This window comes from Thalassotalea fonticola, from assembly GCF_032911225.1.
Taxonomy (GTDB): Bacteria; Pseudomonadota; Gammaproteobacteria; order Enterobacterales; family Alteromonadaceae; genus Thalassotalea_A; species Thalassotalea_A fonticola.
In genome coordinates, this window is record NZ_CP136600.1 from 288,356 (window position 1) to 346,026 (window position 57,671).

Sequence of the window (57,671 nt, forward strand, 5' to 3'; positions counted from 1 at the left end):
ATAAGGGGTGTGAAAAGTTATCCACTGATTCTGTGCAAAACTTTTTTTCTCTGCTATGAGCGACTGTAATTAAACTGTAACCGCAATGTAATGTTACGAAATTTCGTAATTGTAAATCATAGCTTACCTTATAGTGCCCATATTATAAGGGATTAAGTTTTATGCACAGTGTTATCCACAGGTGTTTTTGCTGGAGTTTAAACATTAAAGTTCTTATTGATTTTGATTGTTTGCATAATATTCAGCATATATGAATAAATGAAACTTTATAGAATGTGAATTTCTGAAGGTATTAGCATTGGACAATTGGCACAGTTTTAATATTTGCAGCTTATTTAGTCATTCTACTGTATATTGCTACAGGCCTTATGAAAAAGGCTTTGTAGAGTAATTAAGTTTTCTTCAACTACGAAATATTCGTTATTAAAGCAGGGCGTTGTAAACAGCAACGACTAAAGCACTAATTAAGACCTTTGCCAGCAGTAAAAATTTAATTAGTACAAAAGAACAATTTAATCACCATCTACAAAATGCGCTTTATTTTAATTGGTTTACTATTTTTAAATTTTCAATTTAGTTATCAACAGTGTATAAATGCATCATTTTAGTGCGAGTTTAGAACCAAAATGCGGTCAGTTTATTTTTTTTGCTGTGCTCATTCCGACAAACATTACCAGAATAAATACCAATATTTTTTCATTGCCAGTACTAAGGTTCGCTAGGGCTGGTCCCGGACAAATCCCCACAACTCCCCAACCAATGCCAAAAATTCCAGCCCCAATAACCAACTTTTTATCGACTTCATTTTTAACAGGTAAAGCGAAAGAGTTATTTAATATTGGTTTTATCATTCGCTTTATTAATAATTGGTATCCGAGTGTATAAATAATCAAACCTCCACCCATAACGAAAGCTAAACTAGCATCCCATTGGCCAAATATATCAAGAAAATTTAGTACCTTTTTTGGTTCAACCATTTGGGCCACGGTTAAGCCCGCGCCAAAGGCCAAACCACAAATTAAAGCGATCAAATTATTTATCATACTTTTACTCGTTGATTTCATCAGAATGCTCCGAAAATATGACGAATGAAGAAAACAGTGACAATTGCTGAACTCATAAAAATGAGCGTTGCATAAATCGATCGTATTGAAAAGCGACCAATGCCGCAAATACCATGGCCGCTTGTGCAACCTGAGCCATACCTAGAGCCAAAACCAACCAAAAAAGCACCAACTATAATCGCTGGCCAGCTAAGGTCAATTTGTTGAGGCAAAGAAAACCCTATAGGCATAACCAATAAAGGCCCTATAATTACCCCAAGGATGAAAAACACTTGCCAGCTTGATCTGATCGGGTATTTATCAAATACTTGGGCAAAGATCCCTGATATACCGGCAATTTTACCGTTTAGTATTAACAGTGCTAAAGCTGAAAAACCAATAATCAAGCCACCAATTAAGGCGCTAAAAGGCGTAAAATCTGTCATCTTATATCCATAGAGTTATTAATTATTAACTTTTTTTAAATTGTTATAGTATAGTTTGATTCATCTATACTATAAAAAATTAACTTAATCTATTTATGTCTAGAAAACTACCCGCATTACATTTATTCAGCATTTTTGAATCGGCGGCAAGACTGGAAAGTTTTAAACTTGCCAGTGAAGAGTTGTTTATTACTCCTTCAGCTGTTAGCCATCAAATAAAGTCATTAGAAGAATTCATTGGTTTTGAGCTATTTGTTCGTAAATCTCGAGGCGTAAAAGTTAATGCTGCTGGCAAAATGTATCTGGATTACGTGCAGCAATCGTTAGCGTTATTGGAGCAGGGCACTAAATCAATTAAAAATAAATACCTATCACCCAGCCTTAAAATATCAACGTTTCCAACCATGGCTGCCAATGTGATAATTCCACAACTGAACTCTTTTCAACAAGCACATGCGGATATTGATATTCGTATCGAAACAGGCATGAATGTCGCTGATTTACGTTATGAAGATTTTGATTTGGCGATACGAATAGGGCGCGGTGATTGGGAAGGCGTTGAAGTTAGAAAGTTGATGGATATTCATGTTGCTGCAGTGTGCTCGGCAGAATTTGCCAATAAATATAACTTAACAGACTTATCACAATTAGGTGATGTACCTCTTATTGACTTATCTAATATGGATAGTGTTTGGCAAACTTGGGCGCAGGGCTTTGGTATTAATAATTTAACATTAAAGCACCAACTTACTTTTAGTAATTACGATACGGCTCTACAAGCTGCAGAGCAGGGGTTAGGTTTGGCTTTTGCTATGCTACCGATTGAAAATTTATTATTAGAGCGAAAATTACTTATAAACCCATTTGAACTTACGTTGAAATATCCCTTATCGCTTTATGCTGTGTATCGGAAAGAAGATAAACAGCGACATGAAATTCACTGCTTTTTAGATTGGTTAGAAAAATTTCCTGCCTTAAAAAGTTAAGGGTGAATGTCATTCACCTATAGAGTGAATATTATCCTTTTGTCAATTTTGTCTGCAATTCCTATTATTAGCCTTATCAACAAACACTATTCATTGTTAAGGAAATAGAAATGATCACTCGCAACCAAGTTACTATGTACCGTATTATTGCTTCTGTTATTGTTGCAACACCGCTAATTATTGAAGTGAGTTTTCAATGGAGTGTTTTATACGCGCTATTATACTTACCATTGGCAAGCTTAACATTAGCTATAGTGGCTAAGTATATTGATTATAAGTTGATGGCTGTGTTGTTATTACAAGAGAAACAACGAACGTTTGCTAATCAATTCCAGTTACTTACAAATCCGGTGGAGCATATACATAAACGTGCGGCATAAACCGCTACAGGTATTTACGATGGATGGTATTAGAATTAGTGTGGGGTTAAAAATAACAGTGCATTTTTTTGATCAATTTCAAATTTGAAATGCTGTAAGAAATTCATTCCTAGTAGACCATCAGCTTTGTCTAAACCTTCTAAGTCCATTACGACAACTTCAAAGTCATATAGTGCTCTACCTGCTAGCCAAAACTCCTCAATAACAACTGAAAATGCTGTTTCATTGCCTCCGGCAGTGCTTATGTTTAAACGACGATTGGTTTTTATCAAATCGGTGCTTAATAATTGTTTATAAAAGGCTGTGGAAATCACTGTTAAAGATGCTCCTGTATCAATCATTAGGTGTGACAGATGCTGTTTATTTAATGTTGCTTCAACAATAAAGTGTTGGCCTTTTCGGACTAATTTTATCCCTTCTTCGGCTAATACAATTGAATCTATTAATGTATTTAAGGCGTTAATTTGGCTAATATAATCTTCTTGGTATTTAATATTATCCAAATAATTCATTGCCGCTTGAATCTCATTTAGGTGTATATAGGCTTCGGCTAATACGAGTTGATAAGGGGGATAATTAGTTTCGTTGGCAAGCACTGGCTTAGAAAAGTTAACGATACTTTGCCATGCTTTTTGACGTTTTAAAGCGTTAGTGTGTTGCCGAAAAAGTTGATGGGCTCGTTGATGCCACATTTCTTCTTTTTCTAAGTTAAACGCATTTGCGATCAAATCATAATAAATATCTATAGCAGCACTAGGTTTATTAACCGCAACCAGCCATTCTATTTTAATTTCTAACCATTGTTCGTCAAAAGGGAAACGCGCCAAATAAGCTCGTAAAAAGCTACTTAATAAACTAAATTTACGGCTTGCTAGCCATTGATTACCTGCACTAAGCCATTGTTCAGTAATTAAGTGGCTGCTTGCTGGATTAATTGCTGCAATTTGTTCGAGGTGATCAATAGCTGCGATAAACTGGTTGGCATAAAATAATTGTTCTGCCTTTGCAATTAACAAGTTGATTTCAGCTGTTTTGTCATTTGCAACCATGGCAGGACTTAAGGCTTGCTTTAATGCATCGTTATTCGAGATGCTATTGTTAAATGGCGGATCTGACAAACCTTTGTTTGCCTGAGTTAAGTTGTTGCGAGTGAATTCAACATTATTATGATTATTTTCCTTGTGCTCATTTATGCTCTGTAATAAATAAATATTAGTACCAATAGATACGGTCAGTAATATGCTAAGTAAAACAACTAGTTTGACGTTCAAAATTTACCCTTTTTACATAAACCCATAAATTTGCAGTACCTAATTCAACATTATGAATTTGGCAGTGTTTTTTTTCTATATTCCCTATAGTAAAGTGTAACGAATGCTTAGCAAGTTTTTCATCTTTATTTTTCTAATGACAAATGAATTATTGATAAAAAGGACATTAAAACCAATCTGCATAAGAAATGGTATAAGTTAAAATATGGTTCAAATGAAGAATAAAAGAAAGGTTACTCTTTACTCAACTGAGTTTGGCTATAAAGCTGTATTTAATGCAATGGCCAGCCCATGCGAAGTACTTATAAACTCAACCGACAAATATATCGCCAAGAAAGTTGCTCATGCTGTCGCTACTGAAGCTTGGCGAATTGAAGATAAATATTCTCGTTATCTAGACACAAGCGTTTGCTCTAAAATAAATGCAAGTAATGGTGATGTGGTTGCAATCGACGGAGAAACTTTAAAACTGCTCGAATTTGCGAAACAATGTTACAACATCAGTAATGGCTTATTTGATATTACCTCCGGCGTGTTGCGCAATGCTTGGAAGTTTGATGGTAGTGTGAATGTTCCTGAAAAAAATCAAATAGCACCGCTTTTGTCCAAAGTCGGTTTTGACAAGATATTGTTGTTAGCAAACTCCATCACACTGCAACCCGGGATGGAAATTGATTTAGGGGGGATCGGCAAGGAGTATGCAGTTGATACCAGTTTATTGATCGCTAAGAAGCTTACCGATATACCCGTATTAATTAACTTTGGCGGCGATATTTCAGTATCCGGAAAACAATATACAGATCAACCATGGCATATTGGTATAGACCCCCCAGATTTTGAAAATAAACAGCCTCTTATGGTTTCAATCAATGGTGGTTCAATAGCAACAAGTGGAGACGCTCGGCGCTATTTGTTAAAAAATGGGCAACGCTACTCCCATATATTAAATCCCAAAACCGGTTTTCCGCTACTAAATGCCCCCAAGTCTATAACTGTTGCTGCACCTAATTGTATCCAAGCTGGTTTTATTGCGACTTTGGCTTTGTTGCAAGGTGAATATGCTGAAAATTTTTTAAAAAAACAAGACATAGGCCATTGGTGTATTTGGTAGAAAAGTACGTAGCTTTTTACTTTATTTGCTAAATAATGCTGTAGATCTGAATTTTTATTAGATAAAACTTTGTTTTTTAGATAAAAAACTTTTTTATTTAACAAAAATCATGTATTTTCAACCTAAGCCGTTTTTAACAGCTATAATGAAAGTTCTGAACAACGTGTAAATTAATACATTTAAATTAAAGAGATGAATATGAGTAAAGGTACAGTAAAATGGTTCAACGCCGATAAAGGCTTCGGATTTATCACTCCTGAAAATGGCGGCAAAGATTTATTTGTTCACCATTCAGAAATCCAAAGTGGCGGCGGTTACGCAACACTTAACGACGGTCAATCTGTTGAGTACACTGAAGGCGAAGGCCAGAAAGGACCATGTGCTACTAATGTGATTCCACTTTAATTTATATTAAAGTTTACATTTAGTAATATATACAATAAAAACGCTCCAAGTACATTGTGCTCGGGGCGTTTTTTTACTTCAGGGAAGAAGGAATATCAATTTACCAGGAACCGTTCCTTCACATCCCTGTGAACACGGCATTCATGACATCGTGTAAATCATGGTTTGAAATTGATTCATTTCAGGGATTAAGTAAAGCAAATCGCTAGGGACCACTCCATCACATCCTGTGAACGTGGCATACGCAACTTCCATGTTGAAAACGGTATTAGATTTGTAATTTCAAATTTTGCTCTATGCTCTTAGTTTCTCGTCTCTAGTGCCTCGTTTTTTAGCTTTTACTGTTCAGCTATCCAGTCATTTACTTTTTGTTCTAAAATACTTAGTGGTAAAGCACCATTGAGCAGCACAACATCATGAAATTCACTGATGTCGAATCGACTGCCTAATAACTTTTTAGCTTGAGCTCTCAATTCAAGTATCTTCAACATACCTAATTTATAACCTAGGGCTTGCCCTGGCCATACCATATAACGCTCTATTTCAGCTTTAGCTTCTGAATGAGGGGCACCAGTATTTTCCATCATATAGGTTATTGCTTGTTCGCGAGTCCATTTTTTATAATGAATACCTGTATCTACCACTAAGCGGACCGCTCTGAATATTTCAGCTTTCAAGCGGCCTAGATTACTATATGGATCATGCGCATACATGCCCATTTCATAGGCAACCTGTTCTGCATACAAAGCCCAACCTTCAACAAAGGCATTATATGCGGCCAACTTTCTTAACAGCGGCATATTTTCTTGCACCATATTTAATGAGGCTTGCCAATGATGACCTGGATTAGTTTCATGAAATGTTAATGTTGGCAGATCAAATTTCGCTAAATTTTCAATATCCCTTAAATTGATCCAGAAAATACCAGGTTTTGAACCATCTAAACTTGGCGGGTTATATTGACCACCCGATGTGCCGTCTTCAATTTCTTTAGGAAATGCCTTCACTTCTACATTATAACTGATGGGAGTCTTAAACTGCTCTGGCATAATCTTATTAATCGCGATAATTTGGGCGTTTAAGTCATCAATTACTTGTTGCCGACCTTGTTCTGTATCGGTATAGGCAAACCTTGGCTCTTTTGCCAGGGCAACTAATCGCTCGGCAACACTTCCTTGTAAATAATTTAATTGCTGTAAAATCGAATCCATATCGGCATTAATTCGGGCCACTTCCTTAAGGCCTAAATCATGAATTTCATCAGCAGTTAAATTTGAATTCGCTTGGGTTTTAATCGTGTACTGATAAAATTTTTCACCATTAGGTTGAGCCCAAATACCATCGAACTTGGGGGCTTTGTCTTGTACGCTGTTGATTGTTTGAATGACTTGAGTCAAAGCTGGATATATTTTAGTAGCAAGTATCGTTTTTACTTTATTAACCAATAACTTTTTATCTGCTGTATTTATTTGCGCTATTTTATTTATAGAATCACTAAAATGAGTAAATAAAGTATTATTTTGTACAGGAACGTCAGTATAGCCAGTTAAATAATCGATGCTTGAACGGATGATTGCCGCCGGTGGGAGCCATCCTTGTTGGCTGTCTTTAATAAATACTTGTTCAACTTGTTTGATCTGCTGTGCAAAGGCCTCTAAGCGAGAAATATAATCATTAGCATCATTAGTTGAGGCTATCTCTTTACCATCGGTAAAAGTATAAAGAGTATCGATTAAAGGACCGTTAATTTGAGTAATAATAAATGGTTGATGACCAAAATATGAATCAATAAAACCGATATCATGGTCGGGTGAACCGGCAAAGTAACGATATAAATTTGCCATCACTCGACGGTTATCTTCATCATTTTCTTCGTGGTTACTTTCTAAGTTTGCTAGTAAGCTTGCTGTTTTTGCCAAGCTTTGTCTAAATTGTGCCGTGGCTTCAATATCGTAATTATCAAGTAGGTTTTGATAATAAAAACCTGCATCACTATTTTTAACGCCAACCATTGAGGCAAATTGAGGTTTATATTCTAGAAACGTTTTAGTCGATTTATCGATCGTTTCATAAAGTGATATTTGCTCTGGCTCGGCTAAAGCGGTGATCACTTCTATTTGTGGTTTTTGTTTAGATTCTACTATGGTAACTATTTGCTCTTGGTCAGAACAACTTGTACAAAGTAAGGTCGTTGGTATAAAAAGCATGAATGCTAATTTCATTTTGTTTAGCCTAAAGAGATCCAATATAAAGAGTTTACCGTATTATTTTTAATAAGTTATATAATTTTGCTTTGTTTTAGGCGATGAAGCTTTTACAATTTAACTATCAACGAATATGAAGCTTAGATATGAAAAAAATATTATTAATTGCCTTTACTGTATTTACATTGATTGCTTGCAGCACATCGCCAACGGGGAGAAGGCAGGTACTTCTTCACTCATCTAGCGAACTCGATAAAATGGGCGCGCAATCATTTGAACAAATGAAAGAACAAGAACTTATCAGCAAGGATATGAAAGTAAATCAGTTTGTACAATGTGTTGCCAATGCGATTACCCCTAATGTTAACTCTGATGTTCATCAAGGGGAATGGGAAATTGTTGTGTTTGATTCTGAGCAAATCAATGCTTTTGCTTTACCTGGCGGGAAGATTGGTGTTTATACCGGGATATTGAATGTGACAGAAAATGCGGATCAACTTGCTGCAATTGTAGGCCATGAGATTGCTCATGTAATTGCTCAACATTCCAATGAACGATTATCGTCAAACCAATTGTCTCAGGGGGCTTTGGTTGTTGCTGGAGTTGCAGCTGCATCGAGTGATATTGATAATAAAGCGTTAGTTGTGGCAGGGGCAGCCGTTGGGATGAAATACCTTTTGTTAATGCCGTACAGTAGGGCACATGAATCTGAAGCTGATATTATTGGCCAAGATCTAATGGCAGAGTCAGGTTTTGACCCAAGGGCAAGCGTAAAACTTTGGCAGAACATGGCAAAACAGAGTAAAGAAGCGCCGCCAGAGTTTTTCTCAACTCACCCGTCAAATCAAACTCGAATTACAGATTTAACCAATCATTTACAGTTCTCAGAGCCTTTATATGCTCAGCGTAGTTCTAACCCTGAATGTATCAAACCGGTTATACCTAAACCTAAAGCGAAGCCTAAACCTAAGCCCGCTAATGAAAAGAGCAATGATACGAAAAAAACTTAACATTTAATTAATTTTGGATAAATAGAAAAAACCCTAAAAAATAGACTTTTTTTTAGGGTTAACCTCTACAGTAATTGCCTTTACTATGCTAAACTTGCCGCCGAATTTATTCCGAACAAGAAAGAAATATGTCTGATTTTACAAGTATTGAACAACGCGTAAGTTACGGCGTTGGCCGCCAATTAGGTGAGCAGTTACGTAACAACCCTTTTAAAGATTTTGAAGTTGCCGCTGTACAAGCTGGTATTGCTGACGCTTTAGCTGATGCTGCTAGCCAAGTAAGTCAAGAAGACTTACAAGCTGCTTTCACTGTAGTGTCTGAAAAACTTCAAGCACAAGAAGCTGAATTAGCAAAAGAAGCATCTGCTGCTGGTGAAGTATACTTATCTGAAAACGCTAAACGTGACGAAGTTACTGTTACTGAATCAGGTCTTCAGTATGAAATACTTGAAACTGGCGATGGCGAGAAGCCAACTGCTGCTAGTACTGTTAGCTGTCACTACCACGGTACATTTACTGACGGTAACGTATTTGATTCATCTGTTGAACGTGGCCAACCGGCTGAGTTCCCAGTTGGTGGCGTTATCGCTGGTTGGACTGAAGCATTACAAATGATGCCTGTTGGTTCAAAGTGGCGTTTACACGTACCATACAACTTAGCGTACGGTGAGCGTGGCTCACAGGGTGCAATCCCTCCTTACGCTACTTTAGTATTTGACGTTGAGCTTTTAGCTATCGTTTAATATTTTAAGAAAACCGGGGCTTCCCCGGTTTTTTTTGGAAAAATATTAAAGAAACGAGAAACGAGAAACTAAAAGCGTGATCTGGTTTTGTTTATATATAGTATGTGAAGCAACAAGAGGGGAAGTTTAAAAGGAAGAAGTAAGAAGTAGCGACAGAAATAGAATAGGGTAACATTACAGAACAGCACATTGCTTTTCGTTTCTCGTTTCTAGCCTCTCGTTTCTAATAAACATATTTGCAATAACGGCTGCTAAGTCGGTATTGCAAAAATGTTTAATAACAAAAAGAGAATTAACAATGACAAAAGTTGCCATTTTAGGTTGTGGCGGCCGTATGGGTCGAAACTTGTTACAAGCTGCACTAGAACATGAAAAAGTTGAATTAGTTGGCGGTTACGTGCGTGAATCATCTAGCTTGAATGGCGTTGATGCAGGTGAACTTTGTGGTTTGGGACTAAAAGGCTGCCCAGTAACCTCGGAGCTTAACCAATTAGATGCTGCCGATGTTTTCATTGACTTTACTTCTATTGAATCTACAAAAGCGCACGTTAAATGGTGTAACGATAATAACAAAGCGATTGTTATTGGCACAACCGGATTTAACGAAGATGAAGTTAATGAATTACAACAGCTAGGTAAAGACATACCTGTAGTGCTAGCCCCTAATACCAGTGTTGGCGTTAACTTATTATTTAAGTTATTAGAAATCACTTCAAAAGCAATTGGTAACGAAACCGATATTGAAATTTTTGAAGCACATCATCGCTTTAAAAAAGATGCGCCTTCAGGTACCGCAATGAAAATGGGGCAAGTCATTGCCGATACATTAAATCGTGATTTAAATAAAGTTGCTGTATATGGACGTGAAGGAATTACTGAAGAACGTGCAAAAGATACCATTGGCTTTGCCACGGTACGTGCTGGCGACATTATTGGTGAACATACCGCGTTTTTTGCTGATCTTGGTGAGCGTTTAGAGATAACGCATAAAGCGACCTCAAGAATGACATTTGCACTTGGCGCAATGCGAGCAGCAGTATGGCTCAAAAATGCACCAAAAGGATTTTTCGACATGCAAGATGTGCTTGGATTGAAATAGATAACTATCTATTTTAGCAGTTTGAACATGCTTTTATAGTAAGTTGTGTTAAAACTGCAAAAATCTTTAAAATTGTTATGGACGAATTGCGCTGTAACGCGTAAAATACGCCGATTTTGCCGAAAAATAATTTTTGGCATGAAATATACATAATAATTACTATTTGTTCGGTTGCTAACCATAAACACTTAGTAGTTATTGATACTTTGATTCATTATGGAGGTTAAATTGACTAAATCTGCCATCTTGGTACTGGAAGACGGTACTATTTTTAAAGGCACTGCTATTGGCGCAGAAGGCACATCAGTTGGTGAGGTTGTATTCAATACAGCAATGACTGGCTACCAAGAGATCTTAACAGACCCATCTTACGCTGAACAAATCGTCACTTTGACTTATCCCCATATCGGAAATACCGGTACCAACGCTGAAGACGCAGAATCTGCGAACGTTTGGGCTAAAGGTTTAATCATTCGTGATTTGCCATTGTTAGCAAGTAACTTCAGAAATGAACAAAGCTTAAGTGAATACCTTATCGCTAATAACATTCTCGGTATCGCCGATATTGATACTCGCAAACTTACTCGTATATTACGTGAAAAGGGTGCTCAAAATGGTTGTATCATAGCTGGTGACAACTTAAATGTAGATGAAGCATTGGCTCAAGCAGAAGCATTCCCTGGTCTTAAAGGTATGGACTTAGCAAAAGTAGTTTCTACAAAAGAATCTTATACATGGACCGAAGGCAGTTGGCAGCTAGGTAAAGGCCATGTAACTCCAGATGAGCTTCCTCATCATGTAGTGGCTTTTGATTTTGGCGCAAAACGTAATATTTTACGTATGTTAGCAGACCGTGGTTGTAAACTTACCGTGGTGCCTGCACAAACTTCTGCAGAAGAAGTGTTAGCAATGAATCCAGATGGTATCTTCTTATCAAACGGTCCAGGTGACCCTGAGCCATGTGATTATGCCATTGCTGCAATTAAATCCTTCCTTGAAACAGATATCCCAGTATTCGGAATTTGTTTAGGTCACCAATTACTAGGTTTAGCTAGTGGCGCACAAACAATTAAAATGAAGTTTGGTCATCATGGTGCTAACCATCCAGTTAAAGATATTGAGCGTGACGTTGTAATGATCACTTCGCAAAACCACGGTTTTGCGGTAGATGAAAGCAACTTACCGAGTAACTTAACTGCCACACATAAATCATTATTTGATGGTTCATTGCAAGGTATTCATCGTACTGATAAGCCTGCTTTTAGCTTTCAGGGTCATCCTGAAGCAAGCCCCGGCCCACACGATGCCGCACCTTTGTTTAATCACTTCATTGATTTGATTAACACCAAGAAAAATAATGCTAGCAAAGCCCAATAGACTGATTAACTAGAGTAAATAAAATGCCAAAACGTACTGACATAAAAAGTATTCTGATATTAGGTGCAGGTCCAATAGTAATTGGTCAAGCCTGTGAATTTGACTATTCAGGTGCACAAGCCTGTAAAGCTTTACGCGAAGAAGGTTACCGAGTAATACTAGTTAACTCGAACCCTGCAACCATCATGACCGATCCTGAAATGGCCGATGCAACTTACATCGAACCAATTCACTGGGAAGTTGTGCGTAACATTATTGAAAAAGAACGCCCTGATGCCGTGTTACCTACTATGGGTGGCCAAACTGCTCTTAACTGTGCTTTAGAGCTTGAAGCGAAAGGTGTACTTGCTGAGTTTAACGTTGAAATGATCGGTGCAACTGCTGATGCAATCGATAAAGCAGAAGATCGAAGCCGTTTTGACGTTGCGATGAAAAAAATCGGTTTAGATACACCACGTGCGAAAATAGTACATACCATGGACGAAGCAATCGCAGCTTCCGAATTCTTAGGTTTCCCATGTATCATTCGCCCATCATTTACTATGGGCGGAACTGGTGGTGGTATCGCATATAACCGTGAAGAGTTTGAAACTATTTGTACTCGTGGTTTAGATTTATCACCAACTTCAGAGTTATTGATTGATGAATCATTAATTGGTTGGAAAGAATATGAAATGGAAGTGGTTCGCGACAAAAATGATAACTGTATCATTATTTGTTCGATTGAAAACTTCGACCCTATGGGGATCCATACTGGTGACTCAATTACTGTAGCACCGGCACAAACCCTTACCGATAAAGAATACCAAATCATGCGTAACGCCTCAGTTGCAGTATTACGTGAAATTGGTGTTGAAACAGGTGGTTCAAACGTACAGTTTGGTATTTGTCCTGATACTGGCCGTATGGTTATCATCGAGATGAACCCGCGTGTATCTCGCTCATCGGCATTAGCGTCAAAAGCAACTGGTTTCCCTATTGCGAAAATTGCAGCTAAATTAGCCGTAGGTTACACGCTTGATGAATTAAGCAACGATATTACTGGCGGTGCAACTCCAGCATCGTTCGAGCCGACAATCGATTACGTAGTAACGAAAATTCCTCGTTTTAACTTCGAAAAATTTGCTGGCGCAGAAGATAGACTTACTACGCAAATGAAATCTGTTGGTGAAGTTATGGCAATTGGCCGTAACCAACAAGAATCAATGCAAAAAGCATTACGTGGTTTAGAAGTTGGCGTTAACGGCTTCGATCCTATTGTTGATGTGACTAAGCCTGGTGCTAAAACTAAAATCATGCATGAATTGCAAGAAGCTGGTGCAGACCGTATCTGGTATGTTGCCGATGCATTTCGTTTAGGTTTAACCTTAGAAGACGTATTCCGTACGACTAAAATTGACCGTTGGTTCTTAGTACAAATTGAAGACATTATTAAAGAAGAGCAAAACATTGCTGCTGGCGGTATGTCTAGTTTAACAACTGACTATTTGCGTAAGCTGAAGCGTAAAGGTTTTTCTGATAGCCGCTTAGCTGATGTTATTGGTGTTGCTGAATCTGAAATCCGCAAAAAACGCCATAATGCTGAAATTTTCCCTGTATACAAACGTGTTGATACCTGTGCCGCAGAGTTTAGTTCTGACACCGCTTATATGTACTCAACGTATGATGAAGAGTGTGAAGCTAACCCTACTGATAACGACAAGATCATGATCCTTGGCGGTGGCCCTAACCGAATTGGTCAAGGTATTGAATTTGATTACTGTTGTGTACACGCAGCTTTAGCATTACGTGAAGATGGCTTTGAAACAATCATGGTTAACTGTAACCCTGAAACTGTTTCTACCGATTACGACACATCAGACCGATTATATTTTGAATCAGTAACATTTGAAGACGTACTAGAAATCGTACGTGTTGAAAAGCCAAAAGGCGTTATCGTGCAATACGGTGGTCAAACACCACTTAAATTAGCACGTGCATTAGAAGCTGCTGGCGTACCAATTATTGGTACTTCGCCAGATGCCATCGACAGAGCTGAAGATAGAGAACGTTTTCAACAAGCGGTTGACCGTTTAGGTTTATTACAACCTGAAAACGCTACCGTGACTTCACTTGATGAAGCCATGGCAAAAGCTGAAACTATTGGTTTCCCATTAGTTGTACGTCCATCTTATGTATTAGGTGGTCGCGCAATGGAAATCGTTTATGACCTAGACGATTTACGTCGTTATATGACTGAAGCGGTAAGTGTATCTAACGATTCACCGGTACTACTTGATCACTTCTTAGATGATGCTATTGAAGTTGATATCGACGTTATATGTGACGGCACTGATGTAGTTATTGGCGGTATTATGCAACATATCGAACAAGCTGGCGTTCACTCTGGTGACTCTGCATGTTCATTACCTGCGTACAGCTTAAGCCAAGAAATTCAAGATGTTATGCGTAAGCAAGTTACAGCATTAGCCTTTGAATTAGGCGTAAATGGTTTAATGAATACGCAAATGGCCGTTAAAGACAATGAAGTTTACTTGATTGAAGTTAACCCGCGTGCTGCTCGAACTGTACCGTTTGTATCTAAAGCAACAAGTGTTCCTTTAGCGAAAGTGGCAGCGCGAGTAATGGCTGGTACGTCATTAAAAGAGCAGGGCATTACCACTGAAGTTATTCCTGAGTACTTCTCAGTTAAAGAAGTTGTAATTCCATTTAACAAGTTCCACGGAAGTGATCCTCTAGTTGGCCCTGAAATGCGTTCAACCGGTGAAGTGATGGGCACAGGTGATACGTTTGAAGAAGCGTATGCTAAAGCTAACTTAGGCGCAGGTGTTACCTTACCTAAAACAGGCCGTGCATTAATATCAGTTCGTAATAGTGATAAAGAACGTGTTGTCGATTTAGCTCGTCAATTGGTTGAGTTAGGCTTTAGCTTAGATGCAACGCATGGTACTGCCGTTATTTTAGGCGAAGCAGATATTCCGGTTCGTTTAGTGAATAAGGTTCATGAAGGTCGTCCACACATTGTCGATAGAATTAAAAACAGTGAGTACAGTTATATTATTAACACCACTGAAGGTCGTAAAGCGATTGAAGATTCTAAACAAATACGTGGCGCTGCGTTACGTTATAAAGCAACTTATACGACAACGTTAAATGCTGGGTTTGCTGTTTGTATGGCACATTCTGCAGATGACAGAAATAAAGTTAACTCTATTCAAGAATTACACGAAAGGTGTCAATAATGGCTACGTACCCTATGACAGTTCAAGGTGCTGACGCCCTTAGAGAAGAACTGGTTTATTTAAAACAAACAAAACGCCCTGAAATTGTTGCATCAATTGCTGAAGCACGTGAACACGGTGATTTAAAAGAAAATGCTGAGTATCATGCTGCTCGTGAAGAGCAAGGTTTTTGTGAAGGTCGCATTCAAGATATTGAAGGCAAACTGGGTAACGCGCAAATTATTGACGTAACTAAAATACCAAACACGCACAAAGTGATTTTCGGTGTTACTGTTACCTTACTTAATATCGAAACGGATGCTGAAGTAACTTACCAAATAGTTGGTGATGATGAAGCCGATATTAAGAACAACCGCATTAGTGTTAATTCACCAATTGCGCGCGCTCTTATCGGTAAAGTAGTTGATTCAGAAGTTGAAGTGAAAACGCCTGGTGGCGTTGTTGAATACGAAATTATCTCGGTTGAGCATAAATAAAGTTTCATTCGCTACATACTCTTAAAATTTGAACGCCCGTTAATGAAAGTTAACGGGCGTTTTTTTGTTCATAACAATCTTGCCTTAAACTACTTTGCCTACTTTCAAGTTAATACTAGTCACATTTTGCTACGATCTAGTTACATCTTGTTTTCAATTTAACCTGCTGAATAATATGTATATTTTATAAAAATGAAAAGAAATTGAAAGATAAATGAGCCCGAAATGAAGGGCCTTTTATTGTTTACGAGCCAAATTGTCTTTACTAATGGATGCAAGGCCAAAGTCATGTACTAACTATTAAAACTTTAAAAGTGCATGGCGTTGGATTTGTTTACCATTAATTGAAAACAAGAGGCAGAAATGATTTTTAAATCATCAACCGTTGCTTTAATAGTTTCATCTGTATTGGCATTTTCCGCCAATGCCAGTGATGCAGAAATAGCAGGCCAGCAACCTAGTGTTGGCAACACAGCTCAGGGTGAGGAAAACATAACATCCGATGTTAAGTCGGCATATGTTAAGAAAAATGAAGAAATGGGCGTGTATTTAATTCGCTTATCCGAAAAGAGTGCAATGGATGCAAGTTACTCTTATTTAGGTGATGACCGTAGCTCGATAGTTGCAAAAGTAGAACAACAACAAGATGCAATAATCAAAACTATACGGAGCTTGGACAACTCCGCGGTATTAACACGAAAAGCTCGTTTAACAGAGAATGTACTTTATGTACAAATGAACCATAGTGTAGCTCAACAGTTAACCGACCATTTTGATGTTGTTGCTGTTGAACTGCTTAGTGAAGAACCTAACTATAGTAGTGACGATGAGTTTAAACGTTTTCCATTTTTAAATGTGAAAGATGTCGGTGACAGCATCACTGTCGCTATTGTCGGTAATGGCATTGATTATACCCACAAATCACTCGGTGGTCATGGTAATTATGACATGGCCTGGGCAAATAGAAGTAATGCTTGGGATGGTTTTCCAACCGACACTGTTATTGGTGGTTTAGATTTCTCTGCAGGCGGTGAAGGTTATCATTTCATTGATTACAATCCCATCGAAGATGCTGAAGATGAAAATGTTAAATCTGGTGCCATCCCATCAGGAACTGCCGTTGCTGCACAAATTCTAGCACAAGCCCCTGATGCAAAAATTTTATCGTATAAAACCTGGGATTGGAGTAGTGCTTATTTTTTCCCTGTTTTAGATGTAATCATTGATCCTAACCAAGATGGTGATATTAGCGACCGTCCTGAGGTAATTGTACTCAATGCTTATGGCAATGGCGCATTTTACGTTGAAGATGATACCAATGGCTCATCACCTACTCGTGAAATAAACCTGGTTCGTCGTTTAAGTGCATCTGGCGCGTTAGTGGTGGTTGGTGCTGGTCAAACATACTTTAATTCTTACTTTAACTTAGCCTGGCGTGGTGCAGTACCAGAAGCATTAACCGTTGGCTCAGTGAATATTAATGAAGACTCAATTGTCCTGTCAGAGTTTACTCCTGCGGGTCCAACCCGTGGTACCCATCAGTTAAAACCCGAAGTTGTCGCTCCTGCAGAAAATGTTACCGCGCCTCTTGCTGGAAGTAGCGACGCAACAGCTGACTTTGCTGCTCATTCAACTTATGCTGCCGCCTACGCTGCAGGAGCTGTTGCTAAAATATTAGCAAGCTACCCAGAATTAAGTCCACTTGAAGCAAAAGCGCTAGTGGCAAACACTGCCGTTGCTGAAGGTATTCAAGGTTCATCTACTTATAACGAGGAACTTGAACGTAACATTACCAACGTTGCAGAAGTACCATTTATGGGCAGTGGTTTAGTCGATGGGGACACTGCTGTAACAGCAAGTGCAGTGGTCTGGGAAACGGCGAGTTATCAACCAGGTCTTGCTTTTGGCTTTGTGGAAGCATCGAGCTCGGCCACATTAAGTCGTGACATTACCATTAGAAATTTAACCGATAAAGTACAAACCTATTCAGTTACTACATTAACGAATGGTGATAAAGCAAATAATGGCGCAGTTAGCTTCATTTATCCTGAAACCATTAATGTGCCAGCAAATCATTCGGTGGTATTTAATGTCAGCATGACACTTGATGCCTCTAAATTAACAGAAAAAGGCATGTCATCTACCGAAGACTTCACTATCGCTAATTTCACCGAAGAAAACATTAACGGCTATTTAGTGTTTACCAATAGTGATGCAGCATCTGCACAGTTGAAGATGCCTTGGCAGGTATTTCCGAAAAATGCAGAGACCTTAGTGAAAAGCAATCAAACTAATAGTTGGCAAATGCCTTATGAAGCGTTTGATTGGCAAGATCAGCTTTGGGCGGCAAATGCTAACTCTTATACCGATACACTCGATCTGACTAATGAAGGGAATGCCAGCAAAACCATTTACACTATCCCACGTATGCGTTCAGTTGATACGATCACCGAAAGCAAGGCTGGTGGGCAAGGTCACATGATCAAAAACCTCGGTGCGAGTGTTAATACCGATATGTCATGTGAAGCGGGCAGCAAATTATCAGTTGCGGTACAAATGTTTGATAAATTCGACATTCCTATGGCGGAGCATTTTGATAAAGCTGGCCATTTGTTGACTTACTTCAGTATTTTTACTCAAGAGTATGTTGATCGCATGAATGGTGATGCACAACAAATAGACATGGACCAAAACAGAACTGACAACGATATTCTCGCTTATGTTGAAGTACTCATCGACAACGATGGTAAACCACAAGTTGAATATATTGATTATAGTCAAGAATATGAATGGTGGAATCCACGTAAAAGATTTGTTAAGTCTTCTTTAGGGGCGGATGTTAGCCTTGGAGACGATACTGTTGTTGCTAATATTTGTATCGATGAGTTATACCACGGTGACATTCAGTCGGTTGATAACTGGAACGAAAATCTAGGCTGGCAGTTTGCTACTGACCGTGATGCTCGAGCTGACATTCATGAAGATATGATCCGTTACAATCCTGTGATTATGGGACGCTCTTTTACCGAAATAATTGACCATACCGGCGAATATAACTACCCTGAATGGACATACACAAACTGTGATCCAAACGGCGTTGACTGGATGGGTAACCCGTTTCCGGAAGATTACTGTATTGAAGAAGCAAAAACGTTCGTTGCCTTTCATACTGGTATCACTAAGTTAAGCGATGATGAAAATGCTGAGCTAACCTGGTCAAATAAAGTTGACTTGGCAAGTGGTGAAAGTGCGCGAGTTTCAGTGACTACTGTTGATGATTGTAACCCCAACCTGATTTGGTTCGGCACTCGTCCTCCACTTCATGAAGCCTGTCCGCCAAGTGTAATGATATTTGAACTAGGTACAGATAATACTGGATTTTCTGGTACTGAATATGGCGCTGATATTGGCGTTAAAGCAGGACAAGGTTTTAGTACTTATGAAAATGCAGAAAACGGTTCAGTAATTGGTAAGCTAGCAAGGCATGCTGTTAGATTTTTCAATGAAGATGAGCACCAGGGCCCAATCTATTTAGTCAATGCTTTACCTGGAACTCCATTTAGTGTTGCAACCGATGGCACTATTTCTGTCGCTAACAGCAGTGCTTTAGATTACGAAAAAATCAAATCTTACACTCTTAAAGTACAAGCGGATTATGGAAACCGTGATACTCAAATTGTTGATGTAGTGATTAAAATTAACAATCGCAATGATGTTGCTCCTAATGTAGTTAAAGCTCTGAGGACAATCTCAAGTTCTGTCGGTAATCAAATTAATACTTCAGTAGCAGATGCATTTAGTGATGCAGAAGGTGACGGTATTACTTTTAGCGCAAACAATTTGCCACAAGGGATCGTTATTGATAGAGCAGGGTTGATTTCAGGCGTATTAACTCAAACAGGTAACTATGAAGCTACCGTTGTTGCAACCGATGGTATCAATTCAACAAATGTCCAAATGAGCTTTAACGTAACAGGATCTACAGATACTGCACCTGTAGATAACACTCCAATAGAAAACACACCAGTGGAAACTCTTCCTGTAGAAAATACACCGACTGATGATGTTAAAAAATCATCAAACAGTGGTGGTAGCACCAGCGCGTTCTTCATCTTGCTTGCTGGTATGTCGTTCATTAATCGTCGTGTATTTAAGTAATACTGAGTCATTAAAATTGAGAGGTAAGCGCCTCTCAAAGAGGAATTTATTGTGAATTTTAAATTAAATAAACTAGCGTTAGCTCTACCAATGAGCTTAGTGACTTTAGGGGCAGTAGCTGCGATATCAGCTGATGACATTCCTAGAGTTGAAGTAAATAAAGCGCAAAAAAATGCAATGTTAAAGGCAAGCAAAAAAACATTTGATAATCACTACTTCGTATTATTAGAAGATGAGCCCGTTGCACTATATCAAGGCGGAATAAAAGGTTTTAAAGCAACCAACGTTGCCGCATCAAATGGTGTAAACGCTAATCAGAAAGGTAAGTTAAACTTAAAAAGCTCAGCTTCAGTGGTTTATGGAGATTATCTTGCTATTAAGCAAAATGAAGCGTTTAGCAAAATCAAAACAGTACTAAAACGTGATGTGGTTTTGCAGGATAGATTTAAAGTTGCCCTAAATGGTTTAGTCATGCAACTGCAACCGAATGAAGCTTTGGCTCTTCGTAAAATCCCTGGTGTACTGGCGGTTGAAAAAGAAGAAGCGCATCAACTATTAACAGACGTTGGTCCACAGCATGTTGGTGCTCCTAGTATTTGGGAAAACCCCGATGTTGAAGGTTCAAAAGGCGAAGGTTTGATCATTGGTGTAATGGATACCGGTATTTCTTCTTATACATCAAAAGGCTGGTCTGCTGCAGATTTTGATAACAAAGAATTTCATCCATCTTTTGCCGATGTTGGTGTCGACGGCTACGACCATACTAACCCTAACGGCGAAGGTGTGTATTTTGGTGACTGTGTTGATTCACCGCACTGGTGTAACGATAAAGTTATTGGTGTGATCTCTTACGATGGCATGAAAACATCTGCGTTATGGGATCTGAGATCTGAAACCGGGCAAGATGATCACGGCCATGGCACCCATGTTGCTTCAACGATTGCCGGTAACCGTGTTGATAATGTGAACTATCCAACCGTTTATCCAGATATGGAGTCGCAATGGGATCATAAGTATTACACGTCTGAAACTGCTGTTTCTATCAGTGGTGTTGCACCGCATGCCAATATCATTTCGTATAAAACTTGTTCGGTAGAAGGCTGTGCACCAAGTGCTGCCGTAGCTTCTATAGAACATGCGATTGCGAATGGTGTTGATGTATTAAACTACTCGGTTGGTGGTGGTGCTTCTTCTCCCTGGTTTACTTCTGATGCCTTAGCATTTTTATCGGCCCGAGAAGCTGGTATTCATACTGCGGTGGCTGCAGGTAATTCAGGACAAGAAGGTGAAAAAACTGTTGGCTCTCCAGGCAATTCACCTTGGGTTACTACGGTTGCTGCATTAAGTCATTCTCGTGATTTTACTGAAGAGAAAACGGCAAGTTTTGCTGGCGGTGTGGCAGCTCTTGAAAATTTAGTTGGTAAAGGCGGAACTTCTGGCATCACGACATTAACAGATATTGTTTACGCTGGTGATATAGAAGATCCAATGGAGGCAGAGCTTGCCGGTGGTGTTGGCTATTGTGGTGAGTATTCATTGCCAGATTATTGGGATATGGAATCGATTGAAGGCAAAGTTGTTATTTGTCGACGTGGTGGTGTTGATGCCGATGGTCAACCACAAACTCGCCTTGCAAAAGGTGGCTCGGCTAAAAATGCAAAAGCAGCAGGGATGATTTTCATAAACTCAGATGAAGATCTCGATAATGTTGAAAATGATTTGCATGTACTACCAACAGTTCATTTAAATAAGGCTGATGGTGAGAAGTTATTGGCCTGGCTAGCTGAAGGTGAAGGGCATCAAGTTTCTTTTAGCGATTCTGAGTTAGTGCTTAATAATGATAAAGCTGATATTACTGCAGATTTCACTTCTCGTGGGCCTGATTATTTCACCGGAGATTATCTAATTCCTGATGTTGGCGCTCCGGGAGTTGATATTTTAGCTGGGGGCCTTGGCGATGGTATGCAAAGCAATGATTCCAAGGTTTGGGAAAAAGTAAATGGTGAATTCCGTTTCATGAGTGGCACATCAATGGCAACGCCTCATATTGCTGGCATGTACTTGTTAATGAAAGCCGCGCAACCAAACTGGACACCAGCAGAAGCACAATCAGCGTTAATGATGACTGCGTTTACTGATGTGAAAGAAGACGATGACCTTGATGGAATAGCTAATCGCGCCGATATGCACAGAACCGGTTCAGGTAGTGCGCGTGTTAACTTAGCGGTAAATGCTGGTTTAGTGATGAACGAAACACGTGCAGGCTATGAAGCTGCAAACCCTTCTGCTGAAAAGCTTGGTATAAGTGATTCTATTGCTGGTTGGCATGGTCAACCTCATCAAATGAACATGCCAAGTTTATCAAAAGGTGAATGCTTACTCGATTGTAGCTGGACTCGTACTTTTAAAGCGACAAAAGCTGCTACTTGGACGGTAACTTTTGAGTATTACAATGAAGGGTTTAGTTTAACAAGTGATACAACACAGTTTACCGTTACTGCTGGGGAAGAAGTTGAAGTTAACTTTAGCGCAAAAGCATTACAGGGATTAGATGGTGAATGGGCTAATGCTCGAGTAGTCTTAACGCCAGATGATGTTTCAATACCAGTGCAAACTCTACCGGTAACGGTTAATTTTATTGCTGGTATGGCGCCTGATGAAGTCGATGTTACAGCAAATCGTAATAATGACTCTGTTGGAGTTGATGGTATTGTGACAATTGGCTCTGATGATCTTCAAATGAGCAAATCAGGCATTGCTAAAGCCGATATTTATGAATTTGAATTAATGCGCGATGCGACTAATCAAACTATCTACCATTGGGATGATGCCGATAGTCAAACGATTCATGCTATTCCATTAAATATTCAAGCGGATTCTAAGCGTTTAGTCGTTGAGGTGCTTAATACGTCTTCGCCAGATCTTGATATTTATGTTGGTATCGATTCAGACTTAGATGGAGAGCCTTCTGTTGTTGAAATGGGATTAATGCCATGGATGAGTGCGACAGAAACCTCATATGAATTGATTGATGAAATAAGTCCTCGACCAGATACTTATTGGGTACTGGTTCATAACTGGGCTGAAGGTCCTGCACCATTAGCAGATAACGAAATGGTATGCGCTGAAGGCCAACAGGCTGACGAAGGTATGGTCTGTGCAGAAGCACCAATCATGGACAATGTTAAACTCTCTATTACGAACGTAAAGTACGATGAAGATAATATGTCTGTCGATATACCAGTCGCTGTTGAACCTCGAGCGCAAGTTTCTACTCGCCTAGGTTGGGATCAAGTAATGACTGAAGGTGATATTTACCATGGCGTTTTCTGGTTGGGCACATCCGCAGAGCTGGATAAAAACATTGGTGCAGTGCGCGTAAATATGACCCGCGGTGAGGATGATATAAAAGTTAGTGAACCAGTAATTAATGACGATAAACTTACCTTTTCAGTAAGGGTTGCAGCTAATAATAGTGTTGAAGATGTAGATTATGACTTTAATATGACGCTGGCTGATAATGTAACTGTAGATCTGATGCTAAAGGATGATGTTGTTGCTGGTGTAGCGATGAAATTAAATACAGATGAACTGGCATATAAAACCTCTGCTAATGAGCTTTCATGGTCTCACACACAAGCTGCAGGCTCTAATGCATTAGCGTTTAATATTGTATTAGATACATCTAATGTTGAAGGTATTATTGATACAACCCCTGTGATTGAGTCGTCAAAAAGCTCAAGCGAAATTACAGAGATAAAATCAACAGAACCTGTATTTGTTTCTGGGCGTCCTATAGTTACAGCTAACTCTTCAGCAGAAACGGTAGCTTCTGGTGAAATGGTTTCAATAACTGCTATTACCGTTGATGCAGTGATAGAAAGTCCTGAAATGTCATATAAATGGCATCAAACCCTTGGTCCTGTTGCTAGCCTATCCAGCGAAAGTAATGTTGTAAGCTTTATCGCGCCAGAGGTCATCAACAGCGAAGTGGTTAAGTTTGAATTAATTGCTTTTAACGGCCATAAATATAGTTTACCGACTGAAGTTGTTATGACTGTAGAGCCTAAGGTTGAAGAAGAACCTATTATTAAAGATGATGTTCTTGGCTGTACTTATGCTGAAGCAAAAAACTTTAACCCTGACGCAACTCAAGATAATGGTAGCTGTGAGTACCCAGTAACACCTACACCAACCCCTGATGTTATTGAGCCTGATGAAAAAAGCTCAGGCGGTTCAACTAGTTTAGGGTTCTTAATGTTATCTGCTTTTGGCTTGATGTTAGGTCGTCGTAAGTAATTTATTAAGTTCTCTTTTAAAATGTAATTAGGCTCCTTAACTGGAGCCTTTTTATTGGGCAACGATGTGCTTGTATCCGTTAGCCAAATTGATTTATATAATACCGGTTTATGCCAATTATCCAGTTACACTTCGCTACAACATGAACTTTAGCTTTAGCAACATTGAATTCATCCTTTGGCAATGGCTTGATAAGGTGTTACATGTACAATATTGTTGCCATGTTTATATCTTTGAGCGCCTTGCAAATATAAATTTTGGAGATAATATGTCTGCCTTAATATGAATACTTTTTTACTGAAAATGACAGGTTAAAGCACTTAATTTTATGATTTCACTTCCGTTTCAAAAATATAGTATCGGCCAATGCATAATTAACTGCGATGATATGTCTCTTAGCTATGCAGGTAATAGCATTAACTTGCCTGTTAAAGTGTTTGAGTTTTTAAAATTACTCATTATTCATGCAGAACAAACTGTTACCAAGGAAATGGCGATAGAACAAGTATGGCTAGGCAATATTGAAGTTGGCAAACGTGGTGCCGGAAACGCTATTTGGGCGTTACGCAAAGCATTTACTGAACTAGGGCTTGATCATGAAGTGACATTTAAAACCATCACCAAAGTTGGTTATCAATTACTAATTAAGCCACAAGGCATTGAAGCGGCAATTGTAACGACTTCTGAATTGCCTTTAGCGACAAGCTCAACAACCCGTCGTAAGAAGGTTGTAATTGTGACTCTGGTAATCTTGTTTATATCAGTACTCCTTTCGCTGCTTGAAGTTGAGAATCAAGCAGTCGTGAATGAAACTAAAAAAGTACAAAGAATTACCAGTTTGGAAGGGATAGAAGAGCATCCGAGTGTTTCTCCCGATGGCCATTACATGGCCTTTTTATGGAGAGCACACCTCAAGAAAAACCAAATATATATTAAAGATTTAACGGATGATGATGCACCTCTTCGTTTGATCAGCAAGGTTGCAAACGATCAGTCCTCGCCGAGTTGGTCTCCAGATGGTCAAAATATTGCCTATTTAAATGTTGATGAACAAGGCCAGTGTAGTGTCCATGTTCTTGAGCTGATTACTTTTATTGATAAAGAAATAACCAAAAACTGTGTAAAGTCTGGTTATTTAAATAATTTAGATTGGTCAAAAGATGGCAGTAAAATTGCTTTTTCTCGTTCGCTTGGCGATAGAATTGCGATATTTAGCTACCATGTGCAAAGCAAACAGGAAATACAACTCACTAAACCTAATGCCAGTGAGGAAGATACGTTAATGCGTTGGCATGCTGATAACCATACTCTGGCATTTGTTCGCTCAACCGAATTGCATGCAGAAATTCACTCTATCATAGATGATAGAGAGCAAACTTTAGTAAAAGATAAAGAAGTTATACTGGCGTTGGCTTGGGATAGAGGAGGAGAAAACCTGTATTTCAACTCCATGGAAGAAGGCTCATTTGTAATTCAAAAGTATAATTTGAATTACAAAACTCTTGAATCATTTCACCAAGATAATGAAATTCATAGTTTATCTGTTAATGACACAACAGATGAAGTGTTTTATACACGTCATGTTGCACAAGAGTCTATTGCGGTGCATTCATTAGAAGGTGGTAGATTACTTGAAAATATACAATCATCTTCGCGAGATATGTTTGGCCAGGTAGTACCAACAACATCCAATATTCTATTTCTTTCTAACCGGAGTGGTAATTGGGAAGTTTGGTTAAAGCAAGCAGATAAAAACATTCAGTTAACCCAGTCGAAAATACATGGTCTGGTATCGATTCCTGCAGTGTCGCCCATATTCGATCAATTTGTCATTGCCATGCGCCGACCAAATGCGCAACATCACAGCTTACATATTGTTGAACTACCATCGGGTAATCAACAGAAACTGCTAGACATTGACGGCGATGTTCGCAATCCATCCTATTCTGCTGATGGTAAACGGTTATATTTTTCAGCAAAAATTTCCGGTAAATGGGCAATATATCGATACACCTTTATTTCTGAAAAATTAGAGCAGGTGAGCGAAGGCAATGGTAAATATGCTGTTGAAGATGATGATGGAGGGATCTTTTTTACTAAAGATAATACCAGAGGGATTTTTCACCTTTCAGCAGATAGACACGAAACGTTAATTACCACAAAACTTTCTGATTTAGACTGGGGCAGCCTATTTTATAAAAATAAGACTTTGTATTATATCAAGCGAACTGAAAAGGCTGACTTTATTATCGCTCGCGACGGCTCTGGTAGCGAAGTAGAATTGATGACGTTGCCGCCAATTACTATTCGTAATGGCATGGGTATTTCACCGGGCGTGAATGACTCTATAATTTTTACTCTGCAAGGCATTAATGACTCAGATATTTATAAGATATCAATAAAATAAAATGCATATAGATAAATAAAAACTAGAAAACCTGCAGGTTTTGCAGGTTTTCTAGTTTAAAAACTTATAAAGCTTTCTAGCTTGGAACTAGATTTTCGGTATTACAATTTTTCTATCATCAGATTGACGATAGATGGCCAATACTTTGCCTATCGCTTGAACTTGAATTGAGTTAGTTTCTCTAAGAATAGCGTCAATGATTAATTGCTTTACTTCACGGTCAGTCGTATTTATTTTTACTTTAATTAATTCATGGTGGCCTAGGGCGTAGTCTATTTCAGCAACTACAGCTTCGGTAAGACCATTATTTCCTAATAACACCACTGGTTTTAAAGAGTGAGCAATGCTTTTAAGGTGCTGAATTTGTTTTTTTGATAGATTCATTTAAAAAATTTCTGTTAAGTTACTTGAATTCTATATATTTTAACGCCATCTTGTCATTAATACTAATTTATATCTGAACTTTTATGAGTAAAGCAAATAAATCAAGAACAGTAAGCTCTCAACGCTGGATGAAAGAACACTTTGACGACGAGTATGTAAAGAAAGCGCAAAAACTGGGTTTACGTTCACGGGCGGTGTTTAAAATTGAAGAAATTAACAACAAAGACAAGCTGATTAAAAAAGGCATGAATGTTGTCGATTTAGGCGCTGCCCCAGGTGGTTGGTCAGAGTACGCAGTGAAGGCCGTAGGAGACAATGGACAAGTGATAGCTTGTGATATATTACCTATGGAATCTTTACCAGGAGTGGCATTTTTACAAGGCGATTTTCGTGAAGATGCAGTTTTAGACACACTACTAGCTAAAATTGATGGTCGTAATGTTGATGTTGTTATGTCTGATATGGCGCAAAATTTCAGTGGTAATGAGTCAACCGACCAACCTAAAAATATGTATTTGGTGGAACTGGCGCTAGACATGTGTCATCAAGTATTAAAGAAAAACGGCAGTTTTGTTGTCAAAGTTTTTCAAGGGGCAGGGTTCGAGCAATACATGAAAGATGTTCGAGCTTGCTTTAATGTAGTTAAAACCCGTAAACCAGAATCTTCTCGAGCACGTTCAAGAGAAGTGTATATTGTAGCTACTGGTTACAAACTGTAGTAGAGTTACGTAAGAAAAGGCCTATAATAGAGGTCTAATACTTATATAAGTCATCGCAGCATTTTTTTAACAAGAGGTCCTCAAGTTGAGCGATATGGTAAAGAATCTTATTTTATGGTTAGTAATAGCCATTGTTTTAATGTCAGTATTTCAAAGTTTTACTCCAGGCACTGCCGCGGGGAGCAAACTCGATTACACTAAATTTATTAACGAAATTCATCAAGGACAGGTTGCTGAAGTTCGAATTGAAACTGACGGCGTTATTAATGGTACCAAACGTAATGGTCAAACCTTTACTACCTTGATACCTACTGCTTATGACAAAGACTTATTAAGCGATTTAATTGCGAACAATGTAAAAGTTGAAGGTGTACCAGAAGAAGAGCCTAGCTTATTAGCTAGCATTTTCGTCAACTGGTTCCCAATGTTGTTGCTTATTGGTATTTGGATTTTCTTCATGCGTCAAATGCAAGGTGGTGGCGGCAAAGGCGCAATGAGCTTTGGTAAATCAAAAGCCCGTCTGTTATCAGATGATCAAATTAAAACCACTTTTGCCGATGTTGCGGGTTGTGATGAAGCGAAAGAAGAAGTAGCTGAATTAGTTGATTACTTACGTGACCCGTCAAAATTTCAAAAATTGGGTGGCCGTATTCCTTCCGGTGTTTTAATGGTTGGTCAACCGGGTACAGGTAAAACCTTATTGGCAAAAGCCATTGCCGGTGAAGCAAAAGTACCATTCTTCGCAATTTCAGGTTCTGACTTTGTTGAAATGTTTGTTGGTGTTGGTGCATCACGTGTTCGTGATATGTTTGAACAAGCGAAAAAATCTTCGCCTTGTATCATTTTTATTGATGAAATCGATGCCGTAGGTCGCCAGCGTGGTGCCGGTTTAGGTGGTGGTCATGATGAACGTGAACAAACACTTAACCAAATGCTGGTTGAAATGGATGGTTTTGAAGGCAATGAAGGCGTAATCGTTATTGCTGCTACTAACCGTCCAGACGTATTAGATCCTGCCTTACTTCGCCCTGGTCGTTTTGACCGTCAAGTAACGGTTGGTTTACCTGATATACGTGGTCGTGAACAAATTTTAAAAGTTCATATGCGAAAAGTACCTTTAGGTGATGATGTTGATGCTGCTGTAATTGCTCGTGGTACGCCTGGTTTCTCTGGTGCTGACTTAGCAAACTTGGTAAACGAAGCTGCATTATTTGCTGCTCGTACCAGCCGTCGTTTAGTCTCTATGGTTGAATTTGATAAAGCTAAAGACAAAATCATGATGGGCGCAGAACGTCGTTCTATGGTGATGAGCGAAGAAGAAAAAGAAATGACTGCTTATCATGAAGCAGGACATGCCATTGTTGGCCGTTTAGTACCTGAACATGATCCAGTATACAAAGTAAGTATTATTCCTCGTGGCCGTGCTTTAGGTGTCACTATGTACTTACCAGAAAAAGACCGAGTCAGTCATTCTAAACTGCATTTAGAAAGTATGATCTCATCACTTTACGGTGGCCGTATTGCTGAAGAAGTAATTTACGGTAGCGACAGAGTTTCAACCGGTGCGTCAAATGATATTGAACGTGCCACTGAAATTGCTCGTAAAATGGTAACTCAATGGGGTTTATCTGAAAAAATGGGCCCTATGCTTTATGCTGAAGAAGAAGGAGAAGTGTTCTTAGGCCGAAGTGCTGCGAAAACCAAGCATATGTCAGATGACACGGCAAAAGAGATTGATGAAGAAGTTCGAACTTTCATTGAACGTAACTACAAACGTGCTGAAGATATCTTAAAGAACAATATGGATATTTTGCATGCGATGAAAGATGCATTAATGACTTATGAAACAATTGATGCATGGCAAATTGATGATCTTATGGCTCGTACGACAGTTCGAGCACCAAAAGGTTATGGTGATGAAAAGCCTAGCGACACACCACCAAGTTCAACATCATCTACCCCTGATGTGAATAAACCTGCAGACGAAACGTCGAGCTAAACATAACTGATAAAATAATTAGTTAGTATTAGAAACCCGCTATTTAGCGGGTTTCTTGTTTTTAGGAATTAGCAATTAGAAACGAGAAGAATAGAAACGAACAACATAAAGTGCGGAGTGATCCCAACCTCTTGAATCCGAATACCCATTTCTTGAATCCGAATACCCATTTCCTGAATCCGTGTACTCACTTCCTGAATTTATTTCAGGATCTAACTATTTAACTGTATTAAACTTTTTAGCTCTTTTATAATACGGGTCAAATTAAAGGCCAGCGTGTATCTAACTTCCTATTTATATGAATAAGACTGCAAACATTATTAAATTTGGTACAAAACAATTAGACCTTAGTGAAGTACAGATCATGGGGATTTTAAACGTAACCCCTGACTCCTTTTCAGATGGTGGCAACTTTAATAATATCGACCATGCAATTAAACAAGTACAAACAATGGTAAATGATGGTGCAACCATCATTGATATAGGCGGAGAGTCGACTCGACCTGGTGCTGTCGATGTTGAACTGCAAGAAGAGTTAGATAGAGTTATCCCTGTCATTGAGGCGATAACTGAACGCTTTGATACGGTTATCTCAATAGATACCAGTAAAGCAGAAGTGATGCAGGCTGCAATAGTCAGTGGTGCAGGCTTAATTAACGATGTTAGGGCATTACAAAACGAAGGTTGCCTTGATGTTGTTGCCAAATCAGATTTACCTGTTTGCTTAATGCACATGCAAGGCATGCCAAGAACCATGCAATCAGCACCGCACTACATTGATGTTGTGCAAGACGTGATGAGGTTTTTCCAACAACGCATACAGGTATGTGAGCAAGCGGGAATAAAAAAACAGCGAATCATACTCGATCCGGGCTATGGTTTTGGTAAAACCTTAGAGCAAAACTACCAGTTATTAGCAAATCAAAGCCAGTTACTACAAGTGGGTTTACCCATTCTTGCCGGTTTATCAAGAAAATCAATGATTGGTAATTTACTCAACTGTTCAGTTGAGCAACGTTTAGCCGGTAGTTTATCTGCAGCTGTTCTTGCCGCATTAAATGGTGCTAAAATAATACGAGTTCATGATGTAAAAGAAACTGTTGATGCCGTTAAGGTTTTTAATGCAATGGTTGCTCAAATTAATAATTAAACACGAAGGGAGTTTATTTACGTGTCGAGAAAATACTTTGGAACAGATGGTGTACGTGGTTTAGTTGGCAAAGATCCAATTTCGCCTAAATTTGTAATGAAATTAGGCTGGGCTGCCGGTAAGGTATTAGCAACCCGTGGCACTAAAAAAGTATTAATAGGTAAAGATACCCGTATATCTGGCTATATGCTTGAATCAGCCTTAGAAGCCGGTTTTTCTGCGGCTGGAATAGATATTGGCTTAATGGGCCCTATGCCAACACCTGCTGTAGCATATTTAACGAAAACGTTTCGCGCAGAAGCCGGTATTGTGATCAGTGCCTCACATAATCCATTTTACGATAATGGCATAAAATTCTTTTCAACGACCGGTGAAAAGCTTCCTGATGAAGTTGAGCACGCCATTGAAGCGATGATTGATGAAGAAATGGATTGTGTTCACTCTGCTAAATTAGGCAAAGCAGTTCGCATTGATGACGCCGCTGGACGTTACATTGAATTTTGTAAAAGTAACTTCCCGTCAGAGTACTCATTAAATGGCATGAAAATTGTTGTCGATTGTGCCAATGGCGCAACTTATCATATTGCTCCAAGTGTGTTTCGCGAATTAGGTGCAGAAGTTATCGAATTTGCTTGTGAACCAAATGGTACAAACATCAATGATGATTGTGGTGCTACCTCAATGACCAATATTTCAAAGTTGGTACTTAAAGAACAAGCCGACCTGGGTATTGCACTTGATGGTGATGGCGATCGCTTAATGATGGTTGACCAAAACGGTGATGTCATTGATGGTGATGAAATCATCTATATCATCGCTAAAAATGCCCAACAACAAGGCAAGCTTAAAGGTGGCGTTGTTGGTACTTTAATGAGCAATATGGGTTTAGAACTTGCGTTAAAGGACTTGGGTATCGATTTTAGCCGAGCCAAAGTTGGCGACCGCTATGTCATGGAACAATTAAAAGCTAAAGGCTGGCAATTAGGCGCAGAAAACTCTGGCCATATCATCAACCTTAATTGCACCTCAACCGGTGACGGTATTATTGCCGCTTTAAATGTACTTGAAGCCCTCTGCCAATCGGGCAAAACGTTAACCCAGCTACGTACTGGTATGACTATGTTGCCGCAAATTCTTGTTAATGTTCGTTTTAGCGGTAAAACCGACCCGCTTAATGACGATGCGGTTAAGCAAAGTGTTATTGATGTTGAAAATGAGTTAGCAGGGACTGGTCGAGTGTTATTGCGCAAATCAGGCACGGAGCCTCTTATTCGGGTGATGGTTGAAGGTCCTGAGATGGATGAAGTGGCACGTTTAGCAAACATTATTGCCGATCAGGTTAAAGCTGTTGATGCACAACATTAATCTAATATAGTTCGATTAGTTGCTGTAAAAATAAGCAAAAAAACGGCTTGCTAATTTAATCTCTTGTAACTTAGCTTTGAGTTCGATAATATCTCGCCGTTTTATTAAGGGAAATACTATGAGTAGACAAACAATAGTTGCCGCTAATTGGAAAATGAATGGTAATGCAGAGCTTGCAGCACAAATGTGTCGTGGCTTAAATGATGAAGAGTTTAATGCTAATCATCAAGTGGTTATTTGCCCTCCAGCTCCTTATTTAGCTTTAATAAGAGCAAATATTAGCAACAGCCAAATTGCTTGTGGCGCCCAAAATATTAATGAAAATGAAAAAGGTGCCTTTACCGGTGAGATTTCAGCTTTAATGCTGAATGATTTACAGGTACAATACGTGATTGTTGGTCATTCTGAACGTCGCGCGATGTTTCAAGACAGTTCAGAGCTTGTTACTGAAAAAATTGCTTATGCTCTAGCGAGTGGTTTAACGCCAATTTTATGTATTGGTGAAACCCTTAAAGAACGTGAGAATGGTCAGACAGAAGCTAGACTTAGTTATCAACTTGCACCAGTCATTGCTAAAGTTGGCATTGAAAGTTTTAAAAATATAGTTGTTGCCTACGAGCCTGTTTGGGCTATCGGAACTGGTAAAACTGCATCTGCTGAGATTGCTCAGCAAACCCATGAGTTTATTCGTAACTACTTAGCTAGTTTTGATGCTGATGTAGCACAACAAGTACCGCTACTTTATGGTGGTAGTGTTAATGCGAAAAACTGTGAAGAATTATTTGCTCAAGCTGATATCGACGGTGGTCTGATAGGCGGTGCGAGTTTAAACGTTGAAGAATTTAAAAAAATCTGCCAAGCAGTATAGGATTTAGAAATAATGTTGTATCAAATATTAATCGTTGCTTATTTAATTATCGCACTTATCTTAGTTGGGTTTATCTTAATCCAGCAAGGTAAAGGTGCAGACATGGGCGCTTCATTTGGCGCGGGTTCATCAGCAACTATCTTTGGTTCAAGTGGTTCTGGTAACTTCATGACTAAAACTACTGGTATTCTTGCCACACTGTTTTTCGTATTAAGCTTATTTTTAGGTAACCTTACTGCACAGCGCACTAAAGCGACTGAAGAGTGGAGTAACTTAGGCGGCGCCGAGCAAACTGAAAGTGTTGCCCCTGCTACTGACGTACCAGTAAGCGAAGATCAAAAAGAAAGCGACGTACCAAACTAAACCATCGCTCCTCTAAAAAATTAGCGTATGTGGTGGAATTGGTAGACACGCAGCCTTGAGGGGGCTGTGCTTCACGGCGTGAGAGTTCGAGTCTCTCCATACGCACCAAAACAAGGTTCTTTAAGAACCAATAAAGACCAGAGTAACCTTTAGAAGTAAGGTGCTCTGGTTTTTTTATGTCCCAAGCTATTTCATAAGATTTTTTTCAATCCACACTTTTTAGGAGTACCACTATCAAATCGTAAATGCTGGTACTACTAAAGTAGTTAGAAGTGTTACTCCACACTCCACACTGAATGGATTCATTGAGATAATGTCAGTAAAGGCTAAACCAGCGTTTATATCAAACGCTAGTTAATATGACTTGTTAGTAAACTAAGTTCAAATAAGTTGCTTTTAAAATATCTAACTCCGCTTGCGCATTTGAATCAAAAGAGTTATTTAAAAGATTGATATCTGCCGAAATATCGAGAATTTGTGATAAACCGACAGGAGATGCACTTAACTGGTTACTGGATAGGTCAAGGTCTATCAACGCTCTGTTACTGCCCACATCTACACTGATTAATTGGTTATTCGATAGATCAAGATCAGTCAAAGCGGTATTAATGCTTACATCCATACTGATTAGCTGGTTATTGGATAGGTCAAGGTAAGTCAATGCGGTAGCATCGCTGACATCCACTTGGATTAGTTGGTTATACGATAAACCAAGCTCAGCCAAAGCGGTATTATTGTTCACATCCACACTGGCTAGTTGGTTACCGGATAGATAAAGTTTGGTCAATGCGGTGTTACTAGTTACATCTACGTTGGCTAGTTGGTTTCTGGATAGATAAAGCTTGGTCAATGCGGTATTTCCGCCCACATCGACACTTATGAGTTGGTTATTCGCTAGATCAAGCTCAGTCAATGCAGTATTACTGCTCACATCGACACTGGTTAGTTGATTATTCGATAGGCCAAGCTCAGCCAATGCGATATTACTGCTCACATTTACATTGGTGAGCTGGTTATTCGATAGATCAAGCTCAGCCAATGCGATATTACTGCTCACATTTACATTGGTGAGCTGGTTATTCGATAGATCAAGCTCAGTCAATGCAGTATTACTGCTCACATCGATACTGGTTAATTGATTATTTGATAGATCAAGGCCAATCAATGCAGTATCACTGCTCACATCGACACTAGTGAGTTGGTTACTCGATAGATCAAGGTCAGTCAATGCGGTATTACTGCCTACATTCACACTGGTTAGTTGGTTATTCGATAGACCAAGGTCAGTCAATGCGGTATTACTGCTTACATTCACACTGGTTATTTGGTTATTCGATATATCAAGCTCAGTCAATGCGGTGTTACTGCTCACATCGACACTAGTTAATTGGTTGTTCGATATATCAAGCTCAGTCAAAGCGGTATTACTGTTTACATCCATACTTGTTAGTTGGTTACTGGATAGGTCAAGGTCCGTTAAAGCGCTAGCACCGCTCACATCCAAGTTGGCTATTTGGTTATTCGATAGATCAAGGTCAGTCAATGCGCTATTGCTGCTCACATCTATACTGATTAGTTGATTACCCGATAGGTCAAGTTCAATTAATGCAGCATTACTGCTCACATCCACGCTGGTTAGTTGGTTACTAGAAAGATCAAATTTAGTCAATGCGGTGTTGCTAGTCACATCTACGTTGGTTAGTTGGTTTTCCCAAAGATAAAGCTTGCTCAGTGCGGTATTGCTGCTCACATCGACACTGGTTAGTTGGTTATGATAAAGCTTAAGTTCAGTCAATGCGGTATTACTGCTTACATCAACACTGGTTAGTAGGTTATTCGATAGGTCAAGGTAAGTTAATGCGGCATTACTGCTTACATCGACACTGGTTAGTAGGTTATTCGATAGGTCAAGGTCAGTCAATGCGGTATTACTGCTCACATCAACACCAGTTAATTGGTTACTGGATAAGTTAAGGTTAGACAATGCGGTATTGCTGCTTACATTCAAACTAGTTAATTGGTTACCGGATAAGTTAAGGTCAAACAATGCTGTATTGCTGCTCAAATCCACACTAGTTAGTTGGTTACTAGATAGCCAAAGTTGTTCCAAAGAAGTAAAGATTGCTATACCGTCAATACTGGTAATTGACTTTGAAATACAGCTAATACTTTTTACATGGTCAACGTAAGTTGCAGTTTGCTCAGCCAGGCAAGCTAAAAAATTAGCATCCGATATTTGAGATATTACATCACTAACAAGCAGCTTAGTCACCATAATATCTACTGTGGCAGTGGCTGTGGCTCCTTCATTATCGGTTACTGTTAACTCAAATGTTAAGGTTTCATTAGTGTCAACAGCGGGGACAATAAAAGTGATTGTTTCAACATTTGTATTAGTTAAAGTAGCTGGAGTGCCTACGGTTTGCTTCCATTGAAAACTGCTAATACTACCATCACTATCCGTAGCGCTACCAACTAAAGTGACCTCATTTAACTCCATAATCGTTTGAGTATCGCCAGCATAAACCGAAGGAGTCTTATTTGTATTTGTCGCTGTGGGGGGTTCTGAATTTGCAGCTGGGGTGGATTCTGAATGTTTGTCTCCACTGCAAGCAACTAATTGAGCTGCAAATAAAATGATTATTAATTGTATATTAAAACGACTCATACTAATTCCCTTCTGCTTTTAATTATTAATGTTAGGAATGAGTCATAAAACATTATTGCTATTTTTTGAACATTTCCCTGTGTTTTTTAAGGTTAGTACACACAATAAATCTGGTCAATTATATAATCGTCAACGGCTGCTGTTTGTTATGAGAACAACCGATGGAAGGGGGATATATCGCTTACTTCTATGCTCTAATAAAGGGACATTGATGTGATTATTCAAGTCGTTATCCGCAAGTAGTGATGCAGAGTGGGCATTTATTCATGGTAGCTAAAATAGAGAAAGGTATTTGACCTATTGACGATAAGTTTAATACTTCATAGCAATCAATAACAGTATCTTTCCTAAGTTAAACGCTTAAGAGACCAGGGATAGAAACGGATTTAAATAATATCAATATGGAGTCCATCGTGACGCTTAAGTTATATTTAAAATTAACTACGACTCTGCTTTTATGTCTGTAATACAACACTAAAGAGTTATTGTTAATTTAATTACCGAAATAATCCTGTAATTCATTTATTGTCGGTTGATGTCGAAATACGAGTTTTCCGTCAACGAAAATATTGGGTGAATGTTTAATGTTGTATTCATTGACTAGTTCGGGATGAGACTCAATATAATCAATATGATATTCGACTCCAACATTTTGCAGTTCGCACTCAAGGTTGGGAATGCAAAAATCGGTTTGGGTAACCAAAAGCTGAACGTCCATGAAAATTCCTTATTAAAAACACGTTATACTTTTAAGTATAGTGCGGCATTTAAGTTATGGTCAAACTAACGACATTATACTGTAAAAATAATGCTCTCAAGAGCAGGAGCATTTAATATCAAAGTTTAGCTGTTTATAGCTACTTAAGATAAAGACCACTCACTACTTAGGTGTTCTGCCCATTTGGGAGTACCAATATTCGCTCCTGAAATATTGCCATGTGGCGTAGCCTCCATCAACTTAGTATATTGCTGATGGTTTATTTTAACCAAGTTTTGATGATCGCCCGCTTCGATATAAACATGGTCGGCATTAAGCAAGACATCGTCAACCATCATATTCATTTTATAGGCTGAACCTATCGCTGGAATTGCCCCTTGCTCACAATCGGTAAATATATCGCCTAAATGCACCTCATTAAGCAAATGGTACTCTTTGCCGGTTAGTTTATTTACTTGGCTGATTGATAGTCTATGACCGACGGATAAGGTAGCCATTAAGTAATCACCTTCATTACTTTGTAAGACGATCGCCTTGGCAACCTGTGCTGTTGGCAAATGGGCTGAGTTGGAAGAGTCTAGAGAGGAGTTGGTACGTCGATGTTTGACTAATTCATAATCTACTTTTTTCTTGGCTAGGTACTCATCAAAGGTAATTGAAATGGCCATTTTGCTCTCCTATTTTATCAACTTCGCTATTTATAAGTATAGTCAATATTAGTTGATTACTGGTCTTGTTGTGGCAAAAATACTGCTTGTTGAGCTTCTTGCAAATTGAATTGTTTTAAAAACTTTGTTTATTTTTTATGTGTCGTGCTTTCATGACCATGTTTCGTGTTCAGCTATACTTTTACAAGTAATGTTAAAGAGGGTTTGATGGCATGAAAAAGATTGACGCAAAACTTATACAGCGTGTTAACCAGGCGTTTGTTAAAGTGAAGCGCAGCCATTTTATGCCTGAATCATTACGTCATATGGCTGATTCAGACAGGCCATTTTCAATTGGTTTTGGTCAAACTATCAGCCAGCCATATACCGTCAGAAATATGTTGTTATGGTTAGCGCCACAAAAGGGCGATAAAGTATTAGATGTAGGTTCAGGCTCTGGCTGGAGTACGGCATTATTATCATGTTTGGTCGGTGCTTCTGGCCGAGTCTATGGCGTTGAAAGAATTTCTAAATTAAAACTTTGGGGTGAACATAACTGCCTTAGCTTTGGTTGTCGTAATGTTCAGTTTTTTGTTGCCGAGCAAAGCTTAGGCTTGTTAGATTATGCCCCTTATGATCGAATATTGGTCAGTGCTGCTGCAACTGAGCAAATACCTCACGAATTGCTCGCCCAGTTGGCCCCAGAAGGAAAAATGGTGATACCTGTCGAGCATATTATTTATGAGCTAAAAAAAAGTTTAACTGATAAAATAGATTATTGTCGAAAGCATGCTGGTTATGCTTTTGTTCCTTTGGTCATTTGATAAATGCGTTTGATTTTCATGTGATTTTTTTTACAAAACTTTTAAAATATACTACAGTTAGCTGAACTGCTTGTTAATAAGCAGTTTTTATGATGTAAATCATATGCTTGCAAAGCAAAAAATATACAATAAATCTAAATATAAACAGGGAAAAATTATGAAAAAGATTTTAATTTCAGCAGTTCTTTTAACTGCTTCTTCATCTGCTTTAGCGGCAGCTCCTGGTGGACCTAATTGTGGTTGGGGGAATATGCTGTTTGAAGGACAATCTGGCACTCCTACACATGTAATGGCATCGCTGACTAATGGCTCTACAGGCAATGCTACTTTTGGTATGACTTTTGGTACTAATGGTTGCTCTACATCTGGTGCTTTAACTTATGGTGGTAAAGAAATGATCGATGTAAGTTTGATCATGGATGAATTTAGTGAAGATGTTGCTCGTGGTGACGGTGAAGCTATCACTGCTGTTGCAGTATCTATGGGGGTTGAAGAACAAGATCGTGCTAACTTCAAACGCACTTTACATACTAACTTCGATAAAATGTTCCCATCTGCAGATGTAACGACAGAACATGTTGTAGCAACTATGTTCACTGTTCTTGAAGAAGATGCGCAACTTGCAAAATATACTGTTGCAGATCAGTAATTTGTAACAATGTGAATAAGGGGCTGCCAAGCCCCTTTTATTTGAAAAAAATTCTTTAAATTCCTTCACGAAACTGTATAACTAACATAAGCCTAGATGGCTTTGTTGGTTATTGTTTTAACCACAATTTCGATTTAATTAATAATAAAACGGTAGTCATTGTTATATGAAAAAACGTTTCGCCTCTCTTTATGTTGTGTGGGGGTTAGTGACAAGCAATTTAGTTTTCGCTGAAAATGGCTTTAATGATCAAAATATAAAACTTAGTAGCCAACAGCAGCTATTAGCCGATGATGAGTTTTGGTTAACGCTTTTATATTATCAAAAAAATGATGTCCAATCTGGTTATCAAAGTTTTGTTGATGATAACCGGTTCTTTTTTGCCGATGATGGCAAAGAAAACCCATTTGCTGAATTGACTTCAACGCTTTCAGCATTTAAAAACACTCCCGAGTCGCAATGTTTATTTCCTGCACGCTTAAAATGGTTAAGCGAAAAGGAGCCTGAACTATTAGCAACGTTCCCTAAGCCTGAATGCAACGAGTACAAGTCTTGGCGAAAAGATCTAAATACTGAAACTGTGGTACTTGTCTATGCATCTAGTCAATTAAACAGTCCATCTTCTATGTACGGTCATACCTTTATAAGGTTTGACCCATATAATGTTGAAAATAATTCAACCTTGCTTTCCCATGCGATAAATTTTGGCGCTAATATTCCGGTCAATGAAAATGGTTTAATTTATAGTATTAAAGGGCTGGGAGGGGGCTATCCTGGCAATTTCGCATCAAATCCATATTTTGAAAAAATTAAAGAATATAACCGCGCAGAAAATCGCGATTTGTGGGAATATAAACTTAACTTAACCAGTGATGAAGTTGATATTATGCTTGCCCATGTTTGGGAGCTTAGAGGAATAAATTTTGATTATTATTTCTTTGATGAAAACTGTGCGTACCGATTACTGGAATTGATTGATATCGCCAGACCAACGGCTAAGCTTGTTGATGAATTTCCAGGAGTTGCCATACCCATTGATACTGTTCGCGTTGTACATGACAAAGGTTTAGTCACAGATGTGCACTACAGGCCATCGGCACGGACTCATTTAGATAATCAGCTGAATCATCTCAATGAAAAGCATCGTGAATTAGCAATTAAACTATCAAATGATATTTCGGTGCGTGACTCCAATGAATTTCATTCTTTAACGGTTACAGAAAAAACAAAAATTGTTCATGCAAGCTATCGTTTGATTCGTTATTTAACCAATAAAGATGAACGGACCAAAGCGGTGTCAAAACGTAGTTTTCAATTATTACAAATGATGCGTAAGCATTCGGCAATCCAACCCCCAGAGCCAAAACGCCCATATAGGCCTGACTTAGGTCATGACACTACTATGTTGTCAGTTAAGCTGGGGGAAAGTAATGAACATGCGTTTGTCGATTTAACCTATCGCGCTAGTTATCACGATTTACTCGATAATATGGCCGGGTATGATAACGGTATGTCTTTGAATATGGGGACTATAGCCCTACGTGCTATTGATGATTCCTTGCAATTACAGCAAGCAGAATTATTAGATATTACCTCATTATCTCCTAGAATGGATTATATTCAACCATGGTCATGGCAAGCCAATATAGGTATCGAACGCCAATGGACAAATATGGAAGATGAATTAGTAGTTCAGGCCCATGGTGGAGGCGGCCTTAGTTATGAGTTGTTTGGGCAGGATAGGTTGTTTTTAATGACAACTGGACGGGTAGAATATAATGAAGGGTTAGTTAATATTTGGGGAATAGCGCCAGGTGTTGAAATAGGATATTTAAATACTTGGCAAAACAGCAAAACGCTTCTAACGGTAGCACATTATAAATTTATTGATGATAAAAGCCGCACGGTTTATAAACTTGAACACAACTGGGCTTTATCAAATGATCACGCTCTTAGAGTGCATGCAAAAAGGAGTCATAATGATGATATCGATTATGAAGAATTTGGTTTATCTGTTCGCGGTTACTTCTAATTTTGAATAATGTAAAAGCAATTTATCCCCATTTATTAACACTGTTCCTGTTGTGTACATTATCGGGTTGCCAAGGATTATTGTTTTATCCAAGCAAGGACATGGTGAGAACGCCGGCTGATGTTGAGTTGTCTTATGATGACGTGTATCTAGATTCAACGGGTGGCACTAAACTTAATGGCTGGTTTTTAGCTGTCGATGAAGGTAAGGAAGTTAAAGGTACTGTTTATTTCTTACATGGCAATGCACAAAATATATCCCAGCATTTAGCATCCGTTTACTGGTTACCAGAGCAGGGCTATCAAGTTTTTTTACTTGACTATAGAGGTTATGGCAAATCGACTGGAACACCATTACTTAGTGACGTTTTAACTGATATAAATGTAGGCTTTGAGTACATAGTTAATCACCCTGGCACTCAGAATAAACCTTTATATATATTGGGCCAAAGCCTTGGCGCATCTATGTCTGGTTTTCTTGTAGGTAGTCAGCCAAAAATGCGCGATAAATTATCGGCGGTAATTCTCGACTCAGCGTTCAGCTCTTATGCGGATGCCAGCCAACATGTTGCTAGTCAAAGCTGGGTAACCTGGCTGATTCAGTATCCAGTTGTTTGGTCGATGCCAGATGATTTTGATTTAATTGATGTAGTGGATAAAATATCACCGACCCCTTTATTAATTATCCACGGTAAACAAGATCGCATTATTCCTTATCAACATTCGCAGATATTACTGGCTAAAGCAAAACAGCCGAAAGCATTATTAAGTTATAATGGTGATCATATTTCAACCTTTTCCGATGTTGGCAACCAACAGTTATTGGTTGAATTCATGCAACGCTATCAAAAAGTTAAAATTTCAAGTAAATAAATTGAACTTTTCAACACTTAACGGTGTTTTGTCCCAGCTTGGTATTGCGAATTATTCACTTCGGATATATAATTCAACCAGCTTTGACGTGGAATGGTTTTTTCCCCTACAACTCTAAGGTTAAATTCCTCAAGTTTCACGTGCCTGTATTAGATAATTCATGGTAGATACCTACCAATTTCTATTACTTGTACACAAAGGGTTGTAACTTTAAGCCCCGCGTGAATAGGGGCTTTTTTGTATCTGCAGTTTAGTAAGTTGATTATAAACTGAAATACAAATTTGCTTTTGAATTGTAGTATCAACAAGGTTGGTACTGTTATTGGGCTATATGCCCATTTTTTGTTTTTGGAGAAAATGATTGAGTAATTTTGAACAAAAATTAACTGAAATGTTACGTCCATCTGTTGAAATGACAGGTGTGGAACTATTAGGATTAGAATTTATTAGTGCTGGTAATAATTCAGTTTTACGTTTGTATATCGATCATGAAAACGGTATCGATGTTGATAACTGCGCCGAAGTTTCACGCCAAGTTAGCGCAATTTTAGATGTTGAAGACCCAATTAGTAGCGAATATAACTTGGAGGTTTCATCTCCTGGTGTAGATCGCCCATTATTTACCAAGCCTCAATATGAGCAAGTAATTGGTGAAACAGTAGAAGTTAAACTTGGTATGCCATTAAATGGCCGCCGTAAGTTTAAAGGTATATTAGAAGCCATTGAAGGAGACAATTTAATCGTTGTTGTTGATGGTCAAGATTATGAATTACCAGTGTCAAATATTGACAAGGGTAATCTAATTGCAAAATTTTAAGAATTTAGTAGTAAAGATTATAAGAGAGGCTAAGTAGAATGAGTAAGGAAATATTACTGGTTGTAGATGCTGTTTCAAATGAGAAAGCATTATCACGTGAAAGCATTTTTGAGGCAATGGAAACAGCCTTAGAAACAGCAACCAAAAAAAAATACGAAGGCGAAATTTTAGTTCGTGTTGAAATTGACCGTGAAAGTGGTGAGTTTGATACTTTCCGTCGTTGGGAAGTTATTGCTGACGATGCAGAAATGGAAAACCCATACGCACAAATGGGGTTAGCCGCAGCGCAATATGATGATGAAACTCTTGAGTTAGGTGGTTTTGTTGAAGATCAAATTGAGTCAGTTAAGTTTGACCGTATAACTACGCAAACTGCAAAACAAGTTATTGTACAAAAAATTAGAGAAGCTGAACGTGCCAAGGTTATTGCAGAATACGAAGATCAGGTTGGTGAAATTATCACTGGTGTTGTTAAAAAGGCAAGCCGCGAAAGTGTTATTTTAGATTTAGGTAATAACGCTGAAGCAGTTATCTTTCGCGATGAAATGCTTCCTCGTGAAGTGTTTCGTCCAGGCGATCGTATTCGTGGTTTATTGTTTGAAATTAAACCAGAAGCACGCGGCGCACAATTATTTGTAAGTCGTGCAAAACCTGAGATGCTAATTGAATTGTTCCGCGTTGAAGTACCAGAAATTGGCGAAGAGATGCTGGAAATAAAAGGTGCTGCTCGTGATCCTGGTTCTCGTGCAAAAATAGCTGTTAAATCTAACGACCGCCGTATTGACCCTGTTGGTGCTTGTGTTGGTATGCGTGGTTCACGTGTACAAGCCGTTTCTGGTGAGTTAGGTGGTGAGCGTGTTGATATCGTATTATACGATGACAACCCAGCACAATTTGTTATCAATGCTATGGCGCCGGCTGAAGTAGCATCAATCATTGTTGATGAAGATAACAACACTATGGATATCGCTGTAGAGGAAGATAATCTTGCTATGGCTATTGGTAAAAGCGGTCAAAACATTCGTTTAGCTAGCCAGTTATCTGGTTGGGAATTAAACGTAATGACTGTTGAAGACATGAAAACTAAACATGAAGCTGAAAACGACAAAGTTCTTAACCTTTTCACCGAGAAGTTAGACTTGGACGAAGATTTTGCCACTATGTTAGTCGACGAAGGTTTCACTTCACTAGAAGAGATTGCTTTCGTACCTGTGTCTGAATTATTAGAAATTGATGGTCTTGATGAAGATATCGTTGAAGAGTTACGTGAGCGCGCTAAAGCTGCACTAACTACTGCAGCCCTAGCTTCTGAAGAATCACTTGAAGATGCTGAACCTGCTGATGATTTATTAAACCTTGAAGGTATGGAAAAACATTTAGCATTTGTATTAGCAAGTCGCGGTGTAATTACCCTTGAAGATTTAGCCGAGCAAGGCGTTGACGAGATTGCCGACATTGAAGAGCTTGATGAAGCTAAAGCTGGCGAATTAATTATGGCTGCACGTAACATATGCTGGTTTAACGAAGAATAGACCCTAGCAGGAGATAGAATTTAATGACAGATGTAACAATAAAACAACTTGCTAGTGAAATTGGCACTGACGAAGCTCGTCTTGTAAGCCAATTAGCCGATGCCGGTATTAACAAATCAGCAAGTGACAGCGTAACCGATCATGAAAAAGAAACGTTACTTGAATACTTGAAAAAACAACATGGTGATACGTCAAATGCGGAACCTACGCGAATGACTTTAAACCGTAAGACTAAATCTACGCTTTCAATTGGCTCTGGTTCAAAAGCTAAGCAAGTTCAAGTTGAAGTTCGTAAGAAGCGAACTTATGTTAAAGCGAGTGATTTAGAGCTTAAAGCACAAGCAGAAGCAGAAGCGAAAGCTGCAGCAGAAGCCGAAGAACAAGCTAAAGTTGCAGCCGCAGAAGCTGAAAAAGTTGCTGCCGAAGCGAAAGCTAAATTAGATGCAGAAAACAAAGCTAAAGCTGCTGCTAAAGCAGAAGCTGATGCAATAGCTAAAGAAAAAGCGAAAGCAGCAAAAGCAGCCGAGCCCGCTCCAGCACCTAAAGTTGAAAACGAAGAAGAGAAAAAAATTCGTTTGGCTCAAGAAGCTGAAGCCGCAGCAAAAGCTGAAGAAGAAGCACTTAAATCTTCAGAAGCTGCTAAAAAACTTGCTGAAGAAAATGAAGCTCGTTGGAAAGAACAAGAAGCTGAGCGTAAGAAGAAAGAAAAAGAGGTTGTTCATGTAACTTCTTCTGTTTACGCTCAAGAAGCTGAAGATAAAGTTGACCAACAAGATGAATCTAGTGGCCGTCGTCGTAAGAAGAAAAAAGGCGGACAAAAAGATGCTCGTGGCGCTCGCAATAAAGGCGGCAGAAAAGGCAAAATGTCTTTAAATGCTCCTACATCTTTACAACACGGCTTTACTAAACCAGCGAAAGCGGTTGAACGTGAAATTCGTATTGGCGAAACTATTTCTGTTGCTGAACTTGCTGATAAAATGGCAGTTAAAGGCGCTGAAGTTGTGAAAGTGATGTTCAAAATGGGCGCTATGGCAACCATTAACCAAGTAATTGACCAAGAAACAGCATCGTTGGTTGTAGAAGAAATGGGCCATAACGTTGTATTGGTAAATGAAAATGCATTAGAAGATGCTGTACTTGAAGACCGTGGTCCTACTGGTGATGCGATTACTCGTGCACCTGTTGTAACTATAATGGGCCATGTAGATCATGGTAAAACTTCATTACTGGATTACATTCGTAAAGCTAAAGTAGCAGATGGCGAAGCTGGTGGTATTACTCAACATATTGGTGCTTATCATGTAGAAACTGGTCACGGTATGGTGACGTTTTTAGATACTCCAGGTCATGCTGCGTTTACTGCCATGCGTTCACGTGGTGCTAAAGCGACCGATATCGTAATTATCGTAGTTGCTGCCGATGATGGTGTAATGCCGCAAACTGTTGAAGCAATTCAACATGCTAGAGCTTCTGATGCGCCTATTATTATTGCCGTTAACAAAATGGATAAAGAAGGTGTTGATACTGAACGTGTTCGTAGTGAATTATCTCAACACGACGTACTTTCTGAAGAATGGGGTGGTGACATTCAATTCGTTCATGTTTCAGCAAAAACCGGCTTAGGTATTGATGACTTATTAGACGCTGTTCTACTACAAGCTGAAGTATTAGAATTAACTGCTGTTGTTGATAAAATGGCTGGTGGTGTAGTTGTTGAATCTAAACTTGATAAAGGTCGTGGTCCAGTTGCTACGGTTTTAGTTCAAGAAGGAACATTGAACCAAGGTGATATCGTACTTTGTGGTCTAGAATATGGACGTGTTCGTGCAATGCGCGATGAAAATGGTAAAACCATTACTACTGCAGGTCCTTCAATTCCAGTTGAAATTTTAGGATTAAGTGGTGTACCACAATCTGGTGATGAAGCTACCGTTGTTAAAGATGAGAAAAAAGCACGTGAAGTTGCGTTATTCCGTCAAGGTAAGTTCCGCGATGTTAAACTTGCTCGTCAACAAAAAGCTAAGCTTGAAAACATGTTTGCTAACATGGCTGAAGGTGATGTTTCTGAAGTTAACGTTGTTCTTAAATCAGACGTTCAAGGTTCACTTGAAGCAATCTCTGATTCTTTAATTAAGTTATCTACAGACGAAGTTAAAGTTAAAATTGTTGGCTCTGGTGTTGGTGGTATTACCGAAACTGATGCTTCACTTGCTGCGGCGTCTAACGCTATTGTGGTTGGTTTTAACGTTCGTGCCGATGCATCTGCGCGTAAAGTTATTGAGTCTGAAAACTTAGACTTACGCTACTACAGTGTTATCTATGCATTGATTGATGAAGTTAAGTCAGCGATGAGTGGTATGCTTGCCCCTGAGTTCAAACAAGAAATCATTGGTCTTGCAGAAGTGCGTGACGTGTTTAAATCACCAAAAATTGGTGCTATCGCTGGTTGTATGGTTACTGAAGGTATCATCAAACGAAGCGCGCCAATTCGCGTATTACGTGAAAACGTTGTAATTTACGAAGGTGAATTAGAGTCATTACGTCGCTTTAAAGATGATGTACAGGAAGTTCGTAACGGTATTGAATGTGGTATCGGTGTTAAGAACTATAATGATGTTAGGGTTGGTGACCAAATCGAAGTATTCGAAACGGTTGAAATTCAACGTACCCTGTAATATTTAAGTTTAATAAAATAGGGGCTTAGCCCCTATTTTTGTTTCTGGAGTCAAAATGGCTAGAGAATATGCTCGTACTGATCGAGTTGGACAACAAATCCAAAAAGAAATTGCTGTTATTTTACAACGTGAAATAAAAGATCCACGTTTAGGAATGCTAACAGTATCAGCGGTTGAAGTTACCCGCGACCTTGCTTACGCCAAGGTATTTGTAACTTTTTTTAATGATGACCAGTCAAAGGTAAAAGAATCATTAGCGATCTTAAATGATGCTGCTGGTTTTATTCGTTCATTATTAGCAAAAACGTTACGTGCTCGTATTATGCCAAACCTAAGATTTGAATATGATAAATCTTTAGTTGAAGGTGTGCGTATGACTACTATTGTTGATCAAGTTATCGCTGAAGATGAACGTAAAGCACAAACAACTGATGAACAAGATGAAGCATCAACTGATAAGCAGGAAGACTAAGTAATGGGCAAGCGCAGAAAAGGCCGTCAAATAGACGGTGTTTTGTTACTTGATAAGCCTTATGAAATGTCTTCAAATTCAGCGCTGCAAGCCGCAAAACGTATTTATTTTGCCAATAAAGCAGGACATACTGGTGCACTAGATCCATTGGCTACGGGGATGCTGCCAATCTGTTTTGGAGAAGGTACCAAGTTTTCTCAATTTCTATTAGATATTGATAAAACCTATATCGTTACTGCTAAACTAGGTATTCGTACAACCACTAGTGATGCTGATGGTGAAATTGTTGCAGAAAAACCGGTAAACATTACTGAAACTGAATTATTACCTGCGTTAGAGTCGTTTCGTGGCGAGACGAAACAAGTACCATCAATGTACTCGGCGTTAAAACATAAGGGCCAGCCTTTATATAAATATGCTCGCGAAGGCATTACCATTGAACGTGAAGCACGTGATATCACTGTTTTCAGGTTAGATTTACTGCGCTTTGAAGGCGATGAAGTCGATTTAGAAATTCACGTATCAAAAGGTACATACATTCGTACTATTATTGATGATTTAGGCGAACTGTTAGGCTGCGGTGCTCATGTAAGTATGTTACGCCGTACTGCCGTTGGAAACTATCCGGTTGATAAAATGGTCACTATGGAGCAATTAGAAACGCTCCTTAATGATGCTAAAGAGCAGAACATTAGTCCATCTGAAGTACTCGATAAGCTATTGTTACCAATGGATACTGCCGTTTACATACTAGACTCAGTAACTATTGACGCTGAATCAGCGCGTTATTTACGCTTTGGTAATCCTGTTATGATAACTAATGCCCCTGCAACCGATACTTTATTAAAAGTATATGTTGGTGAAGAGCAAGAGTTTATCGGTGTTGGTATTATCAATGACGATGGTATGTTAGCGCCGAAACGAATCGTAGTTGATCATCAAAAAACTGATTCATAAGCGTATTCATGACATGCCATAAAGTACTTGCAATGTACTGGTTTGCTGTTAGAATACGCGCTCTTTTGTCGCCCAGCTGAATTAGTGTTTGGCTTGGCGGGATTTTAAACTTAAACACTAAGGATACATTATGTCTTTAAATGCTACTGAAAAAGCTGCAATCGTTGCAGAATACGCACAATCTGAAGGTGACACTGGTTCTCCAGAAGTTCAAGTTGCTTTGTTAACAACACAAATCAACCATTTACAAGGTCACTTCAAAGAGCACATCCATGATCACCACTCTCGTCGTGGTTTATTACGCATGGTTTCTCAACGTCGTAAGTTACTTGATTACTTAAAAGGCAAAAACGTAACTCGTTACACGTCTTTAATCGGTAAATTAGGTTTACGTCGCTAAGACTGAATCAATTTAAAAAAAAGAGCCTTATGGCTCTTTTTTTTGCTTTATTTTTATTACATAGCCACCCACTGTAATTAGAAATATTCCAAATTTAACCTAGTATTAATATATTACTCAAGGAAGAGAAATATGAAATGCCAAAACCCAGAAAGCAACAAATCAGCTTAATCGATACTCCTTACTACCACTGTACATCACGTTGTGTAAGACGTGCATATTTATGTGGTAAAGACTCTAAAACAAATAAATCATATGAACACCGACGAGGCTGGGTAGAAAAAAGACTTATCTTCCTATCGCAAGCTTACGCCATTGATATTTGTGCCTACGCCATAATGAGCAATCACACTCATATAGTCATTAAAATAAATCCTGAAAAAGCAAAATCTTGGACTGATCTTGAAGTATTAAATCGCTGGCATAAATTGCATTTTGGTACTCAATTAACCAAAAAATACTGTAAAGGAGAGGATATGAGTATTCATTTATCTGAAACCTTTAATGAGACAGTGAAATGTTATCGAAAAAGGCTAGTTAATGTTAGCTGGTTTATGAGGGATTTAAATGAATATATTGCTCGACGAGCAAATTCAGAGGATGAATGCACAGGTCGATTTTGGGAAGGCCGATTTGGTAGTCAACCATTATTAGATGAAGCGGCTTTACTATCATGTATGGCCTATGTTGATCTAAATCCTGTGCGAGCGAAAATTGCTAATTTACCTGAAGACTCTGAATTTACCAGTGCTCACAAGCGGATACAAGCAACAATCAAAGGTAATCAGCCTAATTATCTACTGCCATTTACCGGTCATGTTAAGGCTCACAAAGCTGCTGGCATTTCATTTCAACTGAAAGATTACTTACAACTCATTGATGAAACGGGCAAAACAATGCGAGATGACAAACGCGGATACATAGATGAAAACAATAACAAAATATTATCTAGATTAAGTATTCGTGAAGATAATTGGCTAGACCTTACTAGAGAGTTTGAAACAATCTTTAAAGGAGCCGTCGGCGCTCACAATTCGTTAGAACGATATTATTACCGCCAGCAATATAAACGAAGGCCAAATTTAAACCAAAGTGAAAAATTAAGCGCATAAATAACAATTAATAATCTCTATTTATTGGATCTGTGTGTGTAAAATTCGAGATACAGGCACCTTTCTCATGAGATTAGATATCCAAGTCGTTTATTTAAAGTTTTACGGAATTTTATTGGCAGTCAAAGAGTGTAAAAAGGGTAAACATTAATATTAAAAATTACAGTGGGTGGCTATGTTTGTGTAAGTGGTATTTAACTACATGTAACCACTAGTATTCACGCGGTAAGTGCGTATAATTAGTCGCGAAATTATATATGAAATAAAATAGGGCATGGGTCCTATCAAAAAAAGGAAAAAACAGTGACTCCAATTACTAAAACATTTGAGTACGGACAGCACACAGTAACACTAGAGACAGGTGTTATCGCTCGTCAAGCAACAGCAGCCGTAATGGCAAGCATGGATGATACATGCGTATTAGTATCTGTAGTAGGCAAAAAAGAAGCCAAAGAAGGCCAAGACTTTTTTCCATTAACAGTTAACTACCAAGAAAAAACTTACGCCGCAGGTAAAATACCTGGTGGCTTCTTCAAGCGTGAAGGTCGTCCTTCAGAAGAAGAAACATTAACTGCACGTCTAATTGACCGTCCAATCCGCCCTTTATTCCCTGATGCCTTCACTAACGAAGTTCAGGTTATCATCACGGTTGTATCTGCAAACCCTGAAATTGCCCCAGACATTATCTCATTGTTAGGTACATCTGCAGCACTTGCTATCTCTGGTATGCCATTTAGTGGTCCAGTTGGCGCTGCTCGTGTTGGTTACCTTAACGATGCTTACGTTTTAAACCCATTACAATCTGAACTTGAAGAAAGCAAGCTAGACTTAGTTGTAGCTGGTACAGATGCCGCTGTATTAATGGTTGAATCAGAAGCTGACGTTCTAAGTGAAGAAGTTATGCTTGGCGCTGTAGTATATGGTCATGAGCAATCTCAACTTGCAATCAATGCAATTAAAGAATTTGCAGCAGAAGTAAACACTCCTTCATGGAACTGGGAAGCTCCAGCTAAAAATGAAGCGTTAGCTGCTAAAATCGCTGAAATTTCAGCAACTGATGTTAACGATGCTTATCAAATTACTGACAAAGCTGAGCGTTACGAAAAAGTTGCTCAAATCAGAAATGCCGTTGTTGAAAAGCTATCTGCTGAAGATGCAGAATTGAATGTTCAAGAAGCAAAAGATTTGTTCCACGACTTAGAGAAAAAAGTTGTACGTGAGCGTATTACTTCGGGTGCTCCTCGTATTGATGGTCGTGATCCTGAAATGATCCGTGCATTAGACGTTATGACTGGTGTTCTTCCTCGTACTCACGGCTCTGCTGTGTTTACTCGTGGTGAAACACAAGCATTAGTTACGGCTACTTTAGGTACGCAACGTGACGCTCAACGTATTGAAACCATTTTAGGTGAAAAAACTGACACCTTTATGTTGCATTACAACTTCCCTCCATACAGTGTTGGTGAAACCGGTTTTGTTGGTTCGCCAAAACGTCGTGAAATTGGTCACGGTCGTCTTGCTAAACGCGGTATGTTAGCAGTTATGCCAACAATTGAAGAATTCCCGTATTCAATACGTGTTGTTTCTGAAATTACTGAATCAAACGGTTCATCGTCAATGGCTTCAGTTTGTGGTACTTCGTTAGCACTTATGGATGCAGGTGTACCAATTAAAGATTCTGTTGCTGGTATCGCTATGGGTCTAGTTAAAGAAGGTGACAGCCACGTTGTTCTTTCTGACATCTTAGGTGACGAAGATCACTTAGGTGACATGGACTTTAAAGTAGCAGGTACTAAAGATGGTATCACTGCTTTACAAATGGATATCAAAATCGAAGGTATCACTAAAGATATTATGCAAACTGCCCTTGTTCAAGCAAAAGGCGCACGTATACATATCTTAGGTACCATGGATGAAGCAATTAACTCTGCTCGTGAAGATATTTCTCAATTTGCTCCTCGTATCCATACGATGAAAGTAAGTCAAGACAAGATTCGTGACATCATTGGTAAAGGCGGCGCAACTATTCGTCAACTTACTGAAGAAACTGGCACTACAATTGAAATCGAAGATGACGGTACTGTTAAAATTGCCGCTACATCAGGAGAGCAAGCTGAAGATGCAATCAACCGCATTAAAGCGTTAACGGCTGAAATTGAAGTTGGTACTATCTACACTGGTAAAGTTGTACGTATTGTTGACTTTGGTGCGTTCGTTAACGTATTACCTGGTAAAGACGGTTTAGTTCACATCTCACAAATTGCTGAAGAGCGTGTGAACAACGTGACTGATTTCTTATCAGAAGGCCAAGAAGTTACTGTTAAAGTACTTGAAGTTGACCGTCAAGGTCGTGTGCGTTTAAGTATGAAAGAAGCTGTTGAAAAACCAGCCGAAACATCGACAGAAGCACCTGCTGCCGAGTAATACCAATTTAGTTAAAACTTTAAAGTTTTAATTAACTTGAAATTAAGGAGCCGCAAGGCTCCTTTTTTATATAGTTATGTATATAATTAATAAACAAAGCTATTTTTATACCGTAATGGTGCATTAGGAACGTCTGTGAATTTAAAGTTTTCCCTTATAACTGTTTTACTTATTACAATTTTGTCTGGTTGTACAACCACTTCAAATACACAATCGTCAAGTGTTGCTAAAGTGGTCATTGCTGAACCATTACCTATTAACCAACAAAGTGAAGTGGCTATTGCACGTCTTACAGAAATTTTAAATCGAGTTGAAGTGTCACAAGAGCAAAAAGCTAAATTGTTTTATGACCGAGGGGTAATTTATGACAGTGTTGGTCTTAGAGGTCTAGCAAGTTATGATTTTCAACGAGCCTTGAGATTGCAACCAGACTTAGTTGATGCCTATAACTTTATTGGTATTCACCACACTCAACGACAAGAGTTTTTACAAGCTTATGAAGCATTCGATTCTGCTATAGAGCTTGATGAGCAGCATGAATATGCTTATTTAAATCGTGGTATTGCGCTTTATTATGGCGGTCGTCCACAACTCGCGTTAGAAGATATGCGCCGTTTTCAATTGGAACAACAAAATGATCCGTATAGGATCTCTTGGTTGTATATTATTGAGAATGAAATAGACCCTGTTATCGCAAAAAATAATTTAAGGGTTAACTTAAGCAGTATTGAGCATAATAGCTGGGCTAATAATATTTTACGTTTGTTTTTAGGTGATATTAGCGAGCAAGATTTTGTTGCTACATTAACGGTAGGCGTTAAAAACCATAAAGAATTAGTTGACCGACTATGTGAAGGTTACTTTTATTTAGGTAAGTACAAACTGTTAAATAAATCAGTAAATACGTCCTCAGATTATTTTAAATTAGCACTTAGCACCAATGTGTATGAATTCATCGAGCATAGGTATGCGAAACTTGAGTTAGACCTTATTAAAGCTAACGTTGCGCCTATCGCCAACTAAACGGCGATAACCTTGTTACGTGTTATTCAAATATTTATATTGAGCTTGTGGTTAACCACAAGCTCTTTTTCTTTGAATGACTATCTATCTGAGCGCTTAACATCTGCTAACTACAACCAAAGCCAGTTTCAGATGGCGTTGAAAATTAACAACGTAGCAGCAAAATATATCGTCTACAAAGAAAGTATTGCTGGCAGTCTACAATGGCTTAACTCAGCTAAATTCTTAGCCAGGAAAGATAAAGAAATTGCTTGGCAGTTAGCATTATTTTATCAACAAAAAAGTTTAGTGAGAGAGCATTTATATTGGGCCAACCATGCTTTTAAATTAGGAGCAACTTCGGCAATAATAGAAAGAGCTAAGCAGCTCGCGCTTACAAAGCAGCATTATCAACAAGCAAAAAACTTATTACACCCCATAGAAAGTGAAGAAAGCCGTATTTTACAAGTAACACTTGCGGTTAAGTTTGCTGATTTCCATCACCTGCAATCCCTACTGCCGAAATTAATGTCAACAAAAGAGCAAGTTCTGTTAAAAGAACTGTTTAGCTATCAAGTGTTACCTTCTATATTTGATCAAAGCCTGTTTTCTAGTACACCAGTTATCACATCAAATTGTAAAAATAGCATACAATTTTTTGCCACAAATTTACCTGATTTAACTAGGCTTACTGGTTTATTTAGCAAGATACAAAGTAGCAAGTTCTTCAAGCAACAGTTCTGTTTTAAAACACCAAAATATATCGGGCCGGATAAACTTCAATGTGGTCACCACCGAAGTGAAAGAATAAATTGTGATGTTGAGCTGATAGTTGGAACCGGGCTAAATGAGGATATTAAGTATATTGGTGTGCTAGGACCCAAAGGGGTTGCTAATGTTAATAATGGAGTTGTTTATATTGACCAGTTAGATTCACAATTAGTACTTGAACATGAGTTATTGCATTTAATAGGTTTTATTGATGAATACCCGCTTAATAAGTTAAACACTGCATGTGAGCAACAAGGCGCATTAGCCAAAAATGTTATTAACATTAAAAAATCAATTTATTCATCTGAGCGAGATGCAAGGGCTAAGGTTATGCCGTTATTGCCATGGAAAGATTTAATCAAAGCAGGCACTCCCATTAGCTATGAAACGCCGCAAGGGTTTCGCTTGGGAACACCTGAAAACTTCTCTAATGACGTTGGCTTGTTTGTTGCCAATACATGTAAAAATTATCAAGTAGCTAGCGAAGTGAATGAAACATTTAAACCGGTAAACAAGGTTACGCAATTACAGTATTTTGAAGAGCATTTGCCACTGGATTATGAAAGCATAACAAAGCAAGTTGGTGATCAGTTTGATATGCCATCTTATCATTATAATATCGGAAAAAAATACCAACATCAGGGTGATTTCGAACAAGCAAACTTCTGGTTTGAAAAAGCGAGTGGAGTTGAGACTACAGCTAAAGAAAATATATTTTCTTTAATCAAACCTCAGTAAATATAAAAATCAATCAATGTCTTTGATAAAGTCTTCAGGGTTAAGGTTCGTTTCTACACTTTTATTAATATTAATTAAAGAATCAGGTATTTGTCTAACTTTAGCGACAGGCCACATAGATTTGCCTTTTATGTTTAAACGTTTTTTGTTTTTACGGTTACTTAAACGTAAAGTTGTTTCAGTTCCATTGCTATTATGACTAAACCAGGAAAATAACATCATTGTGTTTCCTTATTTTTTTAATCACTGATCAAATCCGATCAGGGTAGTTATACTCGCGCAATTTAAATTAACGCTATCAGAGCTCTTTGAATGACAAAGGGTATATACAGTTATAGTAAAAATTTTAAATTTTGCGAAAATTAAATGTAACAAAACCTAGCGTTTATCTGCATCTAGATAGTATTTGTAGGTTATAATTATGCTAATTGTGTTTCTGTAGCCTTAAAAAATAAATTAATGAAAACATTTTCTGTAACCGAATTTCGTAAACAATTTCCAATATTACAAACAGTTAGTGATAGCGATAATATTATATACTTTGATAATGCGGCAACTTCTCAAAAGCCTCTCGTTGTTGTTAATGCTTCTCAACATTTTTATTTAAAAAATAATGCCAATGTCCACAGAGCCTCCCATTTTTTAAGTGCTAAGGCGACAAAGTCTTTTGAGGTTGTAAGAGCAAAAGCACTAAAACTTATCAATGCGAATTTTGAAAATGAGATAATTTGGACAAAAGGCACTACCGATGCAATCAACTTGGTAGCACAGTCATATGGGTTAAATTTTATTAAATCGACTGATGAAATTGTTATTTCCGCAGGTGAGCATCACGCTAATATCGTCCCTTGGCAACATGTTGCCCAGCAAACTGGCGCCACGCTAGTTATCCTGCCTGTAGATGATAACGGTGTTATTGATTTAAACGCAGCACAAAAGCTAATCACCAACAAATGTAAGTTCTTAGCGGTAAATCATATCTCTAATGTAATTGGTAAAATTAACCCGGTTAAAGAACTCATTGCATTGGCAAAACAATATAAGGCAACCACCTTAATTGATGGCGCACAGGCGATTGCCCATTTGCACGTTGATGTGCAAGAACTTGATTGTGATTTCTATGTGTTTTCAGCGCACAAAATGTACGGCCCAACAGGTGTCGGTGTACTTTACGGTAAGCAAGCAATACTGCAAAGCATGCCTCCTTATCAGTTTGGCGGTGAAATGATCAAAAAGGTAAGCTTCAATGGTACTAGTTACAATGAGTTGCCGCATAAATTTGAAGCGGGCACTCCTAATATTGTCGGAGTCATTGGTCTAGGCGCATGCCTTGATATTTTTTCCGATGAACAATTTACGTCGATGACTCATTATGAACAGCAACTTAATCATTACCTATACCAGCAATTAAATAATATAGAACAAGTACAGTTTTTATATCAAGGCTGCCCTGATATACCGGTATTCTCGTTTGTTTTATCAGGCTTTCACCATCAAGACGTAGCGACATTCCTTGATAGTAAAGGTATTGCTGTAAGAGCAGGGCATCACTGTGCTATGCCATTACTGGAAAGTTTAGGTCTTAATGGCTCAATCAGAGTGTCGCTTGCAGCATATAACACCTTCAATGAAGTTGATGTATTTATTAAGCAGTTGCAAGCTTTATGCCTTGGTGAGTTATCTGAAAAAGAGCAAAGCAGCTTAAGTGTAGCAAGTGACATTGACCTTGAGTTTACTTCTCAGGAGAAAATACTCTCGTTATTTGGCAAAGCGACATCTTGGGATTTAAAACACCGTCAGATAATGCTACTGGCGAAACAATTACCGCGTATGAAAAAAGGTTGCCGTCAGCAGCAATATTTAATTAATGGCTGTGAAAGCGATGCTTGGATTAACGCCAATTTAAACTCAGCCACCTCTCAACTTTCTTTTCAAGCAGACAGTAATGCTAAAGTTATTCGCGGCTTAATGGTGATAATTTTAAGTGTTTATCAGTACAAAACTCCAGCACAAATACTAGATTTTGATATTGAAGAATACTTCCAAGTATTAGGACTACTGCAGCATTTAAGTCCATCCAGAGGCAATGGTATTAAAGCTATTGTTGAACGAATAAGAGCAATAGCAAATAATCACCTTTAGCGAATAGCAAACCACAAAACTACATCATATTACTGAGTGTAAATTTGCATTTCACCTTTGATTTGTTTGCGCATTTCCATTAGCTTTATTGCCGTTTCATGTTGTTTTTTATCGGCTTCAGTCACTGGCTCCCACTGTGGAATGGTAACTGGGTGGCCAGACTCATCGACGGCAACCATGATCACAATGCAGTGCGTAGTTAAGCGACGATTTAATGATTTAGGATCACAAGCATTAACTTCTAGCGCAATATGCATAGACGAATTACCGGTGTAAATCACTTTTGCATCAACTTCTACCAAATTACCAACATGAATTGGGGCGACAAATTGAATACCACCAGCGTAAGCGGTAACACAATAGCAACTACTCCAACCGGCTGAACAGGCATAAGCAGCTAAATCGATCCATTTCATTACGGCACCACCATGCACTTTACCACCAAAGTTTACATCTTGAGGTTCGGCTAAAAAACGTAGGGTTAAATCTCTTTGTGGCTTGATCATGTTATCTCTTTAGTTATATGACTATATTGTTAGTAGCTTCGTTTATCATACTGATAAGTTATCATTTTATCAGAATTATTTAATACCAATATGCTATTTATTATACTAGTTATGTTAATTATGATGCATTAACTTCAGTTAAGTGAATCATAATTAGCTGCTCACCACTTACCATAAAAGACCCACATTGTGGCTTGCTAATTTTTAG

General features: G+C 38.5%; 45 protein-coding genes and 1 tRNA gene (1 of these 46 cut by a window edge). 35 read left to right on the forward strand and 11 right to left on the reverse strand.

What is annotated here, in order from left to right:
* Positions 1 to 632 precede the first annotated feature (632 nt).
* Both RI844_RS01240 and RI844_RS01245 read right to left on the reverse strand, forming a co-directional pair.
* Positions 633 to 1,064: a YeeE/YedE family protein gene (locus RI844_RS01240; protein ID WP_348396667.1), complete on the reverse strand. Its 432-nt coding sequence runs from the start codon at positions 1,062 to 1,064 to the stop codon at positions 633 to 635.
* A complete protein-coding gene (locus RI844_RS01245) occupies positions 1,064 to 1,489 on the reverse strand; it encodes a YeeE/YedE family protein (RefSeq protein WP_348396668.1) in 426 nt (141 codons plus the stop codon). The genes RI844_RS01240 and RI844_RS01245 overlap by 1 nt, the downstream gene beginning before the upstream one ends.
* Positions 1,490 to 1,584: 95 nt before the next feature.
* Here RI844_RS01245 and RI844_RS01250 point away from each other — a divergent pair, with 95 nt between their 5' ends.
* Positions 1,585 to 2,475: a LysR substrate-binding domain-containing protein gene (locus RI844_RS01250; protein WP_348396669.1), complete on the forward strand. Its 891-nt coding sequence runs from the start codon at positions 1,585 to 1,587 to the stop codon at positions 2,473 to 2,475.
* 110 nt (positions 2,476 to 2,585) lie between these two features.
* Positions 2,586 to 2,855 carry a hypothetical protein gene (locus RI844_RS01255; RefSeq protein WP_348396670.1) on the forward strand — a complete coding sequence of 90 codons (270 nt, stop codon included), beginning with the start codon at positions 2,586 to 2,588 and terminating at the stop codon, positions 2,853 to 2,855.
* 35 nt (positions 2,856 to 2,890) lie between these two features.
* Here RI844_RS01255 and RI844_RS01260 read toward each other — a convergent pair whose 3' ends face one another.
* A complete protein-coding gene (locus RI844_RS01260; protein WP_348396671.1) occupies positions 2,891 to 4,126 on the reverse strand; it encodes a retropepsin-like aspartic protease family protein in 1,236 nt (411 codons plus the stop codon).
* 214 nt (positions 4,127 to 4,340) lie between these two features.
* Here RI844_RS01260 and RI844_RS01265 point away from each other — a divergent pair, with 214 nt between their 5' ends.
* Together RI844_RS01265 and RI844_RS01270 are read left to right on the forward strand one after the other, a co-directional pair.
* Complete coding sequence (locus tag RI844_RS01265) at positions 4,341 to 5,237, forward strand: FAD:protein FMN transferase (RefSeq protein WP_348396672.1); 897 nt, start codon at positions 4,341 to 4,343, stop codon at positions 5,235 to 5,237.
* A gap of 198 nt (positions 5,238 to 5,435) precedes the next feature.
* Positions 5,436 to 5,642 carry a cold-shock protein gene (locus RI844_RS01270; protein WP_348389055.1) on the forward strand — a complete coding sequence of 69 codons (207 nt, stop codon included), beginning with the start codon at positions 5,436 to 5,438 and terminating at the stop codon, positions 5,640 to 5,642.
* A 338-nt stretch (positions 5,643 to 5,980) separates the two neighbouring features.
* Here the strand turns inward: RI844_RS01270 and RI844_RS01275 are convergent, their stop codons facing one another.
* Positions 5,981 to 7,864, reverse strand: coding sequence for a DUF885 domain-containing protein (locus RI844_RS01275; protein ID WP_348396673.1), 1,884 nt, complete (start codon positions 7,862 to 7,864; stop codon positions 5,981 to 5,983).
* Between the two features lie 128 nt (positions 7,865 to 7,992).
* On the opposite strand from RI844_RS01275, the gene RI844_RS01280 reads away from it, so the two are divergent.
* The 9 genes from RI844_RS01280 (at position 7,993) to RI844_RS01320 (ending at position 26,657) form a co-directional block, all read left to right on the forward strand.
* Positions 7,993 to 8,856 (forward strand): M48 family metallopeptidase, encoded by an 864-nt coding sequence (locus RI844_RS01280; protein ID WP_348396674.1) that lies wholly within the window; start codon positions 7,993 to 7,995, stop codon positions 8,854 to 8,856.
* A 128-nt stretch (positions 8,857 to 8,984) separates the two neighbouring features.
* Positions 8,985 to 9,599 carry an FKBP-type peptidyl-prolyl cis-trans isomerase gene (locus RI844_RS01285; RefSeq protein WP_348396675.1) on the forward strand — a complete coding sequence of 205 codons (615 nt, stop codon included), beginning with the start codon at positions 8,985 to 8,987 and terminating at the stop codon, positions 9,597 to 9,599.
* 298 nt (positions 9,600 to 9,897) lie between these two features.
* The gene (dapB, locus tag RI844_RS01290; protein WP_348396676.1) at positions 9,898 to 10,698 is read left to right on the forward strand and encodes a 4-hydroxy-tetrahydrodipicolinate reductase; all 801 of its coding nucleotides are present in this window, start codon (positions 9,898 to 9,900) and stop codon (positions 10,696 to 10,698) included.
* A gap of 228 nt (positions 10,699 to 10,926) precedes the next feature.
* Positions 10,927 to 12,075 (forward strand): glutamine-hydrolyzing carbamoyl-phosphate synthase small subunit, encoded by a 1,149-nt coding sequence (gene carA / locus RI844_RS01295; RefSeq protein WP_348396677.1) that lies wholly within the window; start codon positions 10,927 to 10,929, stop codon positions 12,073 to 12,075.
* Between the two features lie 23 nt (positions 12,076 to 12,098).
* Complete coding sequence (carB, locus tag RI844_RS01300) at positions 12,099 to 15,317, forward strand: carbamoyl-phosphate synthase large subunit (protein WP_348396678.1); 3,219 nt, start codon at positions 12,099 to 12,101, stop codon at positions 15,315 to 15,317.
* Positions 15,317 to 15,793: a transcription elongation factor GreA gene (gene greA / locus RI844_RS01305; RefSeq protein WP_348396679.1), complete on the forward strand. Its 477-nt coding sequence runs from the start codon at positions 15,317 to 15,319 to the stop codon at positions 15,791 to 15,793. Before carB ends, greA begins: the two co-directional genes overlap by 1 nt.
* 363 nt (positions 15,794 to 16,156) lie before the next feature.
* A complete protein-coding gene (locus RI844_RS01310) occupies positions 16,157 to 19,951 on the forward strand; it encodes a S8 family serine peptidase (RefSeq protein ID WP_348396680.1) in 3,795 nt (1,264 codons plus the stop codon).
* A gap of 51 nt (positions 19,952 to 20,002) precedes the next feature.
* The gene (locus tag RI844_RS01315) at positions 20,003 to 24,250 is read left to right on the forward strand and encodes a S8 family serine peptidase (RefSeq protein ID WP_348396681.1); all 4,248 of its coding nucleotides are present in this window, start codon (positions 20,003 to 20,005) and stop codon (positions 24,248 to 24,250) included.
* Between the two features lie 388 nt (positions 24,251 to 24,638).
* Positions 24,639 to 26,657 (forward strand): winged helix-turn-helix domain-containing protein, encoded by a 2,019-nt coding sequence (locus RI844_RS01320; protein WP_348396682.1) that lies wholly within the window; start codon positions 24,639 to 24,641, stop codon positions 26,655 to 26,657.
* Between the two features lie 87 nt (positions 26,658 to 26,744).
* On the opposite strand, the gene yhbY is transcribed toward RI844_RS01320, so the two are convergent.
* Positions 26,745 to 27,041 carry a ribosome assembly RNA-binding protein YhbY gene (yhbY, locus tag RI844_RS01325; RefSeq protein ID WP_348396683.1) on the reverse strand — a complete coding sequence of 99 codons (297 nt, stop codon included), beginning with the start codon at positions 27,039 to 27,041 and terminating at the stop codon, positions 26,745 to 26,747.
* Between the two features lie 83 nt (positions 27,042 to 27,124).
* Here yhbY and rlmE point away from each other — a divergent pair, with 83 nt between their 5' ends.
* The 7 genes from rlmE to RI844_RS01360 all read left to right on the forward strand — a co-directional run bounded on the left by rlmE (position 27,125) and on the right by RI844_RS01360 (position 33,613).
* A complete protein-coding gene (gene rlmE, locus RI844_RS01330) occupies positions 27,125 to 27,760 on the forward strand; it encodes a 23S rRNA (uridine(2552)-2'-O)-methyltransferase RlmE (RefSeq protein ID WP_348396684.1) in 636 nt (211 codons plus the stop codon).
* Between the two features lie 85 nt (positions 27,761 to 27,845).
* Positions 27,846 to 29,759 (forward strand): ATP-dependent zinc metalloprotease FtsH, encoded by a 1,914-nt coding sequence (gene ftsH / locus RI844_RS01335; RefSeq protein WP_348396685.1) that lies wholly within the window; start codon positions 27,846 to 27,848, stop codon positions 29,757 to 29,759.
* A gap of 319 nt (positions 29,760 to 30,078) precedes the next feature.
* Positions 30,079 to 30,909 (forward strand): dihydropteroate synthase, encoded by an 831-nt coding sequence (folP, locus tag RI844_RS01340; RefSeq protein ID WP_348398296.1) that lies wholly within the window; start codon positions 30,079 to 30,081, stop codon positions 30,907 to 30,909.
* Positions 30,910 to 30,930: 21 nt separating this feature from the next.
* Positions 30,931 to 32,274: a phosphoglucosamine mutase gene (glmM, locus tag RI844_RS01345; protein ID WP_348396686.1), complete on the forward strand. Its 1,344-nt coding sequence runs from the start codon at positions 30,931 to 30,933 to the stop codon at positions 32,272 to 32,274.
* 118 nt (positions 32,275 to 32,392) lie between these two features.
* Positions 32,393 to 33,142 carry a triose-phosphate isomerase gene (gene tpiA, locus RI844_RS01350; protein WP_348396687.1) on the forward strand — a complete coding sequence of 250 codons (750 nt, stop codon included), beginning with the start codon at positions 32,393 to 32,395 and terminating at the stop codon, positions 33,140 to 33,142.
* Between the two features lie 15 nt (positions 33,143 to 33,157).
* A complete protein-coding gene (secG, locus tag RI844_RS01355) occupies positions 33,158 to 33,505 on the forward strand; it encodes a preprotein translocase subunit SecG (RefSeq protein WP_348398297.1) in 348 nt (115 codons plus the stop codon).
* 23 nt (positions 33,506 to 33,528) lie between these two features.
* Positions 33,529 to 33,613: transfer RNA gene (locus RI844_RS01360), tRNA-Leu, on the forward strand.
* 259 nt (positions 33,614 to 33,872) lie between these two features.
* On the opposite strand, the gene RI844_RS01365 is transcribed toward RI844_RS01360, so the two are convergent.
* From RI844_RS01365 to RI844_RS01375, 3 genes are all read right to left on the reverse strand, one after another.
* A complete protein-coding gene (locus RI844_RS01365) occupies positions 33,873 to 36,173 on the reverse strand; it encodes a leucine-rich repeat domain-containing protein (RefSeq protein ID WP_348396688.1) in 2,301 nt (766 codons plus the stop codon).
* 493 nt (positions 36,174 to 36,666) lie between these two features.
* Positions 36,667 to 36,891 (reverse strand): hypothetical protein, encoded by a 225-nt coding sequence (locus tag RI844_RS01370; protein ID WP_348396689.1) that lies wholly within the window; start codon positions 36,889 to 36,891, stop codon positions 36,667 to 36,669.
* A 143-nt stretch (positions 36,892 to 37,034) separates the two neighbouring features.
* Positions 37,035 to 37,559, reverse strand: a complete 525-nt coding sequence (locus RI844_RS01375) for an aminoacyl-tRNA deacylase (RefSeq protein WP_348396690.1) — start codon at positions 37,557 to 37,559, stop codon at positions 37,035 to 37,037.
* Between the two features lie 212 nt (positions 37,560 to 37,771).
* Here RI844_RS01375 and RI844_RS01380 point away from each other — a divergent pair, with 212 nt between their 5' ends.
* From RI844_RS01380 to RI844_RS01445, 14 genes are all read left to right on the forward strand, one after another.
* A complete protein-coding gene (locus RI844_RS01380) occupies positions 37,772 to 38,362 on the forward strand; it encodes a protein-L-isoaspartate O-methyltransferase family protein (RefSeq protein WP_348396691.1) in 591 nt (196 codons plus the stop codon).
* Between the two features lie 157 nt (positions 38,363 to 38,519).
* Positions 38,520 to 39,011, forward strand: coding sequence for a DUF3015 domain-containing protein (locus tag RI844_RS01385; protein ID WP_348396692.1), 492 nt, complete (start codon positions 38,520 to 38,522; stop codon positions 39,009 to 39,011).
* 166 nt (positions 39,012 to 39,177) lie between these two features.
* Positions 39,178 to 41,043 (forward strand): Lnb N-terminal periplasmic domain-containing protein, encoded by a 1,866-nt coding sequence (locus RI844_RS01390; protein WP_348396693.1) that lies wholly within the window; start codon positions 39,178 to 39,180, stop codon positions 41,041 to 41,043.
* Between the two features lie 101 nt (positions 41,044 to 41,144).
* Entirely contained in the window at positions 41,145 to 41,915 is a 771-nt protein-coding gene (locus RI844_RS01395) for an alpha/beta hydrolase (RefSeq protein ID WP_348396694.1), read from the forward strand.
* Between the two features lie 361 nt (positions 41,916 to 42,276).
* The gene (gene rimP, locus RI844_RS01400) at positions 42,277 to 42,732 is read left to right on the forward strand and encodes a ribosome maturation factor RimP (protein WP_348396695.1); all 456 of its coding nucleotides are present in this window, start codon (positions 42,277 to 42,279) and stop codon (positions 42,730 to 42,732) included.
* Positions 42,733 to 42,770: 38 nt separating this feature from the next.
* The gene (gene nusA, locus RI844_RS01405; protein ID WP_348396696.1) at positions 42,771 to 44,264 is read left to right on the forward strand and encodes a transcription termination factor NusA; all 1,494 of its coding nucleotides are present in this window, start codon (positions 42,771 to 42,773) and stop codon (positions 44,262 to 44,264) included.
* A gap of 23 nt (positions 44,265 to 44,287) precedes the next feature.
* Complete coding sequence (gene infB, locus RI844_RS01410; RefSeq protein ID WP_348396697.1) at positions 44,288 to 46,939, forward strand: translation initiation factor IF-2; 2,652 nt, start codon at positions 44,288 to 44,290, stop codon at positions 46,937 to 46,939.
* A 55-nt stretch (positions 46,940 to 46,994) separates the two neighbouring features.
* On the forward strand, positions 46,995 to 47,411 hold the full coding sequence (gene rbfA / locus RI844_RS01415; RefSeq protein WP_348396698.1) for a 30S ribosome-binding factor RbfA: 417 nt from the start codon (positions 46,995 to 46,997) through the stop codon (positions 47,409 to 47,411).
* 3 nt (positions 47,412 to 47,414) lie between these two features.
* Positions 47,415 to 48,368, forward strand: a complete 954-nt coding sequence (gene truB, locus RI844_RS01420; RefSeq protein ID WP_348396699.1) for a tRNA pseudouridine(55) synthase TruB — start codon at positions 47,415 to 47,417, stop codon at positions 48,366 to 48,368.
* Between the two features lie 130 nt (positions 48,369 to 48,498).
* Complete coding sequence (gene rpsO / locus RI844_RS01425; protein WP_348396700.1) at positions 48,499 to 48,768, forward strand: 30S ribosomal protein S15; 270 nt, start codon at positions 48,499 to 48,501, stop codon at positions 48,766 to 48,768.
* A gap of 137 nt (positions 48,769 to 48,905) precedes the next feature.
* Positions 48,906 to 49,880 carry a transposase gene (locus tag RI844_RS01430; RefSeq protein WP_348396701.1) on the forward strand — a complete coding sequence of 325 codons (975 nt, stop codon included), beginning with the start codon at positions 48,906 to 48,908 and terminating at the stop codon, positions 49,878 to 49,880.
* 303 nt (positions 49,881 to 50,183) lie between these two features.
* Positions 50,184 to 52,304: a polyribonucleotide nucleotidyltransferase gene (gene pnp / locus RI844_RS01435; protein ID WP_348396702.1), complete on the forward strand. Its 2,121-nt coding sequence runs from the start codon at positions 50,184 to 50,186 to the stop codon at positions 52,302 to 52,304.
* Positions 52,305 to 52,439: 135 nt separating this feature from the next.
* Entirely contained in the window at positions 52,440 to 53,327 is an 888-nt protein-coding gene (nlpI, locus tag RI844_RS01440) for a lipoprotein NlpI (RefSeq protein WP_348396703.1), read from the forward strand.
* A 12-nt stretch (positions 53,328 to 53,339) separates the two neighbouring features.
* A complete protein-coding gene (locus RI844_RS01445; RefSeq protein ID WP_348396704.1) occupies positions 53,340 to 54,815 on the forward strand; it encodes a hypothetical protein in 1,476 nt (491 codons plus the stop codon).
* Between the two features lie 9 nt (positions 54,816 to 54,824).
* On the opposite strand, the gene RI844_RS01450 is transcribed toward RI844_RS01445, so the two are convergent.
* On the reverse strand, positions 54,825 to 55,037 hold the full coding sequence (locus tag RI844_RS01450) for a hypothetical protein (RefSeq protein ID WP_348396705.1): 213 nt from the start codon (positions 55,035 to 55,037) through the stop codon (positions 54,825 to 54,827).
* Between the two features lie 237 nt (positions 55,038 to 55,274).
* Between RI844_RS01450 and RI844_RS01455 the strand changes: the two genes are divergently transcribed.
* The gene (locus RI844_RS01455; RefSeq protein ID WP_348396706.1) at positions 55,275 to 56,957 is read left to right on the forward strand and encodes a SufS family cysteine desulfurase; all 1,683 of its coding nucleotides are present in this window, start codon (positions 55,275 to 55,277) and stop codon (positions 56,955 to 56,957) included.
* Between the two features lie 29 nt (positions 56,958 to 56,986).
* Here RI844_RS01455 and RI844_RS01460 read toward each other — a convergent pair whose 3' ends face one another.
* Together RI844_RS01460 and RI844_RS01465 are read right to left on the reverse strand one after the other, a co-directional pair.
* Positions 56,987 to 57,463, reverse strand: a complete 477-nt coding sequence (locus RI844_RS01460) for an acyl-CoA thioesterase (protein ID WP_348396707.1) — start codon at positions 57,461 to 57,463, stop codon at positions 56,987 to 56,989.
* 118 nt (positions 57,464 to 57,581) lie between these two features.
* Positions 57,582 to 57,671, reverse strand: partial view of a HutD/Ves family protein gene (locus RI844_RS01465; RefSeq protein WP_348396708.1) — the final stretch only. 507 nt of this gene lie beyond the right edge of the window; only the last 90 of its 597 coding nucleotides appear in the window; its start codon lies beyond the right edge, outside the window — the gene reads right to left on this strand; its stop codon occupies positions 57,582 to 57,584.

Bases quoted from the DNA above. Each gene is read 5' to 3' on its own strand.
- RI844_RS01240 (WP_348396667.1), bottom strand. From the start codon at position 1,064: ATGAAATCAACGAGTAAAAGTATGATAAATAATTTGATCGCTTTAATT.
- RI844_RS01245 (WP_348396668.1), bottom strand. From the start codon at position 1,489: ATGACAGATTTTACGCCTTTTAGCGCCTTAATTGGTGGCTTGATTATT.
- RI844_RS01250 (WP_348396669.1), top strand. From the start codon at position 1,585: ATGTCTAGAAAACTACCCGCATTACATTTATTCAGCATTTTTGAATCG.
- RI844_RS01255 (WP_348396670.1), top strand. From the start codon at position 2,586: ATGATCACTCGCAACCAAGTTACTATGTACCGTATTATTGCTTCTGTT.
- RI844_RS01265 (WP_348396672.1), top strand. From the start codon at position 4,341: ATGAAGAATAAAAGAAAGGTTACTCTTTACTCAACTGAGTTTGGCTAT.
- RI844_RS01270 (WP_348389055.1), top strand. From the start codon at position 5,436: ATGAGTAAAGGTACAGTAAAATGGTTCAACGCCGATAAAGGCTTCGGA.
- RI844_RS01275 (WP_348396673.1), bottom strand. From the start codon at position 7,864: ATGAAATTAGCATTCATGCTTTTTATACCAACGACCTTACTTTGTACA.
- RI844_RS01280 (WP_348396674.1), top strand. From the start codon at position 7,993: ATGAAAAAAATATTATTAATTGCCTTTACTGTATTTACATTGATTGCT.
- RI844_RS01285 (WP_348396675.1), top strand. From the start codon at position 8,985: ATGTCTGATTTTACAAGTATTGAACAACGCGTAAGTTACGGCGTTGGC.
- dapB (WP_348396676.1), top strand. From the start codon at position 9,898: ATGACAAAAGTTGCCATTTTAGGTTGTGGCGGCCGTATGGGTCGAAAC.
- carB (WP_348396678.1), top strand. From the start codon at position 12,099: ATGCCAAAACGTACTGACATAAAAAGTATTCTGATATTAGGTGCAGGT.
- greA (WP_348396679.1), top strand. From the start codon at position 15,317: ATGGCTACGTACCCTATGACAGTTCAAGGTGCTGACGCCCTTAGAGAA.
- RI844_RS01310 (WP_348396680.1), top strand. From the start codon at position 16,157: ATGATTTTTAAATCATCAACCGTTGCTTTAATAGTTTCATCTGTATTG.
- RI844_RS01320 (WP_348396682.1), top strand. From the start codon at position 24,639: ATGTCTCTTAGCTATGCAGGTAATAGCATTAACTTGCCTGTTAAAGTG.
- yhbY (WP_348396683.1), bottom strand. From the start codon at position 27,041: ATGAATCTATCAAAAAAACAAATTCAGCACCTTAAAAGCATTGCTCAC.
- rlmE (WP_348396684.1), top strand. From the start codon at position 27,125: ATGAGTAAAGCAAATAAATCAAGAACAGTAAGCTCTCAACGCTGGATG.
- tpiA (WP_348396687.1), top strand. From the start codon at position 32,393: ATGAGTAGACAAACAATAGTTGCCGCTAATTGGAAAATGAATGGTAAT.
- RI844_RS01365 (WP_348396688.1), bottom strand. From the start codon at position 36,173: ATGAGTCGTTTTAATATACAATTAATAATCATTTTATTTGCAGCTCAA.
- RI844_RS01370 (WP_348396689.1), bottom strand. From the start codon at position 36,891: ATGGACGTTCAGCTTTTGGTTACCCAAACCGATTTTTGCATTCCCAAC.
- RI844_RS01375 (WP_348396690.1), bottom strand. From the start codon at position 37,559: ATGGCCATTTCAATTACCTTTGATGAGTACCTAGCCAAGAAAAAAGTA.
- RI844_RS01380 (WP_348396691.1), top strand. From the start codon at position 37,772: ATGAAAAAGATTGACGCAAAACTTATACAGCGTGTTAACCAGGCGTTT.
- RI844_RS01385 (WP_348396692.1), top strand. From the start codon at position 38,520: ATGAAAAAGATTTTAATTTCAGCAGTTCTTTTAACTGCTTCTTCATCT.
- RI844_RS01390 (WP_348396693.1), top strand. From the start codon at position 39,178: ATGAAAAAACGTTTCGCCTCTCTTTATGTTGTGTGGGGGTTAGTGACA.
- RI844_RS01395 (WP_348396694.1), top strand. From the start codon at position 41,145: ATGGTGAGAACGCCGGCTGATGTTGAGTTGTCTTATGATGACGTGTAT.
- nusA (WP_348396696.1), top strand. From the start codon at position 42,771: ATGAGTAAGGAAATATTACTGGTTGTAGATGCTGTTTCAAATGAGAAA.
- infB (WP_348396697.1), top strand. From the start codon at position 44,288: ATGACAGATGTAACAATAAAACAACTTGCTAGTGAAATTGGCACTGAC.
- rbfA (WP_348396698.1), top strand. From the start codon at position 46,995: ATGGCTAGAGAATATGCTCGTACTGATCGAGTTGGACAACAAATCCAA.
- truB (WP_348396699.1), top strand. From the start codon at position 47,415: ATGGGCAAGCGCAGAAAAGGCCGTCAAATAGACGGTGTTTTGTTACTT.
- rpsO (WP_348396700.1), top strand. From the start codon at position 48,499: ATGTCTTTAAATGCTACTGAAAAAGCTGCAATCGTTGCAGAATACGCA.
- RI844_RS01430 (WP_348396701.1), top strand. From the start codon at position 48,906: ATGCCAAAACCCAGAAAGCAACAAATCAGCTTAATCGATACTCCTTAC.
- RI844_RS01450 (WP_348396705.1), bottom strand. From the start codon at position 55,037: ATGATGTTATTTTCCTGGTTTAGTCATAATAGCAATGGAACTGAAACA.
- RI844_RS01455 (WP_348396706.1), top strand. From the start codon at position 55,275: ATGAAAACATTTTCTGTAACCGAATTTCGTAAACAATTTCCAATATTA.
- RI844_RS01460 (WP_348396707.1), bottom strand. From the start codon at position 57,463: ATGATCAAGCCACAAAGAGATTTAACCCTACGTTTTTTAGCCGAACCT.